We start from the raw sequence: 57,671 nt of genomic DNA, 5'->3' as shown, positions 1-57,671 counted from the left end.
TACATCATTACCACACACGAGCTTTAGTGTATAAAACACACTAAAGCTCGTGTTATTTCAGTAAAAACAACAACACAAAATACTGATTATCAAAAACATAAAATACAATAAAAGGTAGCCTGAGCAAGCCGAAATTTCATGTAGTAGTGATGTGAATATGTTAAATTTTGGCAAAGTTGTACTACATCAACATATTTGCTTCAGGGAAATAACCAACGTATTTTAAACAAACACCAAAAATTAACGATATGAGGAATCTATCCGCATTATTTTTGACATCCATGGTCGTATCGGTTGCCTATGGACAAACTTCGGTACAAGGAGTGGTCAAAGATGGCACAAGCATGATATCCATGCCTGGCGTCACCATTAGTATCAAAGGGAAAGCAGTATCTACAAAAACCGACGCAACGGGGAAATTTCAAATCAATGCCTCTCCTACCGACTCACTGGTCTTTAACTTTCTGGGTTATCGCACACAAACGGTATACATTGGTAATCAAACGCAACTCAATGTATTCTTAGAAAATCAAAATCAAGCATTGGAAGAGGTTGTTGTTATCGGTTATGGTACACAAAAGAAAGCAGATCTGACCGGATCGATCAGCTCCTTGAAATCATCCGATATCACGAAGCAACCTGCCATGTCGGCAATGCAATCCATCCAAGGTAAAGCTGCAGGTATCAATATTATTGCAAATGAAGCTCCGGGGTCATCACCCAATGTCATTATCAGGGGCTTAGGAACTGCATTATCAGGACGGAATCCACTCTATATTGTCGACGGAATTGCACAAACAGATATTAATAATATCAACCCATCCGATATTGAATCTATGGATGTTTTAAAAGATGCATCCTCCGCATCTATTTACGGTCTTCGGGCGGCTAATGGCGTTATTATCGTGACGACGAAGAAAGGTAAAACCGGAACAACAAACATCAATTATGAAAGCTTTGCGGGTATAAAAAACGTATTGAACCGCGTGAAAATGGCCAACGCTGATCAGTTTAGAATATTTGCAAATGAATACCTCACCTCGACCAATGGGTCTTACCGTTTAGCTGAGAATCAAAAATATAATACAGATTGGTATGACGAATTATTACGTACAGGTTCTGTATTTAATAATGCTGTTAATATTTCTGGTGGAACTGAGAAAGTTGATTACTTCGTATCAGCAAACAATTATACCGAAAATGGTATTCTTGAAGGCTCAAAATTTGTAAGAAATACCATACGCAATAACAACGTATATAAATTTTTAAACAACCGCCTAAAGTTCAGCCAAAATTTAAATCTTACATTAACAAATGCAACACCTAAGCCTTATAGTGCTTTCACCACGGCTTACCGTCAGTCGCCACTTGCGCCCGTTATGTTTGATAATGGCCGTTACGGTTTAGGTCGTGTAAATACAACAACAGGTGTCGCTGGCATTGAGGCCGCACCAGGCCAAGCCATCGGAAATCTAAATTCTATTGGAAATCCAGTGTATGAGGTTTTACGCCAAAATGAAAGAACAAATACGCTACGCTTACAAGGAAGTTTTGAGGGAGAATTTAAGATTACAGATTATCTGAAAATCAATTCGCGTATTGGCGGGAATAAATTTTATTCGAAACAACGGATTTTTAATAATGTAAAAGATCAATGGTTAAATGCTAATACTTTATTGAATGAATCTGATTTCATCAAATTAAAGGAAAACAATCCAAAAGCGCTTGATTATGTAGACAACAGCTTGAAATATGAAAATCTAGAACAATTCCGCTGGTCTATCGAGAATTTCTTAACATTTAACAAGAATTTTGACAAGCATCATATTGAGGCGGTTGTGGGGATGTCGCGTGAGAAATACGACATAAACAGCATGAGTAGCCAAACGGGTTATAATGTACCTGAACAAGAGCAATACTGGAATATCAATCTTGCAAAAGGAACAACCAATTATGGTATTGTTGCGCTACAAACCTCTTATACTCCGAGGGCCTTAGCTTCGTATTTTGGACGTTTGCAGTACAATTACGATAGCAAATATTATTTAACGGCAACATTGCGTAGAGATGGATCAAGTGTTTTCCGTAATACAGGAAAATACTGGGGTACATTCCCATCGGTGGGATTAGGTTGGACGGTAACCAACGAAAGCTTTATGAAAGATGCCAGCTGGATTAATTTATTGAAAGTGCGCGGAAACTGGGGTAAATTAGGTAACCAAGATATCCCGCTAAATGTTTCCACAATTTTAACAAGTCCAGAAAGTTCAAATTACAACTACGTTTTTGGTCCTGAACAGAATATGGTTTATGGAAGCGCATATGGCACTCCAGCCGTAAATCTAACCTGGGAAGTAACCAGAGAAACGGGCGCTGGCGTAGACTTTGCGTTTCTAAACAATCAGCTTTCAGGATCCATTGACTACTATCATAAGCTGAATACCAATACTATTCTTGATGTCACACCGACTTACACCTCTCCATCCGAAAAAAACTTCTATGCGCATGGTGCTAAAGTATTAAACCAAGGTGTGGAAGTGGCCTTAAATTGGAACAAAAGTATAAGTCCGGAGTTCAGTTATACATTCGGTGTTAATTATTCATACAATAAAAATAAAGTAACGGAAGTGGTCCCAGCTTATGACCGTGCTACTGGAGGCAGTTTAAATAATGGGGAGATTACCAAACAGCTTCGCGTTGGACAACCGATCTATGGCTGGTGGATGTTTGAGGCAAATGGTGTCTTTCAAGATGCAGAAGATGTAAAAAATTACCCATCGTTTGGTGCTGCAAAACCTGGCTATCTGAAGTACAAGGATCAAAATGAAGATGGTGTCATCGATTCCCGCGACAAGGTTTTCTTTGGATCATTTTTACCGACTTCAACATATGGTATCAATGTTGGTGTTAATTATAAAGCTATTGATTTTAATGTTTCCGGATATGGTGTCGCAGGCAATAAGGTTTACAATGGTTTAAATAGCGTTCGTTCCAATGCAGGTGAGAACATCGCGTTATCAACTTTTGAAAATCGCTGGACTGGCGCAGGTTCAACCAATGAACATCCCGGTGCAGAAAGAGCATATTGGGCTTCGAGTTATTTCCTCGAATCGGGCGCTTATTTCCGTATCAATAATATCACTGTAGGATACACTTTCAATAACTTATATAGCTCGAGATCTAAATTAAGATTATATGTTACTGCTCAGAATCCATTTATATTTACGAATTATAGTGGTTTCTCTCCTGAACTTGCCGGCGACGGTAGTCCAAATTTAACTTCTGGTATTGAGCTTTCAGCTTATCCAACGACACGTAATTTCTTATTTGGACTTAACATGCAATTTTAATCACCTTAGTTTTTGAAGACAATGAAAATTAACAAACTTTATATAGCAATTCTTCTTAGTGGGGGCATTGCATTGCAAGGCTGTAAAGACAACAACTTCTTAGATGTACCTTCTAAAGAATATGTTGAAGCCGAAGACAGTGAAGAAATCTACACACCCGAGCAATTTGTCAATGGTGTATATGGAATGTTTACTGATTGGGATTATTCTTTCTCTTACATCGGTATCACGGATATGCTTTCCGATAATGCGGATAAAGGTAGTTCAGCGACAGATGCCGGTGGTGACAAGTTAAGTTTAGACGAGTTGACTTACACCTCAACAACGGGTTCCTTTCTTTCCATGTGGACACGTTGGTATAAATCCATAGGGCGGGCTACACAAGCTATTGCATACACAGAAAAATTTGGACTGACAGACGAAGCTTATAAAAACAGATTGATTGCCGAAGCTCGTTTTCTGCGTGCATTGAACTATTTCTATCTTGTCCGCGGATGGGGCGATGTTCCTATCCAAGAACGTGATTTAATAAAAAGAGAACCCGCAGCTGAAGTTTACGCCTATATTGAAGCGGATTTACAATTTGCTATCAACAATCTTCCACTCAAATCTGCTTATGCTGCAAAAGATTTAGGTAGAGCGACCAAAGGTGCCGCACAAGGGTTATTGTCGAAAGTCTATTTGTATCAAAGCAAATGGCAACAAGCTGCCGACATGGCGAAAACTGTCATCACATCTGGAGGATATAGTCTCGAACCGGATTACGCAACAATTTGGCGTTTGGCTGGGGAAAATGGTCCCGAATCATTATTTGAATTTCAAGCAAGGGGCACCTCTATCGCACATGGTATCCAACAATATAGTCAAGTACAGGCACCTCGTGGAGGAGCGGTCAACTTAGGCTGGGGTTTTAATATCCCAAGCCAAAACTTATTGGATGCCTTCAATGCCGAAAAAGACAATATCCGCCGGGATGCCACAATTATTTTCAGGGGTGAAACCCTTTACGATGGCCGTCTGATTGACAATGGTGTAGAAAACCCAATGTATAATGAAAAAGCGTATTCCTCAGCAAATGGAGGTGCCGCTGACGGTGATAAAAACGTACGTTACCTCCGTCTGGGTGAAATTTATCTTATCCTGGCCGAAGCCGCAAATGAGGTTGGCAATAGCAGTGAAGCGCTGAATGCATTAAATACCGTACGCACACGCGTAAAATTAGCCAATGTAACAACAACCGACCAAACGCAGCTCCGTCAATTGATCTGGAAAGAAAGGCGTCTTGAATTGGCATTTGAACACGACCGTTGGTTTGATCTGGTGCGTACAAAACAGGCAAAAACAGCCATGGCTGCCAATGGAAAAACTTTCCAGGATAAAATGTTGCTTTTTCCAATTCCAGAGAATCAACGTATCCAAACACCAGAAATGCCTCAAAATACCGGTTGGTAATCATTTACACAAAATAACGCAGTTCAAACGACCATAGGTCGTTTGAACATTTTTTCAAGAATTAAACAACATATCCATGAGAAAACGAATAGCATATCCAGCACTTAGCGGTATAGCTTTGGCGCTTATTCTCAGCAGTTCGTGCCAAAACACTGCTAATAGCAGTCCAGACAGTCCCTCAAAAATTGATTCAACCAGCGGAAGCAAGATCAATGAAGATTCGCTATTGACCACTATTCAGCAACATACATTTCAATATTTTTGGGAGGGTGCCGAACCTACTTCTGGTCTCGCTAGAGAACGCATCCATATGGATGGTGTATACACCCAAAATGATCGTAATGTCGTGACCATAGGTGGTAGTGGCTTCGGACTCATGGGTATGATTGTCGCGATGGAACGTGGTTTTATCAGCCAGGAACAAGGCATTCAAAAGTTGAATCACATCATGGATTATCTAGGCAAAATCGAACGGTTTAAAGGAGCTTGGGCACACTGGTACGATGGAGAACTGGGTACAGCGAAACCGTTCAGTGAAAAAGATAACGGTGGCGACATTGTCGAAACGGCTTTCTTAGCGCAGGGATTAATTGCTATCCGGGAGTATCTAAAAGATAAAGGTGATTCCGCCAAACTGATCGCTCAAAAAGCAGACAAGCTATGGAAAGAAATCAATTGGAATCACTATACAAACGGACAAAATGTTATTTATTGGCATTGGAGCCCTAAATTTAACTTCCAGCAAAATCATCCCGTCAGAGGATATGACGAGTGTCTTATTACCTATATTTTGGCAGCCTCATCCCCTACTTATCCGATTGCACCCCAGGTGTATCACGAGGGATGGGCAAGATCTGGTGCAATTAAAAGCTCCGCTAAAAAATATGACATTCCACTCGTGCTAAAGCACAATGCCAAAGAAGGTGAAGTGGGCCCGCTCTTCTGGGAACATTACTCCTATCTAGGATTGAGCCCCAAAGGATTAAAAGACCAATACGCAGATTATTGGGAAGCGACAAGCAATCATGTTAAGATCAATTTGGCATACGCCGATCTGAACCCAAAAGGGTACAAAGGCTATGGTTCAACGAAAGGTTGGGGCTGGACGGCCAGCTATTCCATCAACGGTTACGATGCACATCATCCAGACAACGATCCTGGTGTGATCTCCCCTACAGCGGCTTTATCGTCTATGCCCTACGCCCCACATGAAAGCATACAGTTTGCACAATACTTAAACAATCAGCTCGGCAATAAAATCTGGGGTAAATATGGCTACTATGATGCCTACAGTGAAACGGCAAATTGGTATCCACAACGTTATTTAGCCATCGATCAGGGGCCTATTATTGTCATGATCGAAAACTACAGAACCGGAAAAATCTGGGACCTATTTATGCAGGCTCCAGAAATTCAACAAGGACTAAAGAAACTCGGTTTTACCAGTCCTTATTTAAAGTAGTGGCCTATGGAATCATTTTCAATCCGTCACACGTTGAAAATGGTTCCTTCCACCAAAATAACAGGACATCTGATCAAGAAAACTCAGGGATCATCTTGAGCACTTGACATAAACTTACCCTATTGCGCGGAAAGCAAAATCCACGCGCACAAAAAAAATAATACGATGAAAAAAGTAGTAGGTACTTTCCTTCTTGCATTGCTCGCCTGGCATACAAGTCCAGCGCAATCCAATCCGAAAATGGACACATTCATTGATCAGCTTATGGCTAAGATGACTGTCGAAGAAAAGATTGGACAACTTAATTTGGTAACCGGTGGCGAAGCGACAACTGGAACCACTGTATCCACCGATGTGGATACCAAAATTAGAAACGGCCAAATCGGTGGTATTTTCAGCATGAGCACACCAGCGAAAATTCGCAAAACGCAAGAAATAGCCGTCAAGCAATCCCGCTTAAAAATACCTATCATTTTTGGAATGGATGTCATTCACGGTTATCGTACGGTATTCCCAATTCCCTTAGGTCTTGCTGCTACCTGGGATATGAACTTGATTCAACAATCGGCACGTATTGCCGCCGAAGAAGCTACCGCTGATGGAATTAATTGGGCATTTTCGCCCATGGTCGATATCTCGCGCGATCCACGCTGGGGCCGTATTTCCGAAGGTGCGGGTGAAGATACCTATCTAAGCTCGCGGGTTGCAGAAGCCATCGTCCATGGCTTCCAAGGGGATAACCTGGCAGCACATAACACCATGATGGCCTGTGTCAAACATTTCGCCTTATATGGTGCAGCCGAAGGTGGTCGTGATTACAATAGCACGGATATGAGCCTTCACCGCATGTACAACGAATATCTACCTCCTTATAAAGCAGCGATAGATGCGGGAGCAGGAAGTATCATGACTTCTTTTAACGATATCAATGGTGTCCCTGCCTCGGCAAATAAATGGTTAATGACGGATGTCTTACGTAAGCAATGGGGCTTTAAAGGATTGGTCGTAACTGATTACACTGCTGTAAACGAATTAACAGCACATGGCCTCGGTGACCTCCAACAGGTCTCGGCCTTAAGCCTGAATGCTGGCGTTGATATGGATATGGTTGGTGAAGGGTTTCTGACGACACTAAAAAAATCTTTAGATGCGGGCAAGGTCAAAATAGCAGACATCGATAGGGCCTGCCGGTTTGTTTTGGAAGCCAAGTATAAATTAGGCTTATTTGACGATCCCTACTGCTATTGTGACGAAAAACGGGCAAAAACTGTAATCGGATCGGCTGCCAATCATGCCAAAGCCCGGGAAATTGCAGCAAAATCTTTTGTCTTGCTGAAAAATGAAAACCAAGCACTTCCATTAAAAAAAACAGGTACAATTGCTGTCATTGGTCCATTAGCCAATTCAGGTCCAAATATGCCCGGAACATGGAGTGTCAGTGCTGAATTGGACAAAACAGCCTCTTTAGTGGAGGGAATGAAAGCCGTGTTGGGTAATCAAGTCAATATCCTCACACACCTGGGCAGCAATCTGTTGGAAGATCCAATTTACCAAAAGCATGCAACCATGTTTGGCCGTACCATAACACGCGATTCCCGAAAAGAAGAGGAGATCATCGCAGACGCTGTAAAAGTTGCTCAACAATCCGATGTGGTCGTGGCTGCCCTTGGTGAATCATCAGAAATGTCGGGTGAAAGCTCCAGTCGCTCCGAATTGGATATTCCGAAAAATCAACAGAACCTGTTAAAAGCATTACTGGCAACAGGAAAACCAGTTATATTGGTGTTATTTACGGGTAGACCACTTACGCTTACCTGGGAAGATGCTCACGTACCAGCCATATTAAATGTGTGGTTTGGCGGAACGGAAACAGGAAAAGCAGTAGCCGATGTCTTATTTGGGGACGTCGTTCCTTCAGGTAAGATTACCGCCACCTTCCCACGCAATGTTGGTCAGATTCCGATCTATTATGCGCATAAAAACACCGGTAGACCCTACGGAAACTCGGGCGATTTTGAAAAATTCAAATCAAATTATCTCGATGTAAGCAATTCCCCACTCTACCCTTTTGGTTATGGATTAAGTTATACGACGTTTACCTATGGTGAAATTCGTCTTGACCGCAACACAATTGACGATAAAGGTACGCTGCTAGCAAGTATCGACATCTGCAATACAGGAAACTATGATGCGGAAGAAACCGTGCAGCTCTATATCCAGGATGTTGTTGGTTCTGTCACGCGTCCTGTAAAAGAATTAAAAGGCTTTCAAAAAATATTCCTCAAAAAAGGAGATCAAAAAACGGTAAACTTTAACATCAAAGTAGATGATCTCAAATTTTTTGACAACAATCTGAATTACGTTGCCGAACCAGGAACTTTCAAAGTCTACATTGGTCCCAACAGCCGTGATGTCAAAGAAAAAGAGTTTGAATTGCTTTAAATCTATTGCATCTCTATAAAAAAACAAGGCGACACTTCGAAAATAAGTGCCGCCTTGTCTATGTTTAACGATGTCTATGTTTAACGATGTCTATGTTTAGTCATTGCTATTTCTAGCTACTCCATATTCCCATCAAAGCTTTCAAACAATAAACGCAATTCCGCCGCTTTTTCTGGATATTCCGTTAAAATATTGGTTCTTTCACTCGGATCCCAGGCAATGTTATGTAGTTCTTCAATAGCATCATAAGGTTTACCCGAAATCTGATTGACTCCGCCTGCTATCCGACGATACTTCCAGTCACCTGACCGAACCGCCTCAACATGTCCATAATTCACTAAAAATATTGGTCTATGTGCTGTTTTTAAATCTTCCGATTTGCCGTTCAATAAAGAATCGATCGCTTGACCATCGATAGATTTCTTCGGCAATGATGCACCGGTCCATTTGGCGATGGTCGGCAACACATCCAAGTTGCTAATTGCCTGTCGAAGAACTTTCCCTTCTTGGGCATAGCCCTTTCCATAAACAATGAACGGTACACGGACACCACCTTCTGTTGTTTCGGCTTTAGAACCTTTGAAGACACCTGCAGTACCCACATGCCAGTTCTTTGTAGCGTGATCGTCAGACATTCGCGATGGATAAGCTATCCAGGGACCATTATCACTTGAAAAAATTAAAATGGTGTTATCGGCGAGGCCTTTTCGCTCAACCGTTTTCCAGAGCTCCGAAAAATTATGATCCAGCTCCTGCATCACCGCACCCAGAGGGCCTGCATTTTGCTGATCTGCAAATCGGTTCTTTTTGTTGGCAAATGCCAAAGGAAGATGTGGAAAATTATGCGCATAGTATAAAAAGAATGGATGATCTTTATCTTGATTTTCAATAAACTTCACTGTTTCTTTGTGATAAAGTGCGCTCAGATCCGAATCGTCGGGTGCCACGACTTCAGGTTTCCGATTCCGGAAGATCTTAATGACAGAGTCGGTCTTTACATAAGGATCGCGGTAATCGTGGCTATACAGCATGCCATAAAAAGAATCGAAGCCTTGCTGATTAGGATGATGGTAAGTTTGTTTATCTCCTAAATGCCATTTTCCGACCAATGCTGTCCGATAGCCTACCTTTTTTAATAATTCGGCAATCGTTTCCTCCTCATCAGGCAAGCCTAAATCTGAGCCTGGACCGATTGGTGCTGGAAGATTATAACGTGAAGCATATCTCCCGGTTAATAAAGAAGCTCTTGAAGGTGTACACGAGGGCGTAGAAACCATAAAGTTTGTTGCTCTCACGCCCTTACTGGCGATCGAATCCAAAAAGGGGGTTGAAATATTCGGACTTCCATAACAGCCAATGTCGCTATATCCGAGATCATCGGTCAAAATTAAGATAATATTAGGCTTTTTTTGCTGGGCATTGGCAAAAGCCACCAGTAAAAATAAAGCCATAGCGGTCATAAATTTAGTGTATCGCATCATAGTTGTATGAGTTAATTGGATTCGTGCCACAAGATAACAATTTTTACCAATTTGGATTCTGTTTTAAATTCGGATTGAGGTTAATTTCCCGTTGTGGAATGGGCCAGAGATAATGCTTTTTCGCATCAAAAACACGGCTTTCAGAGGCTGCTTCAACGACAACTGCCTCTCCGTTATTATTTTGATAGGTGATGCCATACACTTTACCAGGAACAACCTTTTCAGCAGTTTTCCATCGTCTTATATCCGCGAGATGCAACCCCTCAAATGCCAGTTCCACCGTACGCTCGCGACGAACCAACTGGCGAAGTTGCTCCTGATTTGCTTGATTACTTGTTATTGGAAGTTTTACATCCGTTCGTGAATTTCTAATTTGGTTGATGGCATCGTAAACACTGCCATCAATTTCGCCGAGCTCAATTTTTGCTTCCGCATAGGTCAATAATATCTCAGCATAACGTAATAGTATAATATTCAAGCCACTTTTAGAAGGGTTTGCCAAATCCTTTTTATCGATATACTTCTTTATATTGAAACCTGTTGTAGAAGCAATATAGGTGCTCCCCACAGCATCGGCAGTCCCACTATTTGGTGCTGGATGAAAAATTGCTCCATTTGGAAGTGGATCGCCATCCAAAAAAATTGAAAAAGCAAGCCTCGGGTCACGATTTTTATAGGGATTTTTGGGATCATAACCACTATTGGCATCCGTAATTAAATCGCCTTTGGATGTGGTATAGCTATCGACCAAGGCTTTGGTAGGCACATAGGTACTCTGCCCATTTTGTTGGCTATAGGAGGCTAAGAGGTTAAAGACACTTTGCGTGTATATATTCTCCAGAAATTGCTTATCCAACAATACCTCTTTGTTATTTTCAGCTGCATACGTAAACAGATTTGCGTACGAAGGGTAAAGCTCGAATCGTTTGCCATCGATAATCGTTTTTGCTGCCTTTGCTGCTGCTGCAAAACGTCCTGCATATAAATCCGACCGGGCTTTCAGGCCCAATGCGGCCCAACGGGTTATGCGTCCGATATCGTTACTGGAGTAGCTTTCAGGCAAACTTGCCGCAGCCAGTTCCAATTCGCTGTCGATAAAATCATAGATTTCAGATAGCGTCGCTTGTTGTACTTCTCTTCCTTCCTGTAGTGTCAATGGTGCCTTTACCAGAGGAACTGCACCGAATAAATAGGCCAATTTGATATATTGATAGGCTCTTAACACGCGCGCTTCGCCGATATATCGAGCAATCAATGTTTCATCTTTGCTGCCCTCGATTTTACCAACATTCGCCAAAAAGTAATTGGCTGCACCGATTCCTTTATAGGCACTGCTCCAGGTGTTGTACAACCGAGAACTTGAAGCATCATAGGTACCCAATTCAATATAGGCATCCACAGCGAAAGGCTGATTGACATGGGCTATATCCGTCAATGCATCGGAATAGAAGATTTCTGCTCCATCCAGGTCGTTGTAGAGCGCATTTACAGCTAGCTCCGCATCGGCTTGGCTCTTCCAAAATATATTTTCCGACTGGCGGTCGGTAGGTACAGCATCTAACAGATTCTTATCACAGCTAATCAGCATAAGCGAAAACAGTCCGAAACTGAAAATCAGGTTTCTTTTTTGATATAGATAGTTGTAAAATTTCATTCGTTTTCAATTATATATTATTAACAATCACACTACAGCGTCAAATTGACGCCCAGTGTATAAAGGCCGGTTTGCGGATAATATACCGCTCGTCCAGATTCCGCTTCAGGCTCCAGGTTCCATTCATTCAATTTTGAAATTGTCCATAAATTCGTCGCGGATAGGTATACCCGAAGTTTGTTGATTGCTGTCTTTCCGATAGCATGTAGTGGCACTGTATATCCAACCTGTATGTTTTTCAACCGCAGGTAAGAACCGTTAACCACTAAACGGTCCGAGGTTGCGACATTACGCAAATCATATTTGACCACGCGCGGAAAGCGTGCATCCGTATGTGTTGGTGTCCAATAATTGTTTGTAAATATTTCGTGTGTAAAGCCTTCCTGATTTCCCATCTCAGCCAATGCTCCTGACAATCGGGTATCGACTTTTGCTGCACCTTGAAAGAGCAGATCAAGATCAAAATTCTTAAAGGTGAAACTCCCATTTATTCCGAAGGTATATTTGGGGAAAGAGTTGCCAATAGCGGCCATGTCATTTGCATTGATCACCCCGTCGCCGTTCAAATCCACATATTTCACATCTCCGGGCTTCGTATTTGTAGCATACATAGCGCCATAAGCTTGAATTTCCTCCGCAGACTGAAAGAGACCATCGGTCTTATATCCCCAAAGTGTGTTGATCGGAAGTCCTTTAGCAATAATATACCTTGGGTCAATATCCGATCCGGCAATGTAGGGTCCAGTACCTTTTAGATCGGTTACTTCATTATGGTTGATACTTAAATTTCCATTCAGCTGGTAAGCAAAAGCCCCAGGCGCACTTGGTCTTTTCTGATAATTTGCGCTGAATTCCCAACCGCGATTCAGTACTGTTCCCGCATTTTGGGGTGAAGGCTTTAATCCCAAAACGGCAGGAATATCCAGATTTAGTAGAATATCGTCAGTTACCTTTTTATAGTAATCCAGGGTAAAAGTCAAGCGATTGTTTAGGAAAGCGGCATCCAAGCCCAAATCATACTGCATCGTAGACTCCCAGCCCAATTGCTGATTGGCATAACTGTCCAGTCGATACCCCTGTACAGATTTACCCCCAAAATCATATCCTGCCGCAATGAGGGCAGAATAATAACTATACAAATCTACCGATTGGTTTCCTGTCTTGCCCCAGGAAGCACGCACTTTGAATTCGTTCAACGAATTTCGAATAGGTTCCCAAAAGTTTTCCTTGGATAAGAGCCATCCTGCTGATGCCGAAGGGAAAAAACCATATTGCTTGTCGCCCGCAAAACGGGATGAACCATCGTAACGCCCATTCACTTCGAGCAGATACTTGCCATCCCAATCGTAATTTACCCGACCAAAAAACGAACGCAAGCCATACTGCACATCATATCCATTATTGTTTTTGGTCGCATCATCGGCTCCCTGTCCGATGGAGGTGATATCATTATTGTAGAATCTTTCACGATAAGCCGTCAAGTAATTTTGGTAATTGTGAATCTGTGAATAGCCAACAAGTGCCTTAATATGATTTGGCCCAACCGCCAATTGATAGGTCAACAGATTGTTCCATGTATACTCGCTGCTATTATCACGAATTTCGTTTAATGAATTGATCGGAAAACTTTTTACAATACCTGTATTTCGGTCCTTATTTTCAAAAGCGTTCAAAAAGGTTTTGGTATTATTTAGGTTCACTCTTACACCAAATTGGGACGTAAATAACAAATTTCTCCACAATTGAATGTCGGTTTTAACGATGGAGCTTAAGTAGTTTTCATTAACCTTTTTAAAACCACTTTTCTCAATCAGCATCAAGGGGTTATTGCCTTGAGTACTCAATCCATAGGTACCATCATCATATTTAGGCACCACCCACATCGAGCCATGGAGAAAGTTGTTGATCGGATCACGTCCAGGCTCAGCGGCTTTGCTATATCGGTAGTTTATACTTCCTGTAAAATTAAGCCAAGAGCTTGCTTTATAATCGTTGTTTAGCCTAATATCCGCCAGTTCAGCGCCATAATGATCAATAATACCATCCTGTTTATTATAACGAACCGCCAATCTAGAACGTAGAATGTCATTTCCACCTGCGAATGACAAGGCATGGTCTTGTTGAGGAGCTGTTTTCAACAGTGTATCAAACCATGTATTCGGTAAAGGATATTTTTCGCGATCGGTCGCAGTCCGATAAGCCGTTATTGATTCGTCAGTAAATCGCGCCGGCACAGCCAGCCCCGCGTTACGGTAGGCGTCCTGTTGCAATTGGAGGTAGGATACGGCGTCCATCTGCTTTGGGGTGTTGATTGATTTTTGTAAGGCGTAGTAGCCATTATAATCAATCACAACATGTCCAGATTTTGCACTTTTGGTAGTTACAATAATTACACCGTTGGTCGCACGTGATCCATATATCGCCGTGGAAGCCGCATCCTTCAGGACTGAAATTGAAGCGATATCATTGGGGTTTAACTTGGACCAGGGTTGTTCAATTCCGTCCACAATGACCAAAGCATTATTCTTGCTGAGATCATATCCACTGGTGCTGCTCGAATTGGTATTAAATGTCGTCAATCCTCTAATTCGAATATTGGCAGCCGATTGCCCTGGTTTTCCACCAAGGTCTTGAACAGTCACCCCCGGTAATAAGCCCTGCAAAGCCTGCTGCGTATTAGAAACTGGTCTTTTCGTCAATTTATCACCATCAATACTGGCGATTGAATTGGTCAACGAGATTTTTTTCTGAGTTCCATAGCCAACAACCACCACCTCATCCAGGTCCTGTGTAACTGGCTCTAATTCAATTTTTGTGGGAGATTCGGAAACTAACAAGGTCTTTTTCTTATAGCCAATGCGCGAGAGTGTAATGGAAAATGGTAATTTCTGTCCCGTTACAATTTGAAAAAAACCTTTTTGATCTGTTGTAACAACATGCGTTACAGCTTCGAGTTGAATGGTTACGCCTTCAATAGGCTGCTTACGTTGACTATCATATACATAGCCTGATAAGGAAGCATTGACAATCGGTTTAACATCTGTTTGCGCATATACCTGATGCCCAACGCCAGATAACAATAAACATAGCGACAAGGTAGAATACCGGAGTACCCTAAGATTTTTCATAGATAAAGTATTAATGGTGAATACGAACAAGTGCCAACGCCAATCGAAAACTTGTTTTTATTTTGAAGACATGAGGGGAAGCGAGCGCCTCCCCTGCTGTCAGTTTGAGAAAAGATAAGGGAAATTATCCTATATGACACATTCGCATCTTTCTTACATCAGGGGATTTAGCCTTCAGAGACTTTGCAGTAATACTTACGAAAAATGTGCTTTTACTAATATTGATATGTTCCATAATAATGTGTTAATACGCCACGCTGAAAAGTAATGCATATTTTCAACAGCGATCTGTTATCTTTTCACAAATATAGGAGTAAATTTAATATAATCTACTAATTCTATAGATTTTCTTAAAATAAATATACGAGACCTGCAGAGGGACTATATAAGCAGACTGGTAGCCGTAAAAGGTTACCGATTAAGGTTAAGCAATGAATGCTTATTTTAAAGTTTTTAGATAGGTTTTAATCAGCAGTATTCCTTCATCATGCAGTACGGTGGTTCCCTTTTGAGGCATATGCATCTCTCCAAGCGTAGACATCCGTCCAATAATCTTCGCTTGTTTCAACCAAATTCCAGTTTCATGCATGGGGCTTTCATAACGAAGATCCAGCATGGTCATGTAGGCTGTCCCTTTCGGATTGTGACAATGGGCACAGTTGATTTCCAAATAAGCTCGCGCACGACTTGCAGTTGATTGGGCAAGGTCATCATAACTCGGTAAATTCGTGAAGCTTTTGAAGGACTTCAGATCGAGAGCCCCCTGTTTGGTCAACTGCACCAGTTGCTGAATGCTGTCACCATCGTGACCGATTATCCGGTTCAGATTTCTGATCTTTGGACATATCGGAAACAGCTGATTTCCTTGTCGATGGCATGCCATACAATCGTTTCGTGAAGGAATAATATAATTTGTTTGTCGCTCGTCACCTTTGCTGTCCAAAAACGAAACATGCACGGAAGCACTGTCCATCAACAACAAAGCTTCATCTTGGGCTGCATTCCATTGATAGGTTGCTGCATTCCACTGTCCGTCTTTATAAATCAACAGCCGTGTTTCAAGCAATTGCTGTCGTACATCTCCGGCCGCATCTTTTTGCGGATAAAAAAATGTTTTGGCAATTAGGGTACCATCGGGGAAGCTGGGCAAACCATCATCTGAGGCGATCATTTTTTTTCCCCTGGGAAGAAAGATGACGCGCTTTTTATCGGTATAGTCTGTAAATAAGGTGGAGGCTAATTCATAGGAAATTCCCTGGTCGTTTGGAACAAGATCAGCAATTTTGCCTTTGAATAAATTGTAATCAGATAATTTATCTCGAAACACAATATTATCTTTAGCGATTGTACCCCGCCCCGTATTATTCAATACAATAAAAAATATAGGTATCAATAGAATACCCATCAAAATCAGCACTTTCTTCATTTCACTAATGCTCTTTTCTACCGTTCAAGTCCGTTTTAAATTCGGGCGAAGATAAGATAAAAAAGAGATTACGCTGATTGATATCTGCTATTGAGGTTCAGATTTTACAATGCGTACAGAAAACAATAAAAGTCCCGTTATTTTATCAAAAAATAAAACGGTTTCATGGCTATATACGCGAATAAAAGGTTATATTTAGCTGTCTTTTAACCAAAACTTCGGCTACATGGAAGATATGATTCTCTATAATCGACTTCAGTTCGCATTTACGATTACATTCCATTATTTATTCCCTCAATTGACCATGGGTTTATCCCTCATGATCGTCTATTTCAAATGGAAATTTCTACGGACACAAAACGAAGATTACAACCATGCATCCAAATTTTGGATGAAAATCTTTGCGCTTAACTTCACCATGGGCGTTGTAACAGGTATCCCCATGGAGTTTCAATTTGGTACCAACTGGGCTAAATTTTCTGAACTTACGGGTGGTATTATCGGACAGACCTTAGCCATGGAAGGTATGTTTTCCTTTTTCCTGGAGTCATCATTTCTGGGGATGTTTCTTTTTGGAGAGAAGTTGCTGGGGCATAAGCTCCATTTTTTATCCGGACTCATGGTCTTTATTGGATCTTGGGCTAGTGGTTTCCTGATTATCGCCACACATTCCTGGATGCAGCACCCTGTTGGGTATGAGATTCTTGAAAATGGCAAATTTGTGCTGAACAATTTTAGTGCATTATTCAATAATCCATGGTTATGGCCATCTTATTTACATAATCAAGCCGCTTCGTTGGTGACCAGTTCCTTTTTTGTGGCCTCTATTGGAGCTTTCTATCTCCTAAGTGACCGGCATAGTAAGTTTGGAAAGATATTCGTTAAAAGTGGCGTCATCTTCGGCGCCATTTCATCAGTTATGTTGGCATTTCCTACGGGAGACCTTGCCGCCAAAAACGTAGTCAAATATCAGCCCGCAGCCTTTGCCGGCATGGAGGGCATTTTCAAAACGGAGCAAGGCGGATCCGAGATTATCCTGGTCGGCCAACCCGACATGGAAAACAAAAAGCTGGACAATAAAATAGCGGTGCCGAATGTCTTGAGCTTCCTCACCTACCAGCGCTGGGATGCAGAAATCAAAGGATTAAATGAATTTGACCAGTCCTTACATCCAACCAACGTACCCGGACTGTATTACAGTTATCACATCATGGTAGGGCTGGGTACCATATTCATCGGCATTATGGTCCTGGGAGCGCTACTGCTTTGGCGGAACAAATTGTATCAAACGAAATGGTTATTGTGGATCATCATGTTTATGATTCCTTTTCCATACATCGCGAATACTGCAGGTTGGTATACAGCTGAACTGGGACGGCAACCTTGGCTTGTTTATAATCTCATGCGAATGGTAGACGGTGTATCCCCTACCGTATCTTCCGGAAATACATTATTTACCTTTCTCGGCTTCGTCGGTTTGTACATTCTTTTGGGCTTGTTATTTCTGATGTTAGTCTTGAAGATCATTAGAAAAGGTCCTGAAACGACAGTTGCATTAACCTAATTAGCTATGGAAATATTCTGGTTTATCGTATTAACTTTTATGCTGGGAATTTATATCGTACTCGATGGGTACGATTTTGGAGCGGGAATTATCCATTTATTCTTTGCTAAGACCGAACAGGAGAAAAAAGCTGTTACCAACTCAATTGGGCCGTTTTGGGATGCCAATGAAGTCTGGCTCATCGCCTCTGGTGGTGTCCTATTTTTTGCTTTCCCCACACTCTACGCCTCCTCCTTCAGTGGTTTCTACCTTCCCCTAATGCTTGTACTTTGGTTACTTATTTTTAGAGCAATAAGTCTTGAACTCAGAGGTCAGGTTCATCATCGTCTTTGGGAAGCTTTATGGGATAAGGCTTTCGGCCTCGCAAGCCTGTTGCTGGCACTTTTCTTTGGCGCCGCGCTGGGCAATGTCGTTCGCGGAGTAAACCTGGGTATGGTAGAGAATGGTGTATCTACCCAAGAGCCGCACTATTTCTTCTTGGCACTTTGGAACCCGACATTTGACCCATTAGCCCAACATCAAGGCATCATAGACTGGTTCACTATCATATTAGGTTTAGTTGCCGTCGTTACATTAACCATCCACGGCGCAGGCTGGGTCATTCTGAAAACATCCAGTACATTGAACACGAGACTAAAGAACATTGTTTTTAAGCTCAACTTTGTCTTGCTTATTCTCGTCATACTATCGGCCTATGTATGGCATTATGTGAAACCCATCTCCCTTAACAATCTTCAAAATCATTATTGGCTATGGATATTCCCTGTGATAGCTGCCGTTGGATTACTTGGACAATTTTGGATCAAAACCTTTAAAAAAGATGGTATTGGCTTCCTATTTTCATCGCTGTTCATCCTAGGGAGCTTTGCGACGACCGTTGCTTCCATGTTCCCGATAGTATTGCCTTCAACGAATGACGTAAACCCCTCCTTGACGATTCAAAATGCGGCGGCGCATGAATATGGTCTTTCCGTAGGTTTAGGCTGGTTTATGTTTGCCGCAATTCTGGTGATTGCCTATTTTATCATCCAATTTAGGGTCTTCAAAGGTAAGCTGGATGACGTGGGTTACGGCGAACATTAAGAGCGGTCTCTATTCGAGTCCCAACAACTTATGTTTCATTGCCAGCTGTACGAGCTCAATCATATTTTTAACTTTGAATTTAGTCAGGAGATTGCGTCGATGCGTTTCAACCGTAACTGGACTTAAAAACAACTGTTCAGCAATTTGGTTGGTCGTAAGTCCCTTGGAGATCAACGTCAAAATCTCTTTTTCACGCTGTGTAAGCCGAGGTAGACCGCTGATCGTCGAAATTGCACCACGATAAAGTTCTTTTGCCCGATCACAAACGGCCTCTTTCCCATCGAGCCCGAGCTCTACGCAGCGCAGGAATTCTTCGTTGGTAACATCCTTTAAGATATAGCCATTTCCACCAGCCTGCATAAACTGAAAAATAAGGTTTCCATCGGCTAAATTGCTCAATGCAACAATGGGAATCATCGGAAACAGTTTCCTCACCTGTGTACAGACATCCACCCCATTTGTCTTTAACAGCTGCATATCCATCAGGATGAGATCGGCCCCCGTGATCTTTAAAAATTCAATTAACGCAATCTCTTCCAAAAAGGGGTATACGAGATACCCATCCTGATTATTGAGAAAAGAAGCGACACCTTCCAACAATAAGGGATGATCGTCTAACACTGCAATTATCTTCATGACTCCGCTTATTTAAACCGTTACACCAATTTCGATCTGCGTTCCAGATCCAAGCTTACTCTGAATATCAATTGATCCATTGATCCATTTCACCCTGTTGACCATATTATTTAAACCCAATCCATAATTTAACACAGCAGAATCAAAGCCTTTGCCATTATCCTCAACGAGGATATGGAGTACTTCCTCAGATTTACTTACCTGAACGATAATTGAATCTGCATTTGCATACTTTAGTGCATTTGAAATAGCTTCTTGAACAATTCGATACAGGGCCAACCCCTTTTGAAAGTCCACATTCAATTCAGGCTCGTAGTTCTCAAACTGGATCGAAACGTTACTATTTTTCATCGCCATACACAATTGCTCCAATGCTGCTATCAATCCAAACTGACGCAGCGATTCGGGCATCAGGTTATGGGATATCCGTCTTACTTCACCTAAAATATCGTTCAACTTCTGCGGCACTTCATCTGTCAAGAGCGTACTCTTTGCCACATCGCCGGCAATCTTAAATTTTAAACCTGTCAACATGCCACCTATGCTATCGTGCAGATCTTGGGCAATACGCTGACGCTCCTGCTCCTCTCCTTTTAGCATCGATTCCGAAATTTGCAACTGCTTTTCCTTTTCCATTTTGTCCAATGCGATTTCGTGATTGAGCTGTATCTGTGTATTAAGCTTCCTTTGTTTTCGATAGGAAAAAGTAACAAATAGCACAATAAAGAAAAGCAAAACGGCAATACCCAAAACGAGGAAAATCCGAAATTGGTTGCGTTCCTTTTCTGCGCGCAGATTCAGAATCTCTTTTTCTTTTTCTACGGTTTTATATTTTGCTTCCATCTCATTCATTTTCTCCAACAATTGGACCTTCTGAATACTGTCGGATAGCTGATTTGCCTTATTGGACATTTTCAGCGCATCCTGATAATTACCCATCAGCTCATTTACAGCCGCCAGTTGACTGTACACAATTTTACTGTTGTAAAGATCTCGCGTTAATAATCCATTTTTTACGATTTCCTCCAACTGTAGTTTAGCATCAGCATACTTTTTCTGCAGGAGATACACATTAAACTTTCTGAACCGCATCATCTGGAATAATTTCCAATTGTTCATTTTCACCGACCAATCCAACCCGATATCCAGCAGACGAAGGGCTTCATCAGTCTGTTGCTTTGTGGTAAAATAAAGCGCCTCATTGTAATAGTAATTGGGTAATTGCGAAGAATTTGGATAATCTTTCAAGAGCTGTTTGACTTTATCCAGTAGCACTCTTGCTTCTTTAGATTTCACCTGATAGCAATAATTGCTGACTGTATTGAGATAAGCCACCACAAGTGCTGTACTCGGCGGTTGCTGCTCGAGTTGCTTGATGGCCAATTGATGATATTCATCAGCTTTTGCAAGCTGATTGGACGACATAAAGGTCATGCCGATCATCGTATTTATACTACCTTCCATGATGGGGTCATGTGCTTTGGCATAAGGCAGGCACTTCCCGTTTAGGATATCCAGAAAATCAGCAAATCCTTTTTTAGGAAATCGAATCAAGCCCAGATTATACCAAGCTTTGGCCAAAAGGCCCTGCTGAAAAGGTTTTTGCGCATTTCCAAGGAGGTCTACACATCGTTGGGCTTCAATTCCGGCATTTTTACTATCCAGAAATTGTCCATAATAAAAGCTTTTGTAGAGTGCCCCCATCGCCTGTAAACTCCGGAATGGTTTGGCGAAACGCTCCCCCGCCCGCATATGATCCCAAAATTTGGTCGTATCCCTAAATCGATAGTAATCTGCCAAATAAAAATACTGCATCGCCTTCACACTGTCATCCGAACTCGACAGCAATAACCTTTCCGCATCAGATCGATATTTATTCTCATCCAATGGCAGAAAACTCTGTGCAGTTACAAGATGCACAGTAAAGTATACTATAAAAAAGGCAATTATCTTCGTTAACTCTTTCAACTGAAACATTATTAATCCAATTTCTTAATCATTTAAACAATTAAACTAAATGGGGCCTTTTCAGCCAATGGTTTCATAATATGCAACAAGAAAGTCTGATGGTGGTTCAAGACTTCTCCCTACGTCTAAATTTGCGGTCGATCCGGCTTCGTCAAAGTCGACAGTAGAAAACGTAGGTCGGAAAACCGCAAAGGCAATTAGCGGATCCAAAAAACAAAGATATATCTCCGCGATGAATTGCTAAAGATATTCTTCTACTTTTTTGAAATTAATTTTCCATACAGGATTTGGCCAGTCTATTTAAATATAGGCTAAAACATCTTCCGTTGATAAAAAAGCCTCTCGAGCGATCGAGAGGCTTTTTATCAATGATATTCGCTGCTCTTTTTGGTAGCAATATCGATCAGCAAGTCAAGCTTACATTGGTAAGCCGAAGATACCACATGTGGATTATCCGGCTCAAAAAGCATAGATTTCATCATAGGCACACTAAAAGGCAATGTCCAGGCGCGGAGCGACTTCGCGATAGCATCCATTGCATTAATGCCCTGTAGTGCGTGTACACCATCGGCCCAACAAACCAGTCCGATATGTTTATCCGTCAGGTAAGCCGGTTTATTTTTAGCACTGACCTCAAGCCAATCCAAACAATTTTTCATGACACCGGGAACACTACCATGATAAAGTGGAGACAACCAAAAATGTACATCCGCTTCCAGAAACTGGTTATTCATAATCTTGACGGCATTGGGTACCCGATTGAGGCTCAAATCAAATAAGGGTATTCCGCTATCAGCCAGGTTAAAAATCGTATTTTCAACACCTCGTTGGTTTAGTTGGTCGGAAAAATAGTGTGACAATTTTCCCGAAGTAGATTCTTGCCTTCTTTCCAAGGCGCCATTGAATATTAATGCTTTCATTATACTTTCCCTTTTTTAAAAATAACTTTTGGCATACCAACCTCACCATACATCAAGGTCTGCACAATAGGAATCAAACGTTCCGTCGCCAACATATAAAGTGACGCCGGGATATTCGGACGGGCCCGTATGACAACCTTTTGCTGCTGAAAATGCGATAGATCCATTGCTTGCAAAGCCTGTATCCACAAATCTATTTCCAAAGCCTCTACCGTCTTAAAATCGTAATACGCTGCAACAGGATGAAGTTTTTCCGCCAGGGTCATATAGACCCAAGGCGGGATAATTGCGTCGACAGAACAGTTGATAGCAACCGCCTGATTTCGGAAAGCAGACCAGTCCACCGCGGTCAACGCTTCTCGGAATTCCTTTTCTTTCACGATTGCTTCCCGATACAACAATGTTTTGATGTCAAAACTTTGGATGGCGAGATTGGACTTAAAATCAATCAGATCTAAAGCCAATATACCAGTGTTTTCAACTTTATTTATAAACATATCAAACCAAGCCTGCAATCACGGCATCGTATTTTTGTTCAACAACAGACCAATCCAAAAGCGACCAAAATGCATCTAAATAATCGGCCCTTTTATTCTGATATTTCAAATAATAGGCATGCTCCCAAACATCGACACCCAAAATAGGAAAACCCCTGCCGATCGATTGTGTATCCATCAGGGGATTATCCTGATTGGCGGTTGCGACGACAGCTAAGGCACCGGAATGCTTAACATAAAGCCAGGACCAACCCGAACCGAACTGCCCAAGCCCCGCATTTTTGATATTGGCTTTGAGCTCTTCTAAAGAACCAAAGGCTGCATTTATCTCATCTGCTAACTTCCCTGTAGGTACCGTTTTTGGATTGGGCGATAAGATTTCCCAAAATAACGTATGGTTAAAGTGACCGCCGCCATTATTGCGGACTGCTGGGCTATATGTACTTATGTTTGTGAGTATATCCAATAGCGTGTCAGCTTCGCTTTCCGATCCTTCCAATGCCTTATTTAGGTTGTCGACATAAGCTTGATGATGCTTTTGATGATGAATCGTCATGGTCTCGCGATCAAAATAAGGTTCAAGCGCCGCATAGGCATATGATAACTGGGGTAATTGAAATTTGTGCATAGTTTTATTGTTTTTTATGATAAGTCAAAACTAGAGAATCAATTTTAATAAAACAACTAAACAGTTGTTTTATTAAAGTCATAAAACTAAATTCGAAAAGACTAAACCTGTATCTGAAACACTTTTTAGAACAAAAAATAAAAATGCTATCTTTGTTGGTAGTACATAAAACAACTTTTTTATTGTCAAATGCAGAAAAGTCCAGCTGATCGAATATTGATGTTATTAAAAATGCGCCGAGAAGCCACAGCAGCTGTGATTGCAACAGCGTTGGCGATAACAAAAGAAGGCGCCCGTAAACATTTATTGAACCTCGCGAATCAAAACCTGATCGTATCCAATGCCCGTAGCGAAGGTATAGGCCGCCCTCGACTTATTACAGTCTGTCGCCACAGGGTATGGCAAGATTCCCAGATAGTCATGCCGACATTACAGTACAATTGTTGCAGTCGATTAAACAGGTGCTTGGCGAGAATGCGTTGGATCTACTGATTAGTGACCGGGAGTCTAAGGTATATCAGAAATATACTGAAGCGCTATCAGGTATTGAATCCATCGAAAAAAAACTTGAAATTATAGCCGCAAAAAGAACAGAGGAAGGCTATATGGCTGAATGGAGGAAAGAAGCCGACGATTATCTTCTCATTGAAAATCACTGCCCATATGTGCCGCAGCGACCGAATGTCAGGGATTTGCCGGTCAGAACTGAATAATTTCCAGCAACTCATCGGTCCGGCCTTTCGCATCTGTAGAACAGAATACATCATCGAAAACGCGCCTCGCTGTACCTATCGCATTTCAAAGGCGAAGTAAAACCAATTTCTAAGACATTCCTGCACAAATTACTAATATACCAAAAAGTATTTTTTATATTTGCATTAAAAGAACAGGAATAACATGTCAAAAGCAGAACAGACACGGCAATATATCATTGAAAAAACTGCGCCCATTTTTAATAAGAAAGGCTATTTTGCGACTTCGCTCTCGGACATCACGACAGCGACAGGATTAACAAAAGGAAGTATCTATGGTAATTTCAAGGACAAAGATGACCTGGCTACTCATGTGTATACCTATCAGAGCAAAAAAATCGCCGAAGCCGTTAATCAGCAGATTATACAGCAAAAAACAGCGTTAAAAAAACTCTTGTCTTTTCTAGATTTCTACAAGGAAAATTTCAAAAATATCGCAGCTTCAGGAGGCTGTCCTATGATGAACGCGGCTGTAGAGGCCGATGACTCGCTGTCTTTTCTAACACCTAAAGTCAAACGCTCTTTTGACCTATGGAGACAACAGTTAATTCTAATCCTTGAAGAAGGAGTTGCCAGCGGCGAATTTAAACAGCATATTTCTACCGAAAATTATGCTATTACGTTTATGGCTATGGTTGAAGGCGGAATCCTGCTTTCCAAGATTTCCGGCCGAGCAAAAGATCTTGCCATTGTATTGGATAAAATGAAGGATATGGTGGATCGGGAGATCAAGGCGTAATTTTTTTTACAAAAACAAATACCAATTGGTATATTAATACATTTATATCAAAAAAAAGAGATGAAAAGAGTAGTAATAACTGGCATGGGAACGATTAACCCGCTGGGAGAAAATATAGACATATTTTGGGACAACATTTTACGGGGCGAGAACCATACAACGCTTATTAGCCGTTTTGATGCCTCGTTGTTTCGAACACAGATTGCAAGTGAAATTAAGCATTTTCAACCCGAAAAATACTTAGATAGAAATGAGATTAAACGAAGTGATCTCTTTACGCAATATGCTTTGTACAGTGCAGCGCAGGCGATGGAAGATTCGGGACTAGATCTCGATACCATGGATCCATTTGATATCGGTGTGATCTGGGGTGTTGGTCAGGGTGGAATGGAAACTTTCGAAAACGAAGTTGAGGCTTACGTAACGGGAGATTATAAACCGAGATTCAGTCCTTTCTTTGTTCCTAGACTTATTGTGAATATGGCTTCAGGCATGATTTCAATGAAGTATGGCTTAAAAGGAATCAATTACACCACCGTATCAGCTTGTGCCACATCCAATACGGCCTTTATGGACGCCTTTAATTACATTAGGCTCGGCAAAGCCAAAGTCTTCATCAGTGGCGGTTCAGAAGCCCCCATCACACCGGCATCAGTTGGCGGCTTTTCTGCAATGAAAGCCATGTCGAGCCGGCATGATAGTCCACAGACTGCGAGTAGACCCTTTGACCGCGATCGTGACGGTTTTGTCATGGGTGAAGGAGCCGGAGCACTCATCTTGGAAGAATATGAACATGCCAAGCAAAGAGGCGCAAAAATTTACGCAGAGCTTGTTGGGGCTTCAATGACCGCAGATGCTTACCATATGACCTCGCCCCATCCCGAAGGGATAGCGGCAGCCAAAGCCATGTCATTGGCGCTGGAAGAAGCAAAAATCGATATCAGCCAGCTCGACTATTTGAATCTCCATGCGACTTCCACACCAGTGGGTGATATCGCCGAACTTAAGGCCGTGCAACGGGCTTTTGGAAGCCCAAATAATCTATGGGTCAGTTCCACCAAATCGATGACAGGACATTTACTTGGGGCGGCTGGCGCTATCGAAGCAATCATTGCCATAAAATCCATCAACAATAATGTAATTCCTGCAACTATTAATATCGAAAATATCGATCCCGATATTCCCGAAGGAGTTCAGATTGTCATCAATCAACCGCATGAAAAAACAGTTCAGACCGCAATGAGCAATGCATTTGGCTTTGGAGGACACAATTCGAGTATCGTCTTCAAAAAGATTTAATTTTTTTGAAATAATTCTTGACAAAGTGTAAAAAACACACTATCTTTGTAGTATCATAATTTAGGTTTATAATTGGTTATTTAAGGTTTTCATTCTCCCCGTTTGAAAACCTTTTTTTTTGCCTATTTTTTTCATCAATTGCACGTATAGATCTGCTTTTTTGAATCGTTATTCCTGTTTGAAGGTCTTTAGGTTTATTTCCAGGAGTCGAATGGGTATAGAATTAGCATCACATCTGCATATCAACTTATAGCTAATCACAATTTTCAATCAATTTTTAGACAGTGATTCGTCACTCGTTATTCAGTTTCCACTGAGTCATCACTGAACGAGCACTGAACAAACACTGAACGAGCACTGAACAAGCACTATCTAAAACTATAATATAATTCCTACTTGATCCACAGTTGATTCGAAAAAAATTAAGACGAAAAAAGATAAGAGAGAACATTCTAACTGTCTTACACGTACATTGGAATTTAAAATGTGGTAAAATAGCAATTAAAGGATGCTATTTAAAGGCTATAAAAAACAGCGAGGCAACGGAAGTTGCCTCACTGCAAACCTGTTCTTTCATTTTACGAGTTTTAAATCGATAGTTGCCTTGTTGTACTTTAGCGGCAAGCCTAAATCTTGATTTCGGTACTGTATTCTAAATCACAGAGTAAAGCGTTTGTTTATATTGCTGCACATATTCTTTCGGATTGCAGCCTACGATTTGTTTAAAAACCCGATTAAAATTGGTTATGCTATTAAATCCGCAGTTATAGGCAATAAATGAAACACTGTCTAAGTGATCTTCATTTAACTGGTTACATACTTCCTTGACTCTTATTCTATTGAGGTAGGTGACAAAGGTAACACCGCAATGCTTTTTAAAATAACGGCAAAATGCCTGTGGAGTAAGATTAGCATGATCAGCAACATCCTCTAAGGTAATTTCGTCCCTATAATGTTCTTTAATATAATTACAGATAAAATTTATGCGATTCGGTCCTTGTATATTATCAAAAACCACTTCTACCCTTTCATTACAAAGCGCTTCTGCTTCACGGGATATATTTGCTAAAGACCACAATAGATAGAAGAAATGCATCAGTTTATCCATTTGGTCTGCAGATTTTAATAAACAGACCCGTTCTGCTATTTGGGGAAAATATGAATCGGGAACCTTAAACCCTCTTGAGTTGTTATAAATAAACTGATTCAACGATTCAAATTCCTCCAGGGAAAAAAGCGATTTAAGCCTTCCATTTGGATCGAAAAAAATGGAAACGGAGCGAGATTCATTCGAGAATCCGTCCTGGGAGGCAGACTTAAATACATGTGGTTGATTCGCTCCCAAAAAGAAAATATCATTTTCCTTAAAAGGATGTAAGGTGTCTTCCACAATCAAAACTCCCTTACCTTTTTTTATCCACATTAATTGAGCTTCTTGATGTCGATGGAAATGAGGATAAAAAGTTTCCAATATATCTTCTTGAATTGTTAGACTCTGTCCTCGCATGGTCGGCACATTAAATTGGAGCGTTTTCATATAGGTTTGTTTAGTTTTATGTTTACTGTTTAGTAACATAAATATAACAACTCCAAAGCAACAACACGACTTGGAAATAAAACATAAAAATACTATACTAAAATATGTTTAGTATTCGACAATATTTAATAATCCTCTAATAATACCACACACAAAACAACGAATTGACAATAAAAACCCATTTATATTGGAAAAATGGGTTAAAATACAATTAGACTTTGATAAATTGTGATAATTATTATTCAATAGAAAGATTGAACTTTATTAAATTTCGTTTTTAGCACTTTTTAGTATAAAAAACGGAGAACATATCATTTGTAACAAGAACAAACACTACACATTAAAGAAAGACCTTTTAAATAAATCATTTTGAAGCGCATAAATTTTACGATATTCGTACTACACAATAGGCACCTAATTAGACAATCCAACTTCAAATAATTCCCAAAACTTATGTTCAAAAAAGAAGTATATCTTAATCGCCGAAATAATCTGTTATCAAAGTTCACAACTGGCAAAATTCTTTTGCTAGGTAACATTGAAAATCCGATCAATTTTGAGCACAATACCTATCCATTTCGTCAGGACAGCAGCTTTTTATATTATATAGGTATCAAAAGTCCATGTTTGGCGGCCGTATTGGATGCTGAAAAAAACGAGACCATATTATTTGGCGACGAAATGACAATCGATGATATTGTGTGGATGGGTCAACAGCAAACTTTAGCTGAAAAGGCAGACCTGTCGGGTATCGACAAAATCCTGCCTTTCAATCAACTTTTCGACTACCTTAGCAAAGGAAAACAGGAGGATATTCACTATCTTCCTCCTTATCAGTCGCATAATAAATTATTACTTGAGCAGCTAACCGGCCGTACTGCAAATCAGCTCACCCCCTCTGTGGCTTTGATTAAAGCAGTCGTCGCACAAAGAAGCATTAAATCGGCAGAAGAAATCCTCGAACTGGAGAAAGCGGTAGATATTGCCGTTGAGATGCATCGTATCGCTATGCGTATGACAAAACCTGATTGTTACGAATATCAGATCAGTAATGCCATGCAGCATTTTGCGCAAGATCAGGGTACCTCCTTCTCCTATCCACCGATAGTTACAAAACGTGGTGAAATCCTACACAATCATATGCAATTTCACCAACTTTATGCAGGTGATCTGCTTCTCAATGATTCGGGCGTCGAAACCGCTATGGGCTATGCGTCAGACTTGACCAGAACCTTTCCTGTAGGAAAACGTTTCACTGCGTTACAAGAGGAAATATACCAGATTGTTTTACATGCGTTTAAAACGGCAGAGCAGCTCCTGACTGCCGGAATCCACTTTAAAGAAATTCATTTAAAAGCTTGTGAAGCGCTTGTAGACGGACTTATACAAACAGGATTTATGAAAGGGAATACGCAAGATGCTGTCGCGAACCATGCCCATGCACTTTTCTTCCAATGTGGACTCGGCCATATGCTCGGCCTCGATGTACATGATATGGAAGATCTCGGCGAGCAATATGTTGGATATACCGAAGCAGAACCAAAGGATACCCAAACTTTTGGCATTAAATCGCTGCGGCTCGGTAAGAAACTGGAAGCTGGTAATGTGCTAACCGTTGAACCTGGCATCTATATTATTCCAGAACTAACGCAGCTTTGGGAGCAACAAAATTTACACAAAGAATTTATCAACTATGATTTCTTAAATAAACAGCTTGATTTTGGTGGGGTTCGTATTGAAGACAATTACTTGATCGAGCAGAATGGATACCGACGTCTCGGACAATACCTTGAACGTGAAATCCAGGAAATCTATCAGCTTAAAGACAATCCAATTGACTAAATAAACTCGTGATAAAACCTTGAAAGTGAACTGAAATCTTTTTTGGGGATTCTTAAAAAAAACAGATAAACAAATGAACAGAATTAAACAGTTAATCTTTATTATCCTTATACTGGTTTTTTATGCGCCAAATTTACTTGTTGCACAGCGATTGTGGACAGATCAGGGTGACCAGTATTATGAATTTTCCGACAAGGGAATAGAAACGGTAAATCCGCTAAATGGCATGCGGACAGTCTTCCTTTCGCAACAATTACTTATTCCAAAAGGCGCGACGGCGGCCTTAAAGGTCGAAAATTTTTCCATCTCCAAAAATAAGGAGCTTATTTTGATCTATACCAATAGCAAAAGAGTATGGCGAGAGAATACGCGCGGTGATTATTGGGTTTACAACAAGAAGACCAATCAATTGCAGCAACTAGGCAAGAAATTCCCAGCCTCGCAACTGATGTTTGCGAAGTTTAACCCGCAAGCGGATAAAGTAGCATACGTGAACAAAGCTGACCATAATATCTACCTAGAGGATCTCGCCAATGGCAGCATTGTTTCGGTTACTAACGATGGTACAGACCGTTTAATCAATGGTACTTTCGACTGGGTATACGAAGAAGAATTTGGTTGTAAAGACGGTTTCCGTTGGTCGCCGGACGGCACTTCCCTTGCTTATTGGAAACTTGACGCCCGCAACATCCGCAATTTTCTAATGATCAACAATACCGATAGCCTCTACTCCTACACCATTCCCGTAGAGTATCCTAAAGTTGGACAATCACCGAGTGCCTGCTCCATATGGACTTATGAACTTGCAAATAGCAAGAACACACAGATCAATATCCCGGGAGATCCCAACCAGCATTACATCCCACGTATGGAGTGGTGCCTTGATAGCAAACAACTTATTCTGGAGCAACTCAATAGAAAACAGAATGAGAGCAAGATCTACACTGTTGCACTCTCCGATAATAAAGCGCAGAACATACATCAGGAGCAAAGCGATTCGTGGATTGATATCAAAGCACGGTGGAACAACAACGATCCTTCCGGATGGGACTGGGTTCAAGGCGGCAAGGCCTTCATCTGGGTATCTGAAAAGGACGGCTGGCGCAAAATTTACCAGATCGATCTAGCAGGAAATGAGAAGCTGGTTATGAAAGCCGATTATGATATGATCAATCTTGATTTTTTTGATCCGAAAAATGAAACCATTTATTTTACGGCCTCGCCAAGCAATGCGACGCAAAAATACCTCTACAGCGTATCTACAAAAGGTGGCGTTCCAAAACGACTTACACCAGGCTCATACGAAGGAACCTGCGATTATGATATTTCAAAAGACGGTAAAATCGCCATCTTCAACTTTAGCAACCGGACAACATTACAGCACAATGCCGTTATTGAATTACCGACCCACAAAATACGCGTCGACTTTGAACTGAAACGTGAAAAGAAAGTCAGCGACGGCATTGCGGAGTTTTTTAAAGTTAAAACCACCGAAGGTATTGAATTAGATGGCTGGATGGTAAAGCCACTGGATTTCGATCCCAATAAAAAGTATCCTGTTGTCTTTATGGTTTATGGCGAACCCGCATCACAAACTGTGATAGACAATTTTGGTGCAGGTTATAACAGTCTATATAAAGGAAATATGGCACAGGACGGTTATATTTATATTTCGTTGGATAATCGCGGTACGCCTGCTCCTAAAGGCAGCTCTTGGCGAAAAAGCATCTACCGCAATATCGGACAGCTCAATATTCGCGACCAGGCTTTAGCAACGCAAGAAATACTGAAATGGCCGTTTGTCGACAATTCACGCGTGGCCGTTTGGGGCTGGAGCGGTGGCGGATCGAGTACGCTTAACCTATTGGGGCAATATCCGCAGATCTATAAAACCGGTATTGCCATTGCAGCGGTAGCCAATCAGTTACTATACGACAATGTATACCAAGAACGCTATATGGGCCTTCCGCAAGAAAATCTGGCGGACTTTGAAAACGGCTCGCCACTGAAATATGCAAAAAATATCAAAGGCAACCTACTCTACATCCATGGAACTGGAGACGACAATGTGCACTATCAAAATGCCGAAGTCCTGATCAATGAACTGATCAAAAATAACGTGCAGTTCCAGCTGATGTCTTATCCAAACCGCAGCCATTCAATTAGCGAGGGACAGGGCACACATGAGCATTTAAGGACATTATTTACAAACTATCTAAAATTACATTGTCCTCCGGGAGGAAGATAGACTGAATCGTTATTATTTAAAAATGAAAAAAATACTGTTATATGCATTGGGTACCTGCGGTCTATTGACCGCAGGTATACAGCAATCGGCAGCGCAGCTGATGAAAGAAAAAAATGAATTCACAAGAGCGGATTCACTGCGCGGATACCTGACGCCATTACGCACCTGCTACGACATCCAATACTATCATCTGGATGTTAAGGTGGATATAGATAATAAATATATTTCAGGTTCAAACCTTTTCCGTTTCAAGGCCACGACTGATTTTAACCGCCTGCAATTTGATCTTTTTGCAAATTTAAAAGTAAATAAAGTCATTTATAAAGGGAAAGAACTTTCCTTTACCAGAGAGCACAATGCGGTCTTTGTCGAATTTCCTACTGCGATCAAGAAAGGGACACAGGATGAATTTACCGTGTTTTATGAAGGTCATCCGACAGAGGCGGTTAAAGCTCCATGGGATGGTGGCTTTGACTGGAAAAAAGACAGCAAGGGCAAACCGTGGGTAGCAACCGCATGCCAGGGTATGGGCGCGAGTGTCTGGTGGCCAAACAAAGACCATCAATCCGATGAAGTGGATAGTATGATGATTTCCATTGCCGTCCCAAAAGAGGTGATGAATGTGTCCAATGGTCGCCTGGTCAAAGTAGAAAAAATGAAGGATGGTTATACCAAATACCATTGGAAAGTCGCCAATCCGATCAACAACTACAATGTCGCCATCAATATCGGCGATTATGTTCATTTTAAGGAAAAATATAAAGGTGAAAAAGGACCATTGGATATAGATTACTATATCTTGCGCGAAAATGATACGGCAGAAAAGAAAGCCCATCTTCAAAAAAATGCCAACCAGACCTTAGAGGCTTTTGAACATTGGTTTGGTCCATATCCGTTCTATGAAGATGGCTATAAGCTTGTTGAAACCTACCATACAGGCATGGAACACCAAAGTGCCATCGCCTATGGAAACCATTATCAAAATGGCTATCGTGGCGGGGATGCGTCGGGAACTGGCTGGGGACATAAATGGGATTTTATTGTGGTCCACGAATCTGGCCACGAATGGTTTGGCAACAATATAACCTCCGCTGATCTGGCCGATATGTGGATCCATGAAAGCTTCACGAACTATTCTGAAGGTTTATTTATCGACTATTTCTATGGCAAAGAAGCTAGCCAAGCGTACGCTCATGGTATCCGAAGTGGAATCCAAAATGACAGCCCCATTCAGGGCCCCTACCACGTCAATAAAGAAGGATCTGGCGATATGTACCCTAAAGGCGGTGTCATGCTCAACATGATCCGTACAATGATTGACAACGATGAAAAATGGCGAAATATTCTCCGGGGACTAAACAGCAGGTTTTATCATCAGCAAGTCGATTATAATGATATCGTCAACTACGTAAATCAGCAATCCGGTTTAGACCTGTTAAAAGTATTTGAACAGTATGTACAGCATACCGCCATTCCTACACTGGAAATCAAACAAGATCCTTCGGGGAGAGTCTTGGGCCGATGGATCAGTGAAGTCAAAGGCTTCCATATGCCTATACATATTGGCGTAAAAGGTCAAAAAAGAGAACTTATCCAGTTGGATCAACGTTTCAGACCGATTAAAATAGCCGGTTTAACGAAAGATAATATTGATATCGATACGTTCAACTATTATGTTGGCGTATTGGTCGAATAAAACGGATTCAAGGTTACAGACATAAAATAAATGCAACGCCCCGGAAAGTAAGTCACTTTCTGGGGCATTGTATTTATTGAACCACTCTTATCGCTTCATAAGTATTCCCAATTGGACCCTTCATGACTTCGCAAACACCAAAAGCAATGAAAGCAAACTGAAGGTTCCTTCTGTCCAATAAGATCAGGTACTTTCAGAAAAAATAGGCAATAAACCTACATTACTGGATCATTCATTATAGGATCATTAGCCTACTAACGATCAATACTGACTCCATACAGGCGGGTCTACGCCAAGTAGATGTTTAACAAAATAGTCCCTCCTTTTTCGTTCACCATAATCTCCCCCAGAAGAATGTCCCATCCCAGGAACCATAATAAAATCATGGTTCTTACGCGCTTTGATCAAGGCATCAACCAATTGGAAAGTGGATGAAGGATCCACATTTTCATCCAGTTCTCCAACAATCAACAAAAGATTTCCTTCCAGCTTAGCGGCATTTTCAATATTGGAGCTGGCCGCATATTCAGGCCCTACAGGCCAGCCCATCCATTGCTCGTTCCACCATATTTTATCCATTCGGTTATCGTGGCAACCACAGGAGGAAACACCAACTTTGTAAAACTCCGGATGGAATAACAGCGCGCCCGTCGAGCTTTGACCGCCAGCCGACGTTCCATAGATCCCTACTCTACCGATATCCATGTATTTGTATTGTTTCGAAGCGGCCCGCATCCAGGCGATCCGATCGGGAAAGCCCGCATCTTTCAGATTTTTCCAACAGATATCATGAAAAGCCTTTGAACGATTTGACGTCCCCATTCCATCGATCTGCACCACGATAAAGCCCAATTCCGCCAATTCATACATCCCACTCGGGTTGCTGTAGAATGATTTGGGCACGAAAGAGCTATGCGGTCCCGCATAAATATATTCGATGACAGGATAACTTTTTGCAGGATCAAAATTGGTCGGTCGAATAATAATACCCCAGATATCCGTTGCACCATCCCGTCCCTTGGCTTTAAAGGCTTCTGGAGCACGCCAGCCTACCGCTTCGAGCAAGCTGCTGTTTGTTTTCTCCAGTTCCATGATAAGACGACCATGGTTGTCGCGCAATACTGAAATTGGCGGCTGATCAACTCGGGAATAGGTATCCACAAACAAGGAATAGTCTTTATTGAAAAAAGCTTGATGATTTGCATTTTCTTCCGTCAGCAGTTTTAAGCCCTTTCCATCTAAACCGATTGAATAATAATGGATCAAATAGGGATCTTCCTCTGCATTCATACCACTGCCTTCAAAAATGACCGTTCGTTTGTCAGCGTCGACATGTACGACTTTCCGAACCACCCAATTTCCCTTTGTGATTTGATTTTTCACTTTTCCAGTAGATCCATCATAAAGATACAGGTGGTTCCATCCGTCACGCTCAGAAGCCCACACAATTTCCTTTCCATCGGCTAGATCCTCCCGATATTTCTTACCGCTATAATCGATAAAGGTCTTATTTTGTTCTCGGATCAAATAACTGGACATACCGCTATTGGCATCCATTTGCATGACACCATAGACCTGATGCCCGCGTTTGTTATACTCGAAGGTAAATGCTCTACTGTCATCGCGCCAGGATAATTCCGAAAGATAAAATTGATTCGGTATAAGCTCCGCATCAAATACCCACAGTTTATCTTTTTCGAGATCATATAAAACGGGTAGTTTTTGCGCTAATTCGTCACCAGGTTTGACATAATCTCGTGTCTGAATCTTTGGCTGTAATTGATCTTTAGGGGAAGATTCAATAAGCGTCAGTTGTCTGATCTCTATTTTTTGTGTTTTTACTGTAGCCAATTTCCGGCTATCCGGTGCCCATTGAATATCATTGCTATAGTAGTTTGACGTATTACCATCAAACGTAATTTGTCGCGCCTGATTTAAGTTTCCCTTCTTTGCTAAGAAAACATTATTGTTGCGGATAAAAGCAACATGTATTTTATCTGGAGATTCAACTTCCCGATAGGTATTTCCTTGTTCACGCTGCCCCCAATATCGCGGATTGCGCTCTTTACTTCCACTTGCAGCGCCCTGGCTCAATTGCGAGGAACGGCGGTTCCAGATCCAAAAGTAGCCCGCGATATCGAGCGAAACTTGATCTTGATCCATCAATTTTATCTGATCATTGGAAATAACGCGATTTTCGACTTTTCGTTCCAGCTTTTCATCCACCAAGGAAAATACCTTCGTTAGATCAAACAGCGGTTCTTTTGTTTTTGCCTGGGGATTGACCAAAATGTACTCTTTTCCCTGCGCCGTATTTCGATCATACCAAAACAGGTCCCCCCCATCATTCCAATAAAACTGCCCCGGTAGATTTTCGATTTTATTGGTCAATTGTTTTTTTAGGTTTTGTGCACGGGTATAATCTACCAAAGTTCCTTGACCAAACAGAAACTGTACAGACAACAACAAAACCACTGTACTAAGAAACTTCATATTTTCTTCGCTTAGGATTGATTAAATAATAGATCGGGATACCCAATAGTGCAATGATAATGCCTGGCCAGGTATAATTTGGTTTAAAAATTACCATCAAGCCGATAAAGGCTAGCCCCATCAGAATATAAAGAATGGGAAGAAAAGGATATCCAAATGCTTTATAGGGTCTGTTCAAATCCGGACGCGTGATACGGAGGCGAATAATACCTGCAATTGCAAGGACATAAAAGATCACGACCACACAGGTAATCATATCCAATAAGTCACCATATTTTCCGCTCAAACACCATATTGACGCAGCAAGACACTGTATCCAGAGGGCCCAGGCGGGTACCGCATGTGCATTCAGCTTGCCTGCCCTTTTAAAAAACAAACCATCTTTAGCCATGGAATAATACACCCTCGCACCGGCCAGGATAATTCCATTATTGCAACCGAAGGTACTAATCATGATCATAATGGCTATAATCGTGATCCCAAAAGGGCCGAATACTTCTTGTGCCACACTCATCGCTACCCGATCCTTTGGTGCGTTGACCATAGCTTCCAAAGGCAATATGCCCGTATACATTAAATTGGTCAACAGATAGATGACGGTGACCAGCAAAGTCCCTAATGCCAGACTCAATCCGATATTGCGTTGCGGATTCTTAATTTCGCCCGCTACAGCTGAGGATGAGTGCCAAGAATCGCTACTGAAGAGGGCTCCGACCATAGCCGCAGAAAAAGCACCCATTGCTGAAAACCCATCATAAGATGTGTAGGTTCCATCCACATTTAAGCGGCGCATGGACCAAAGCGAAATATTGTCCCAGTTCAAAGCCCAAACTTCATGTTTCAAAGCCAGGAAGCCAAAGAGCAACAAAAGCAACAGGCTCCCAATTTTGATCAATGTAATGGATGTCTGCACACGCTTTCCGCTATTTACACCCCTTGAATTAATGTAGGTTAATACCATAATGACCGCAATGGCCAGCACCTGTGCTGCCGAGACGCGGTAATCTGACCATTCAAGCAGATAGACATCTTCGTCCATAAAGGGGAAAAGGTAGGCAGTGAATTTAGCAAACGCAACGCCGACGGCGGCGATTGTCGCGGTTTGTATCACAGCAAAAAATGTCCAGCCAAATACAAAACTCAATACGGGACCATAAGCCTCCCGAAGATAAATATATTGGCCACCGGCCTTGGGAAACATCGCGCTGAGTTCACCATAACTCAATGCTGCTGTTAAAGTCATAAATCCACAGATTAGCCAGACAACCATCATCCAACCCGCAGAACCGGTATTGCGTGCGATATCTGCAGAAACGATGAAAATTCCAGAACCAATCATACTTCCAACAACAAGCATCGTTGCATCGAGCAATCCCAGCGACTTTTGAAAAGTTTGTTTTGACTCACTCATAAACACCTAGTTGTTAAAATGATAGAATTTCCAATTTGTCTCATGGTCTGGTTTTAATTGCTCGCCTTTGATAATCGCTCTTAGCATTTCCATGGGCAGGTAATTTTCTTTAATCACACGATCATGAAAATCAGCAAATGACATTTTACCCTGATCAACCACCTCCTCTTTGATCCGCATCAGTTGTAATCCGCCGACCAGATAAGCCAGCTGGTATAAGGGATCATATGAACCTTCAAAAGACCTCTTTACTTCACCATGGGCATTAGCAGACTCAAATCCCACCCTGTTTACCAAGTAATCTATGCATTGCTGCGGCGTCCATTCACCCAAATGAAATTTAATACTAAAGGTTATTCGCGCACAGCGGTGCATACGCCAAAATAACATTCCTATACGCTCTTCGGGAGTTTTGGCAAATCCTTTACTATACAATAATAATTCCCAATAAAGTGTCCATCCTTCTGTCCAAAAGGGTGTATTAAACGCTTCCTCGCGATAAGGCTTGTAGCGCCTATTCATAAAATATTGCAAATGATGACCGGGGATCAATTCATGCTGCACAGTACCGCGGGAGAAATAAGGATTATTACCACGCATACTCATCAATTTTGCCTGTTGATCCATCGTGTTGGTTGGATATGATATACTAATTTCCCGACCACCCGTAAAAAAAGGGTTGACACGCTGACGTTCTGGGGTCATCATGATCATTCCCCAAGTTTCATCTGCCAGTTCAGGAATATCCATGAGTTTATTTTTTTGAATAAACTGCTGTGCATCGTTATACAATTTCAGGATGAGTTCCGGCTGTTTCCCAATGGGAACGTAGGAGTTTTTAACCTGCTCCTGTGCTGCCCGCCAGTCGTCTCCAAACCCCATTTCACGACTCGCTTTCAATAACTCTGCTTCACACCATTTAAACTCTTGATCAGCCAATTTTAGCAGATCGGCAGCTGTATAACTGATCATTTCAGCTTTGAGTCTTCGGTTTATTTCTTTTTCGCCAATCGGCACACCCGCAATCTGGCTACCATCATCAAAAACTTTCCGGTCGCTTTTTGCGGCTAATTTCTCCTTATAATCCGACAATTTACTTTTCACCTGTTGAAATATGGCGGGTACCCACCAGGTAAATTCAGGGTCGTATCCATTATAGAAATCGAAGGTGCTTGTTATCCTTAAATCCAAAGAATTTAATAGGCCAACCAAAAAGTTCACATCTGCATCAGGAATATTGGTCTTTTCTTGCAAAGCGGTTATCGATCGATCGATTTCATCGACAACCCGCGTCAGCTCTTTCGCGACATCTTCTCCCGCCAAACGTTTTCCTCGACGACGTTCCTTTTCGAGTTTAAATATTCGTTGTGCAAAAGGTAAATACAGGGATAACCTGTTGTAATTCGACTCATGTTCTTTCAGTGCAAGGAGATCACTTTTTAGTTTGCGCTTCAGTAAGATAAAATCCACCTGCCCAGATGTTTCAAGTTCTTCATAGGGAAATTTGTCCAATTTGTTCAAATATTCGTTATCCAAACGTTGAAGACGTGCCAGCTGTTCGGGTGAAGCCGCAGCCCGTTGATTGCCCCAGCCTTTGGGCATTGGACCATAGAAATAGTTGATCGCCTCAACATCATGCCCATATTGCACGATATAAGGTTCTATGGGGGTGGTATGCTCGTATAATTTCATCTTTTGTGCATGTGTGGATACCGGGAATAGAAAGAGTAGTCCATAAAACAGTGTTTTGGGAGCTTTAAAAGAAAAAGAACGATTCATAATTCAGGTATTGGTTTATATCATAATTTTATCGATCAAAACGATCGGGCCTAAACCCATCAATATCAGCCTGTATTTTTTGTCCGGCCAATAAATCTGCAATGATTTTCCCGTATGCTGGACCTAAACTCAAGCCCATCATCCCACCTCCACCGGCAACCAGGACATTGTCAAATTTTTCCAATCGTCCCAAATAAGGCAATCCATCGGGCGAGCAGGGCCTATAACCATACCATATTTTTTCCTTTGGATAATCGACTTGTAGCTCCGGGTAATATTTGGGAATAGACTCTACTATGCCACGAACACGATTTTCATAAATTTTATCATTTGCAGGTCCCAATTCCATCGTACCACTGAATCTGATCTGGCCATTCATGGGGGTTACAGCAACACGAGCTTCCAGTAATAATGCCGCATGATTCAAGCTCTGCTCACCCTGGGGCTGATACATAAAAGAATATCCCTTTCCGGGCATAAGTGGTGTATTTACCTGCAACTTCGACGTCAACTGGGGCAAATAAGCACCACCGGTTAACACAAAAGCATCAGCCTGAAAACTTCCTTTATTGCTGACTGCTTCTTTAATCTTATTTCCGGCCGTCATAAATTTATAGACATCAGTATCTTCGAAAAAAGCAACATCTGCAGCTTTCAGGTATTGAATCAATTGCTGCATTAACTTGGGTGGATATAGTTTTCCATCGCAGCGATAAAGTATAGCACCCAATACATCTAGCTTCAGATTAGGTTCCAGTTCTTGAACGGTATTTCCTTCGAGGATATCGACATCGAGTCCGAGGTCCTGTGCACGATGCGCCAGCTCAATCTCCTCATGTTGCATTTCTTTCGATTTATACATCATCAGGATACCATTCTGCTTCAGTTCAAAATCAAAATTATCTTCTTGGGCCAGTTCGTCATACAAGCGGCTGCTATAGAGATTCAGGTCACGTATGGCGGAAGCATGTTGCTCCACATGCGTGCGGTTGGCATGTTTTAGGAATTTCAGACCCCAATTGATCAACCGCGGATTGAGCGAAGGCCGTACATAAAAGGGGCTTTTACTATTGAACATCCACTTTATTCCTTGCGCGACTATCCCGGGGGCTGCCAAGGGCGTAAAATGACTGGGGACGATCATGCCTGCATTGCCATAAGAACAATTATTGTCCAAAGTATTTTTTTCCAGGATTTTCACATCCCAACCATCTCTCACCAGGTAATAGGCCGAAGCAAGACCAGCAATTCCAGCACCTATTACAACAACTGTACCTCTATTATTTTCTTTCACGTTGCTCTTTTCTTATTAATGTATTAAATCACCTGAAAACCGCCAAAATAAGGATCTTCATCATCCAAAAAAATGGTATTATATCCTGTTATCCGTGCCCAGCCTTCGATGGACGGCACAATAGCAGGCTTACCATCCACGGTTGTTTCCGCTTCAATTTTGCCGGTAAATTGTGAACCAATATAACTTTCATGTATAAATTCCGTTCCTTTTTTAAGCTTCCCTTTCGCGTACCACTGCGCCATACGCGCCGAAGTACCTGTACCACAAGGAGAACGATCCAAGGCATTATCGCCAACCAGTACGGCGTTGCGTCCGGACGAGTTGGGAAGCGTTGGATTACCTGTCCATTGGATATGTGTCAACCCATGAATATTCGCATCTTCGGGATGAACAAAAGCATATTTTTCGTTGAGCAGTTGACGAATTATTTTCCCATAATGGATCAATTGGCTCGCAGAATAAGAACTGATATCGTCAAAATTAGCCTGGGGATCAATAATACCATAGAAATTGCCACCGTAGGCAACATCTACGCTGATAATTCCTAAATCTGGACAGTCTACCGTTAGCCCTTCAGCATATAAAAAAGACTTGACGTTAGTAAGCTTTACGCTTTTCACCTTAGGACCCTCTTGAACATAATCGATATGTACAAGTCCTGCCGGAGTTTCCAACCTTAATTTTCCGGGAATTTAGGTTGAACGAGCCCCTCCTCGATGGCAATCGTTACGGTACCGATCGTTCCGTGTCCGCACATAGGCAGACAACCACTGGTCTCAATATAAAGAACGCCGATATCGTTTTGCGGATCAAATGGTGGATAAAGCATACTTCCACTCATCATGTCATGTCCCCTTGGTTCAAACATCAATCCTTTGCGAATCCAGTCGTACTCACGTATAAAATGCAATCTGCGCTCCATCATGGAATTACCCGCTAGCAATGGGGTTCCCCCTGCAACCAATCGTACGGGACAACCACAGGTATGCGAATCAATACAAAAAAAAGTCTTCTTCATTTCTGAGTCCTTGTTGTTTATATGGTCATTTATCTATATTATGCTTTCGTCCATTGTTGATTGACCAGACGATCAATTTGTAATGGGTTTCCGTCTTGTAGCTCTTTAGGTAAAAACTCATTCGGCCAATTCTGGAAGCTAAAAGGTCGGACGAACCGTTTTACCGCATCTGGCCCTACTGAAGTAAAACGAGCATCTGTGGTTGCTGGATAAGGTCCGCCATGCTGCATGGCATACTGAACCTCTACGCCTGTTGGCATACCTTGGAACAGCAGTCTTCCGCATTTGTCCTGAGCCATTGCAAAAAGAGCCGGGCATTCATGTATGTCCTGCGCCGTGGCAGCGAAAGTCAGGGTAATCTGCCCATCAAGCTGTTGCATGACAAGATTCATCTCATTTTGGTCGTTACAGGATACAATCAGCCCAAAAGGTCCAAAAACCTCTTCCAGCAAGTTGGGATTGTTTAATACCTGACTGGCTTCAGTTTCGACAAGTACAGCCCGGGCAAAATCATGTGGTGTATTACCTTCGCCTTCCCCCAATACGCTGATCCCTTCCGATTGAACCATTTCGCCTTTTAGGCGATTGTAGCTATCCAGAATACCCGCATGTAACATTTTCCCTGTAGCAGCAGATTTTAGTTCGCTCTTTAGGGCCAGTTTGAGCCGATCGAACGGTTCGCCCGCCAAGCCTACCAATACACCCGGATTAGTACAAAACTGCCCTACACCGAGGAGTAATGATCCAATATACTGCTTTGCAAATGCTTCCAGATGATTAGCGAGGTAGTCTTGCAAAATAAAAACCGGATTTACGCTTCCCATTTCAGCAAATACCGGAATAGGTTCAGGTCTCGACTGCCCTAAATCAAACAAGGCTTTTCCGCCACGAAATGAACCTGTGAATGCCACAGCCTTTACCTGTTTATGGCTAACCAACTGTTGCCCAACAGCAAATGAATCTGACAGCACATGATTAAAAACACCAGTCGGAACGCCCTGTTTTGAAACCGCACGATCAATGGCGTCAGCCATTAATTGGGAGGTTTTAAGATGCGCAGGATGAGCCTTTACGATGACTGAACAGCCGGCACCAATGGCACTTGCAGTATCTCCGCCAGCAGTTGAAAAGGCGAAAGGAAAATTACTCGCGCCAAAGACGACCACTGGACCAAGTCCTTTATTATATTTCCTTAAATCAAATTGGCCATTTGGATCCCGATCTATCCGAGCTTCACTGTATAAACCAGTACGAACGGCATCGGCATATCGACGCCATTGATTGACTGTTCTCGCCTTTTCACCCTGCAGTCTTCCCAAAGGTAGTGCCGTTTCCAGATGAGCCGTTTCAATCAATATTTCGCCCAATTCCTCAATTTCAGCGGCAATGGCATACATCAATTCCGCTCGTTCGATGACATCCGTTTGTTGAAGAAACTGAAATCCAGCCTCCGCCTGTTTTACGACGTAATCAATCTCATTTTCGTTTCTATCCATTCCTTTTGTTTTTATGGTAAATAGTATCTTCAAAAATCAATAAAAACCTTCCCTATATTTTCATTCCTTGCGGTTACTCAATATAATAAGAAGGTCCTTTTCGCGTATTTTTACTTGGTTCTAAAAAGAAAATTTCCTGAACTCTCATCCAGAGAGTTCAGAAGCATTCCTATAATTGTGGTCTCGTTGCGATTGAATCTGCAATAATTTTTTTCACACGTTGTTCTTCCTCACCGATCAACGGTAATCTCGGCGCGCGTGTATAAGGTGTTGAAATTCCTTCAGCTGTAGCGGCCAATTTAATGTATTGGACCAATTTAGGATGAATATCCAATTCCAACAAAGGCATAAACCAACGGTATATTTCTACCGCTTTTTTATATTCACCAGCTTTCACAAGATCATACATAACCACTGTTTCTCTTGGGAATGCGTCCACCAATCCAGCGACTAACCCATCAGCCCCTAACATTAAAGACTCGAGCCCCAAGGTATCTACACCGGCCATAATCTTTAATCGATCACCAAAACGATTTTTCAAACGCGTGATATTGGTTAAATCTCGTGTAGATTCTTTCACTGCCTGGATATTTGGTTCCAACAATAGTTCTTCAAACATATCCAACGATACATAAGTACTATAGTCAACTGGGTTATTATAGATTAAAATTGGCAGTTTGGTACTTTGTGCAACAGCACGAAAATAAGCGACAGCTTCTCTATCATCGGCTCTATAGCGCATTGGTGGCAATAACATCAAACCATCGGCTCCCAATTCCTCACTGGTCTGCGCCACTTTGATCGCAGCAGCAGTTGTATTTTCTGCAATATTTAGCAATACGGGTACACGACCACCAACAAGTTTCAACGCATAGGTCAATAAATCATACTTTTCTTCTGTAGTCAAAACACTTGCTTCCCCCAATGATCCAGCGATAATCAAACCGTGAACACCTCCATCCAATTGTGCTTCAATGTTTTTACCAAACATATCAAAATCCAAATTTCCATTTTCATCAAATGGTGATAACATTGCAGGATATATTCCTTCCCATTTAAATTGTGCCATAGCGTATTATTTTAATATTTCTTTATCACAAATCTATCTGGAATAGTACGTTCAGTCTTCTTATGAATTAATCAACACTGACCTAATATTGACCTTTTCTCGTAAATACAACTCACGAGGATTCAAAAGAATGTTTTTTCTAATTTTAAATACAGCTTTATAACTTATCTCGGCAAAACTTCAACGAAGTGCTTTTTATGTTGAGGCTTAATTTAAGGAACTTAAATGTAAATTCAACATTTATAACAAGATTTACACAAAATAGCATGTAAACGATATATCGCTATTCGCTTCAACTTTGGATCGCTATTACGAAACGTACAGCTGCATGTTAAAAATAACAAAGGTTGCACTGTCGGACAGGCAACCTTTGTATCGTATATAATAATTAAAAATGGGTAACTAATCGCGGTTCTCCTTCTTATAAGCGAAGTAAAAAACAATAGGTAGTACTGAAAACGAGAGAATCATACAAATAATCAATCCACCAACAATCATAATCGCCAGGGGTTTTTGAATTTCAGACCCCATACCGTTTGAAAGTGCAGCTGGCAATAAGCCCATCGCCCCCATTAATGCAATCATTAAGATGGGTCTGATCCGGCTTTTGACAGCTTCATAAATAGCAGGTTTCAAGCGCATTTTATTCAACAGATTTTCTTTCATAATCCCGATTAAGACAATACCATCAATCGTGGCTACCCCAAAGAGAATAATAAATCCGATACCGGCCGAAATTCCAAATGTCGTTCCAGTAATCCACAAGGAAATGAATCCACCAATAAAAGCAAAGGCGAGGGTCAGTGAAGAAATCAGCGTATCTTTGACATTACCAAAATTGGCATACAGCAAGAGTAAGATCAAAATCAACGAAATTGGCACAACATTCATCAGTTGTTTTGTTGCCCGTTCCTTGCTTTCGAATTCACCAGCCCAGACGACCTTATAGGATTTGGACAGTTTCACATCTCTTTCTATCTGTTTTTTCGCATCGGCAATTGTGCTTCCCAAATCTCGACCTTCAATATTGAAGCCAACACCAATATAGCGGGAATTCCCTTCTCTGTAAATAAATGCCGGCCCGGTATGATAATCTATTGTTGCGATCTCCCGTAGGGGTACTTTCTGATCATTCATCGTCGGAATAATGATATTTCCGATCTTCTCGGGGTTGTCGCGGTATGATTTTTGGAAGCGCAGGCGAACATCAAAGATCCGCTCATTTTCGTAGAAATGTGTCACAGATTGCCCCCCGATAGTCATTTCGATCACGGACTGCACATCTTTGGTTGAAACGCCATATTTAGCCATTTTTGAATCATGCAGTTGAATGCGGAGTTCTGGCAAACCTATATTTTTAAAAACATTGACATCCGTAATGCCATTGACCTTTTTTAGTGACTCTGCAAACTTATTGGCCTTATTCTCTAAATCTTGTAAGTTTTCACCAAAGATTTTGATAACTAGTGGACTTTTTACCCCGGCCACATACTCCTCCACATTATCCTGAATCGGCTGGCTAAAGCCAAAGTTGATTCCAGGAAAAGTCTGCAGGCTATCCCGCATCTGACTGATCAATTTCTCTTTGGAAAGTTTACGTTTCCACTCCCCCTCGGGCTTCAATTCAATATTAAATTCAATATTAAAAAAGCCTGTTGGATCCGTGCCATCATTGGGACGGCCTGTCTGTGTCATTATAAAGTCGATCTCGTCAAACTGCTTCATCAGTTTTGTTTTCATTGTTTTGGTCAGCTTCACCGATTCTTCCAGGTTGACACTATTGGGTAAGGTTGCGCGAACATAGATTGCACCCTCATTCAATTTTGGAAGAAACTCGGAACCATAGTGGCTAAACCGGAAAATACAGACGAACAAGACAACCATAAAAATAGACAATGTCCATTTTGGATGGTCAAAAGCCTTTTTAAAACCTTTAAAAATGGCATTACGGCTTACTTTAGTGATCTTATTTTCATCTTCTTTGATGTTCTTTTTTAATAAGTATTTACACATCGCGGGCACATAGGTCAAACTTAGGATCAAGGACCCCAACAAGGCGTAACCGAGCGTAAAGGCTAATGGTGAGAACATTTTTCCTTCCACCTTTTGAAAAGAGAAAATAGGAGTCAGTGCGACAATTAAAATCAATAGTGCAAAAAAGATATACCCCGCTACGGAACCCGCACTTTTCTTAATGATCCCTAGCTTGGAGATTTTATTAAAGCGTTCCGTCCCAAGCCGATGGGCCTCTTTTTCCAAAGAGACAAAAACAGTCTCGACGATTACCAATGTTCCTTCGAGCAAGAGTCCAAAGTCCAACGCCCCCATTGAAATCAGATTGGCCGGCAAACCTTGTATTTTCAATAATATAATCGCAAAGAGGAAAGCCAGTGGAATGACCGAGGCAACAATAAAGGTTGTCTTCCAGTTGTTCAAAAAGATAAAGACAATAATCGAAACCAGAATAACCCCTTCTATCAGGTTTTTGGAAACCGTATGTACGGTATTATTCACCAGTTTAGTACGATCTATAACGGGTTCGATCTTGACATTTTCGGGTAAAATACGTTGGTTTAGCTCTTCGATTTTTGCCTTTAGCCTTGTGACGACAGCCGAAGGATTTTCTCCCCGCAGCATAATTACTATTCCCTGTACAAGATCATCTTCCTGATTGAGTCCCACTTGGCCAAGTCGTGGCTTTGCGCCCAGTTCTATTTCGGCTACATGTTTGACTAAAATCGGTGTATTGCCGACCACCTTGATCAAAATATTACCAATATCGTCGATCTTATCCAATAAACCTACCCCACGAACGACATAGGCTTGATTTCCTTTCTGGATCACATCCCCACCGACGTTGATATTCGAACGCGATACGGCTTCATACACGTCCAGTGGCGACAAGTTATAATTCGCCAGCTCAGTTGGGTTGATCTTTATTTCATAGATCTTTTCCTCCCCCCCAAAACTCACGACGTCCGCCACACCCGGTACCCCCACAAGTTCCCTTTCGATCACCCAATCTTGAATGGCAGAGACTTCTTTAATCGGAAGATTGCTCTTCACCACATAGCGAAAAATTTCTCCGGTAGCACCCGAAGGTGGTTCGATGGAGCTTTCCGCGCCGTCCGGCAAATCGATGGAACGCATCTTATTACCCGCATACTGCTGGGCATAAAAGTCCGCTACACCATCCTCAAATTGGATCGTTACAACGGATAAGCCAAACAAGGAGATCGAACGAACATCCGTTTTCTTTGGGATGGTATTCATCTCTTTAGTTACCGGTAATGTGACGAACTTCTCGATTTCTTCAGCACTACGTCCCGGCCATTGTGTGATAATCCTGACCCGTGTATTGGTGACGTCGGGGAAAGCTTCAATCGGTGTATGCAGGTAGGCGTATATCCCGCCGAATAATAATGCCAACGTAAAAAATAGGACGACCAAGGAGTGTTTCAATGAAAACGACACAATATTTTGTACAACTTTCTTCATCCTATCTATTTATCAATTCATCAAATACAATCAGCTCATTTTCTGTCAGCACCTGATCTCCCTCGGCTATTCCTGTTTTGACAAAAGCATAGGTTTCATTCTCAGCAACAATATCCACAGGCTTTACGGACAGATCACAGTCATTTTTGTACAGCACCACGAAATTCTGGTTATTATGCAGAATGATGGCATCTTTGGGAATAGCCAGCATCTGCTGTTCTTGTCCTGAAACAGCTTTTTCCACCAATACATCCACACTCATGCCCGGCTTTAACCTCAGGTCTTTGTTCAACAACTTTACACGCGCCTTGACGACACGTTCTTCAGGATCGAAGAAATTGGCTACCTGATCAATATAGCCATCAAAAGATTCCCCTTTATAGGCTAACGTGGTGATTTTGACAGGCGCACCATTTTTCACAAAAGGTAAATTATTTGCATAAATATTGACCGAAACCCATACTTCATTTAGTTTACTTACCGAGAGTAACTCGGCATCATCACCAACTGTCATACCGGGGCTCACCTTTTTATCGACTATATAACCCGCTTTGGGTGCACGAATGTAAAATAGACCATTTTCTGATGATCCATTGAGCAGGTTCATATTGGCCTTTACATGACGTATTCCGATTTGTGTGGCTTTCAATTCGCTTTCCATCTCTTCTAGTTCCCGTTGGGAAGCCATACCATCTTTCAGTAGACTGCGAAGACTTGCCAATTTACTCTCCACCAAGCGCTTGCTATTCTCCAGCTCACGCAGCTCCTTTCCTAAATCATTGACCGAGGTCCCTTTAAGCGATACAAGAATCTGTCCCTTCTCCACATAATCACCCATCTTGACGGAGACAGACTGCACGATACCGGGTATCGGGCTCTTTAGTGCAGCAAGCTCATCCTGATCGTATTGAATGACCCCATTTAAAGCGATCTGTTCAAATACCGCCCGCTTCTGAATCGAATCAATTTTAATTTGGTTTTTGAAATCTGCGCTAAGGCAAAAACCTTTAGTTGGCGGCGTAACCTGCTCTTCATTTTTCGTTGATTGACAGCTCCACAATAAACATATGGACAGGAGTGTCAGTGGCATTAAAAAGTTCCCTTTCATTAGACAATGTCCTTTCCGATTAAATACGTCAATTCTTCCTTATACTGAAGGTATTTTGCCCTGCGCTCCAATATTGATTCTTTGTTTTCCATGTAATTATTGATAAAGTCTATAAATTCAACGATGGTCAACCGTCGTTCTTGAAAATTGCGGACATAGCGTTCAAGCGCGACATCCAGTTTACGATCAAAGCCTGTATCCATCGTTTTCAAGCTCGATTCGAGATTGCTCAAACGCGCCGAAAGGAAGTCGATCTCTCGTTCTATATCGATACGAAATTGTGCGATTTCAACTTTGTTTTTCTCAAGTTCCAGTTGAGCAACTTTGATATTGCCCTGGTTTCGATTAAATAAAGGAAGATCCATAGCAACACCCAGGCCTATAAAATCGCGCATGATATTTCCGCCCCTGTCATAATTCATCGATACTTTGAGATCTGGTGTACGTTCTGCTTTTTCGATTTCCAACTGCGCATTACTTTTCTTCCAGGTATTGTGGATGATTTTATAGTCGCTACGGTTTTCCAGGGCCATCATTTTCCATTCCTGTTTCGTCCCCAGGAGAAAAAGTGGCATACCTATCGTATCCGAAATGTAAAGTGCAGTCCCCTTATCTCCTAGATAGCTCGCAACTGTATTCATTTTTGCAATTTTTTCCTGCTGGATTTCGTTGAGTTTATTCCCAAATGCAATCGACTCACTTTCAATCCTGAGATAGTCCATTTCACTCACATTGCCTTCTTTCCATTGATTTTGAAAGGACTTCGCTAGGGTCTGAAAAATATCGACCTGACTACTGTATAACTGTTCTTTTTCCTGTAGGATCTGTAGTTCGAGGCATTGGCTCCGGAGATCATATTTCAAATTCCGCAATAATTCTTCAAATTGAAGCCGGGCATTCTCTTTTTCCAAAAGCTGCAATTGCACCCTTTTTTTCCGTTTCCCGGCCATTTCGATCGTCTGTTCCAGCTCAACAGCCAGCTGCTGATATTTACCATAATGACCGATCAGCGCAGGAAAGGATTCGCTGCTGGAATTTTTCCAAAGATTGACCTCTGAGATTGAGATCGTTGGATTGGGCCAGAGCTTTGCCTGAAGTACTGCTGCATCAGCCTGTTGTATATGAAAACGTTGTGCCATTAAGCTCAGGTTATGCGCAAGGAACACCTGTTCAATCTCCGATTTTCGTAAACGGCTTTCAACCGCTTCCTGCGAAAATAGTTTGCTACTCAGGCCAAGAAGTAAAAATAATGTAATACGTAGCTTTCTCACTTAATTTTGAATTTCCACAAAACTAACGGACAGAGATTACAGGCAACTTTAGGTTAAATTAAAGTTTGATTAGAAGAGATTAGAAAAGGATTAGAATTTAGGGAATAGCAGTGATACGGTTGTTCCCAGATGGTTCGAGCGAATATCAAAGTCTACCCCCTGATCCTTAAAAACGATCTGAGCAAATGAGAGACCGATGCCGCTTCCCTTCACCTGACCTACATTTGACCCACGATAAAAAGTCTGTTTCACAGACTCCAGTTCGGCCTTTGGGATACCGATGCCGTGATCTATAATTTGTAAAGACAGTCTGCCATCTGCACTGGTCATTCGGATAAGCACTTCTTGCCCATTTGCATATTTCAGTGCGTTTTCGATTAAATTAGAGATCGAAAGGGAGACGAGCATCTTGTTGCCCCGAAAATTAAAGTATTGTGGCTCGTCGACCTCTATATCGACTTTCAGGGGTACGGCAAATGATCTCGAAAATTTAGGTACAAGGTCCCACACGATCTCATCGATACGAAAGGTTTCCAGGGAACGTTTCAGGGCCTGATCTTCGGTCAGTAATAGAAAATTACCAATAAGCTGATTCAGAAAATTCACATGCTCGGTAATGGTTTCGGCCAGTTCACGGTATTCTTCCTCCGTTCTAACTTTTGCGCCGAAGACCTCCATTGAGCCCAGGATACCCGCTAAAGGCGTTCGGAACTCGTGGGAAACATAACTTACAAAGTTCTTTCTGATAATCATATTTTCACTGATCCGACGTAGGAGTGCATTATAACTTTCAATCAGATCCTGGAGTTCATCCTTGGTTTTTATGGCGGTCAAGGGCTCCTGAATGGTACTTAAATCTTTATGCTGAATTTCTTGGATCACTTTACGAATGGGCAGATAAGCATACTTACTCAGCCAGACCGACAACAAGGCAATACTAATCAATGCAATGAGAAAAACAAAGACAAGCGTAATGAGTAAACGGTTCAACTGATGATCAAAATCTGCGCTGGACTCTTTGACAAACACAAAGAAATCGCCCTGATTATCGGGATAATACAAACCAAAATAAAAGCTATCGGCTGTTTTAAAATAAACCGTTTTGTCTGTTTTCAGCTGGTTCAGCAAATCTGTATTAATTTGATTATCAAACCGCATACCACCATAACTCACCTTCCCCGCTGCGTTGTAAACGGCTACCATCGCGCGCTTGACCAGACTTTCATATTGATTTTTGGATTCCATGTGCTTTAGCGGACTCTGTTCGTCCGCTTCAAGGTAATAAATAACGGCTATCTTCGCATTTTTTTCCAGCGAGCTTATCAGATGTCGTTCAGAAGAATTATAAAATATCCAGTAGATGACTAGCGTTGCAAGCCCAAAAATGATGGTGAATACCAAGGTAGAAAAGAGTGTGAGTCGAATCTTTAAATTCATGGTCAGTCCGTTGTGAGCATATAACCTACCCCTTTCACCGTTTTGATAATGGAGGTATCACTCCCCGCATCAATCTTACCTCTTAAATAAGAAACGTATACATCGACAACATTGGTATTATTATCAAAATCAATTCCCCAGACGGCCTGTAAGATCGCTGTTCTTGAAAGGGTTTTATTGCGATTTTCGATCAGATACTTCAACAGTTTAAATTCTTTAGGTGATAGATCGATATTTTTACCATTCTTATGGACTTCATACCGTTCAAGATCCACTTTTAAATCATGAATTTCTACGCAGCTATCCTTTGGTACGTTTTTATAATTGTCGCGGCGTACCAAGGCTTTGATACGGCTAACCAATTCCTTAAAGGAAAAGGGTTTGACAAGAAAATCATCAGCACCACTTTCCAAGGCCTCGACTTTATCTTCAACTTCTCCTAAGGCACTTAAAATCAATATTGGAATATGATTTTTTCGATATCGGATCATCTTCGTAAATTGTATACCATCTATTCCGGGCAACATTATATCAAGTACGACAATGTCCAATGAATCCGCATTGATCCATTCACGTGCCGCTTCCGCAGATTCAACCAAAATGACCTTGTGGCCCATCTCTTCTAGACCTTTAACAACAAAGCTGCTAATACGGCGATCGTCTTCTACTAAAAGTATCTGCATATACTCAGTTTATTTTTATGCGGGATTATAAAAATTACGAATTTCTCTTAGAATTCTACAAGTATACGAATTTACAAATTAATCGTTCGGGTGATCAAGAGCAGTGTCGAGGATAAAAATCTTTGTCTATAACGTTGACGAGTCCATTATGCGGAATTCTCTATTATTCAGGTAAAAAATATTACGTCCAGTATTATTTGTTTATATTTAACCTAACAATTCGGAAAGGAATTAAAATGAACACAGCATTGCTCTCCAATAGAAAAAGAAGTGAAGAGATTACGATTCAATATTTTAACTTTTTAGATCGTCATTTAGCGGAATTGGTTCGTGGAGACAGCATAGATATGATTGAGCTTCAGGATATCGCCAACATACTCTGTGTTTCACAAAAGCATCTTATCAAGATTATACAGGAAACTTCCGGAAATCACCCCTGCTATTTTTATGTACAAAAAATATTAGCTTGTATCAAAGACCTACTCATTAATAGCGATCTGACCATTGCGAAAATTGCACAGATGCTGACACACGACCCGTCCAACTTCACCAAATTTTTTAAAAAATATGAAGGCATGTCGCCATCACAATTTCGTCAATTGAAAAAAGCGAAAAGTTCACCATAAGAGGTTCCTTAACATTTGTGAGATTTGCTATAATCAAAATTTAAATTATTATGGCAAGAAATGATGTAAAAGGAAAAGTTGTCCTTATCGCTGGTGGTGCAAAAAACCTTGGCGGATTATTAAGTCGGGATTTTGCGGCTCAAGGGGCAAAGCTGGTGATCCATTACAATAGTGAAAATAACAAAGCAGACGCTGAACAAACTCTGGAAGCTGTCAAATCCGCGGGGGCAGAAGCAATATTAGTGCAGGCGGACCTGACAAAAATTGAGCATATCACGAAACTTTTTGATGTCGCAATTGAGCAGTTTGGTGGCGTAGATATCGCCATTAATACGGTCGGTAAAGTATTGAAAAAGCCAATTGTGGATACCACGGTCGAAGAATATGACAGCATGAGTGACATCAATTCAAAAGTTGCTTATTTCTTTATTCGGGAGGCGGGTAAAAAACTGAATGCGAATGGCAAAATCTGTACGATTGTTACCTCATTATTGGCGGCCTATACGGGATTATACTCTACTTATGAAGGACTGAAAGCTCCAGTAGAGCATTTTACGCGAGCTGCTTCAAAAGAATTTGGAGAACGGGGAATTTCGGTTACTGCTGTAGCCCCGGGGCCAATGGATACGCCATTTTTCTATGGACAGGAAAGCGAAGACGCTGTTGCTTACCATAAATCTGCTTCAGCATTAGGTGGGCTAACCGATATAAAAGACATTGCGCCTTTGGTGGAATTCTTGGTCACCGATGGTTGGTGGATAACGGGGCAGACCATTTTTGCCAATGGTGGTTATACAACACGGTAAAACAACAAAGAGAAAGCATCTTGAGAAAGATGCTTTCTTGATAAGCCTATTTCTTTGGATTGATTCGTATATCACAAAAGCTAAGCAACAATAAACAAGCCCTGATATTTATTAACTAGAGTTGCTCCAAAAAACGGAGATAGCGCGTCACGCCCTCTTCTACCCATGCGGTAGATGACTCTTTTTCAATTCCATAAAAGACGAAAGGTTTTTGATAATCCGCTTTAACATAATCAAAAGTAATTTCAAAAGGACTTGTTAATTGATCCATGCTATATTTATACTTTCCTGTCTCCCTATACTCCTGCTCGTCTATCCCAGCAGAAATTGCTAATGCAATTTTCTTTCCTTCCAATTTGTAGCCACTGTTCTTACCATAAGCCCATCCATAGGTAAGCACTTCATCCAGCCATTGCTTGAAAAACGGCGGACAATTAAACCAATAAAAGGGAAATTGAAAGACAATTTTATCATATTTCTCTATCATCTTCTGCTCGGCCAAGACATCAATTTTACCATCAGCATAGACTTGGTGCAATTGATGGATGTCATACAACTCAGGTTGATTTTCCAAGGCCTTAACCCAACTTTTATTTACGACGGAAGCAGCAAAATTGGGGTGAATAACGACTATTAATGTTTTCATTTTATTTATGTATCTATATATGCACAAGTCACCACATTTAGCCGATTCGTAGCGGCAGTTTTAATAAACGACAGGACTATGATTTAAAAATAGCGACATAATTCCTATTTTGGCTTATCTGTAACCCAATGTTAGGTACTATAAAAAATGTGCGTATGACTAAAATCAAGACGAGCTCCACGAACTTTTCAAATAAAAAGCAACTTGAGCATAATTGCCCCGAAGTTTTTGCCGCTAATGTGATTGGTGGTCAATGGGCTCTAGCCATATGCTGCTATCTCATCAATGGCGCGCTACGTTATTCTGAAATCAAAAAATGTTTACCGGGTATCACTGAACGTATACTCACCTTACAATTGCGCAAGCTAGAAGATGATAACATTATTAAACGTACTGTATATGCAGAAGTCCCGGCACGTGTACTTTATGAGCTGACTGCACTGGGATATGAACTCAAACCAATTATTCGAGAACTAGGGAAATGGGGAGAGAAGTTACAACAGGTTCAAAAATCTTAGACTTTAGCTGACAGAACGAAAGGTTGTTTTTAGTTCATACATCGTGCTGTTACCAGTAATTGGCCGACATGACGCTGTGCATGCTCTGCAGCGTGGAACAACAAACCAATCAACGTCGTAGGGATCCGTTTTCTACCCAAAAAACGCACTTCAGTCAGGGTGTCCGGATCAATTAACGCCAGTTTTTGCAAAGATTGCTGAATCTGCCGATGTAAGTTTTCTACAAGCGATATCACGCTTAAAGCACTATTTTCTAGACCTTCCTGACGGAGGTCGTCAAATTGTTTATCCGTTAAGGATTTATTTTCGGCATAAGTAAACATGCGATCGATTACTCCACGAATATGTTGCAGGTGAAAACCTATACTGGCGTTGCCACCCGGTTTTGTCCAAAGCTGCGCTGAGGATATTTGTGCGGTATACTTCAAAACATCTTCTTCAACTTGCAAAAGTGCATGCGCAACGGGTTGGAGAAGAGCGGGAACCCCTTCAATAGGTCCACGCATCCATACTTCTAAATTTTCCATGCTTTTAAAATAGCTAAAAGTCTACGCGGATGCTTTTTAAAATCCATAAAGCTACAGCGTTTAAAAAGAATGCAGATAGCAGTCCGTTTCGTCAAAAATACAGTTTACTCCTATAAAAATAGCTACTTCCTATAGCTTGTTTAAAGTCGATTCAATTATTTTTTAAAATAAATTTGCATAGTGTAGTAAATACACTTACATTTGTATCATCATAATTTAGGTTTATAATTGGTTATTTAAGGTTTTCATTCTCCCCGTTTGAAAACCTTTTTTTTTATAAATGACTGCAAAAATATAATCTTCCATCATCCTTTATCATATCACCGAATCGAGAAAAAGTACGTCCATCTTCCCATTAAAAGCAGGATAGGTTATAAAGGCTTTTCATTTCAAACATAAAAAGGGCAATGTTCACATTGCCCTTTCTTTTAGATACCCATTTAATGGCCTTTACATCTTATAATATTGCTCCCAACCTCTTGCTGGTGGAGGTCCGGCTAAGAGTGCGTTGGCAAACTTATCATTGGTCACTTCTTTTGTCTGCGTATTCAATATCAACTTACTGTTTAAGCGTTGTGCAATTACACCCAAGCAAAATACTTGGCTCAGAGGACCTGCAATTTCAAAAGCCGAGCGGGTTTTTTCTTCGCCTTTACAACCTTTCAAGAAATTAGCAAAGTGGTTTGACGGTGATTTTGGCACTTCCGGTAACCGAGACTCCATTTCCTTGGCTTTCGTTGCTGGAATAATCTGCAAGGTACTGGCATGGGAGCCACCTTTAAATATCAAATCCTTGCTGTAGATAATTTTCCCAGGATTTAGTTTGGCGGGTTCCAATTTCCCTGTACTAGGTGCAGGAATATTGGGATCCAATCCAGATACACCATAGCCTTCGGGTATAGGTGGCAAATTATCCAGTCCATCATACCAATTGATATCGACTGCTGGCATCTTTTTCCTTTTTGGGAAATGAAATTTCAAGGTTGAAGACATAGGGAAAAAATAGGAATTATACCCGTCGAGCTTCACAGCAGACACTTCTGTAGGCAGCCCCAAATCTAAAAATTCATGTGCTGTATCCAATATATGTGCCCCCCAATCGCCCAGAGCCCCCATTCCAAAATCATACCAACAGCGCCATTGACCATTCACAAAATCCTTATTATAATTATGGCCAATAGTCTGCATTTGCCAAAGATCCCAATCTAATGTTTCGGGGATCATTTCTGCGGCAGGAAAACCCTTTATATTTACATCCCAGCCATGCCATCTACGCGGCATATTCATGTGCGCATCGATGCGTGTCACATCCTTAATAATGCCGGCATCCTTCCAGGCTTTAAACTGAAAGTAATTTGCTTCGGAGTGCCCTTGATTTCCCATTTGGGTAGCAAGCTTAGGGTTTTTCCGAGCTTTATTTGCCATTAGTTCGACTTCAAGGAATGTTCTCGCCATTGGTTTTTCCACGTAGACATGTTTACCTAAATCCAGTGCAAGCATCGTTATGGCAAAATGCGAAAAATCAGGAGTTCCGACACTTACAGCATCAATCTGATTTCCCATTTTGTCAAACATTACCCTAAAATCCTTAAACTTCGGTGCATCGGGAAACAAACCCAAAATTTCCTGCGTATGTTTCGCACCAAGATCGACATCACATAGCGCAACAATATTACAGAGTCCTGTTTTATAGAGTTCTTTAATGATGTCGGCAGCCCTGTTTCCCAAGCCTACACAGGCTAAGTTGACACGTTCATTTGGTTTGGCCAAATTGACATTCCCCAATACACTATTGGACAGCATAACCGCTCCTGCAGCGATAACGGACTGTTTAACAAAGCTTCTGCGCGATAAATAATGATTCATAAGAGATAGGCTTAATTCGGTGTATTAATTTTTATGCTGCGAAATGAAACACGATCACCATGGTCCTGGAGAAGAATAAAACCTTCCTTCGCTTCGCCAAAGTTTTCCCAATCTTTGTATTTACTGATCTGAACTAAATCTTTAAACGCTTTGGATCCCCGCTCATAAGACAACATCTTAATGCCATTTAAATAATGTTCGACCTTGTTATCAGCTGTAACAACAACTCGACCTCTATTCCACTCGCCGATCGGTCTGCGCGCGCGATCATCACGATTGGATGTAATGAGATCGTAAAGCGATGCCAAGGTACGATTT

At 41.4% G+C, this 57,671-nt stretch carries 40 protein-coding genes and 1 pseudogene; 15 read left to right on the top strand and 26 right to left on the bottom strand.

Annotated features, from left to right (window positions below):
* Positions 1–248 precede the first annotated feature (248 nt).
* From DTA23_RS06350 to bglX, 4 genes are all read left to right on the top strand, one after another.
* Positions 249–3,350 (top strand): SusC/RagA family TonB-linked outer membrane protein, encoded by a 3,102-nt coding sequence (locus DTA23_RS06350; protein WP_112374163.1) that lies wholly within the window; start codon positions 249–251, stop codon positions 3,348–3,350.
* A gap of 21 nt (positions 3,351–3,371) precedes the next feature.
* The gene (locus DTA23_RS06345) at positions 3,372–4,802 is read left to right on the top strand and encodes a RagB/SusD family nutrient uptake outer membrane protein (protein ID WP_112374162.1); all 1,431 of its coding nucleotides are present in this window, start codon (positions 3,372–3,374) and stop codon (positions 4,800–4,802) included.
* Positions 4,803–4,878: 76 nt separating this feature from the next.
* Entirely contained in the window at positions 4,879–6,264 is a 1,386-nt protein-coding gene (locus tag DTA23_RS06340) for a glucoamylase family protein (RefSeq protein ID WP_112374161.1), read from the top strand.
* Between the two features lie 165 nt (positions 6,265–6,429).
* The gene (gene bglX, locus DTA23_RS06335; protein WP_112374160.1) at positions 6,430–8,706 is read left to right on the top strand and encodes a beta-glucosidase BglX; all 2,277 of its coding nucleotides are present in this window, start codon (positions 6,430–6,432) and stop codon (positions 8,704–8,706) included.
* Between the two features lie 116 nt (positions 8,707–8,822).
* On the opposite strand, the gene DTA23_RS06330 is transcribed toward bglX, so the two are convergent.
* The 4 genes from DTA23_RS06330 to DTA23_RS06315 all read right to left on the bottom strand — a co-directional run bounded on the left by DTA23_RS06330 (position 8,823) and on the right by DTA23_RS06315 (position 16,395).
* Positions 8,823–10,157 carry a sulfatase-like hydrolase/transferase gene (locus tag DTA23_RS06330; RefSeq protein ID WP_239468711.1) on the bottom strand — a complete coding sequence of 445 codons (1,335 nt, stop codon included), beginning with the start codon at positions 10,155–10,157 and terminating at the stop codon, positions 8,823–8,825.
* Between the two features lie 73 nt (positions 10,158–10,230).
* Complete coding sequence (locus tag DTA23_RS06325; protein ID WP_112374158.1) at positions 10,231–11,841, bottom strand: RagB/SusD family nutrient uptake outer membrane protein; 1,611 nt, start codon at positions 11,839–11,841, stop codon at positions 10,231–10,233.
* Positions 11,842–11,873: 32 nt separating this feature from the next.
* Positions 11,874–14,969: a SusC/RagA family TonB-linked outer membrane protein gene (locus tag DTA23_RS06320; protein ID WP_112374157.1), complete on the bottom strand. Its 3,096-nt coding sequence runs from the start codon at positions 14,967–14,969 to the stop codon at positions 11,874–11,876.
* Between the two features lie 439 nt (positions 14,970–15,408).
* Positions 15,409–16,395 (bottom strand): hypothetical protein, encoded by a 987-nt coding sequence (locus tag DTA23_RS06315; protein ID WP_070569519.1) that lies wholly within the window; start codon positions 16,393–16,395, stop codon positions 15,409–15,411.
* Positions 16,396–16,621: 226 nt separating this feature from the next.
* Between DTA23_RS06315 and DTA23_RS06310 the strand changes: the two genes are divergently transcribed.
* Both DTA23_RS06310 and cydB read left to right on the top strand, forming a co-directional pair.
* Positions 16,622–17,959: a cytochrome ubiquinol oxidase subunit I gene (locus tag DTA23_RS06310; protein WP_112374156.1), complete on the top strand. Its 1,338-nt coding sequence runs from the start codon at positions 16,622–16,624 to the stop codon at positions 17,957–17,959.
* A gap of 6 nt (positions 17,960–17,965) precedes the next feature.
* Complete coding sequence (gene cydB / locus DTA23_RS06305) at positions 17,966–19,042, top strand: cytochrome d ubiquinol oxidase subunit II (protein ID WP_070569513.1); 1,077 nt, start codon at positions 17,966–17,968, stop codon at positions 19,040–19,042.
* A gap of 9 nt (positions 19,043–19,051) precedes the next feature.
* On the opposite strand, the gene DTA23_RS06300 is transcribed toward cydB, so the two are convergent.
* From DTA23_RS06300 to DTA23_RS06280, 5 genes are all read right to left on the bottom strand, one after another.
* Entirely contained in the window at positions 19,052–19,678 is a 627-nt protein-coding gene (locus DTA23_RS06300; protein ID WP_070569509.1) for a LuxR C-terminal-related transcriptional regulator, read from the bottom strand.
* Between the two features lie 12 nt (positions 19,679–19,690).
* Positions 19,691–21,646, bottom strand: coding sequence for a sensor histidine kinase (locus DTA23_RS06295; protein WP_172462337.1), 1,956 nt, complete (start codon positions 21,644–21,646; stop codon positions 19,691–19,693).
* Between the two features lie 365 nt (positions 21,647–22,011).
* Entirely contained in the window at positions 22,012–22,566 is a 555-nt protein-coding gene (locus DTA23_RS06290) for an NADPH-dependent FMN reductase (protein ID WP_070569503.1), read from the bottom strand.
* The gene (locus tag DTA23_RS06285; RefSeq protein ID WP_112374155.1) at positions 22,566–23,063 is read right to left on the bottom strand and encodes a DUF2480 family protein; all 498 of its coding nucleotides are present in this window, start codon (positions 23,061–23,063) and stop codon (positions 22,566–22,568) included. The genes DTA23_RS06290 and DTA23_RS06285 overlap by 1 nt, the downstream gene beginning before the upstream one ends.
* A 1-nt stretch (position 23,064) precedes the next feature.
* The gene (locus DTA23_RS06280; protein WP_070569497.1) at positions 23,065–23,691 is read right to left on the bottom strand and encodes a superoxide dismutase; all 627 of its coding nucleotides are present in this window, start codon (positions 23,689–23,691) and stop codon (positions 23,065–23,067) included.
* Between the two features lie 398 nt (positions 23,692–24,089).
* On the opposite strand from DTA23_RS06280, the gene DTA23_RS27460 reads away from it, so the two are divergent.
* The 3 genes from DTA23_RS27460 to fabF all read left to right on the top strand — a co-directional run bounded on the left by DTA23_RS27460 (position 24,090) and on the right by fabF (position 26,481).
* Positions 24,090–24,404, top strand: coding sequence for a helix-turn-helix transcriptional regulator (locus DTA23_RS27460; RefSeq protein WP_218565305.1), 315 nt, complete (start codon positions 24,090–24,092; stop codon positions 24,402–24,404).
* Positions 24,405–24,588: 184 nt separating this feature from the next.
* Entirely contained in the window at positions 24,589–25,182 is a 594-nt protein-coding gene (locus tag DTA23_RS06270) for a TetR/AcrR family transcriptional regulator (protein WP_070569491.1), read from the top strand.
* Between the two features lie 60 nt (positions 25,183–25,242).
* The gene (gene fabF, locus DTA23_RS06265) at positions 25,243–26,481 is read left to right on the top strand and encodes a beta-ketoacyl-ACP synthase II (RefSeq protein WP_070569489.1); all 1,239 of its coding nucleotides are present in this window, start codon (positions 25,243–25,245) and stop codon (positions 26,479–26,481) included.
* Positions 26,482–27,133: 652 nt separating this feature from the next.
* Here the strand turns inward: fabF and DTA23_RS06260 are convergent.
* Positions 27,134–28,018, bottom strand: a complete 885-nt coding sequence (locus DTA23_RS06260) for an AraC family transcriptional regulator (RefSeq protein ID WP_070569964.1) — start codon at positions 28,016–28,018, stop codon at positions 27,134–27,136.
* Positions 28,019–28,471: 453 nt separating this feature from the next.
* Between DTA23_RS06260 and DTA23_RS06255 the strand changes: the two genes are divergently transcribed.
* From DTA23_RS06255 to DTA23_RS06245, 3 genes are all read left to right on the top strand, one after another.
* Positions 28,472–29,860 carry an aminopeptidase P family protein gene (locus tag DTA23_RS06255; RefSeq protein ID WP_070569486.1) on the top strand — a complete coding sequence of 463 codons (1,389 nt, stop codon included), beginning with the start codon at positions 28,472–28,474 and terminating at the stop codon, positions 29,858–29,860.
* 73 nt (positions 29,861–29,933) lie between these two features.
* Complete coding sequence (locus DTA23_RS06250; protein WP_070569483.1) at positions 29,934–32,108, top strand: S9 family peptidase; 2,175 nt, start codon at positions 29,934–29,936, stop codon at positions 32,106–32,108.
* Between the two features lie 22 nt (positions 32,109–32,130).
* Complete coding sequence (locus DTA23_RS06245; RefSeq protein WP_070569480.1) at positions 32,131–33,804, top strand: M1 family metallopeptidase; 1,674 nt, start codon at positions 32,131–32,133, stop codon at positions 33,802–33,804.
* 261 nt (positions 33,805–34,065) lie between these two features.
* Here DTA23_RS06245 and DTA23_RS06240 read toward each other — a convergent pair whose 3' ends face one another.
* The 12 genes and pseudogenes from DTA23_RS06240 to DTA23_RS06185 form a co-directional block, all read right to left on the bottom strand.
* Entirely contained in the window at positions 34,066–36,297 is a 2,232-nt protein-coding gene (locus DTA23_RS06240) for a S9 family peptidase (protein ID WP_112374154.1), read from the bottom strand.
* Positions 36,284–37,708, bottom strand: a complete 1,425-nt coding sequence (locus DTA23_RS06235) for an APC family permease (protein WP_046675729.1) — start codon at positions 37,706–37,708, stop codon at positions 36,284–36,286. The genes DTA23_RS06240 and DTA23_RS06235 overlap by 14 nt, the downstream gene beginning before the upstream one ends.
* A gap of 6 nt (positions 37,709–37,714) precedes the next feature.
* Positions 37,715–39,487 carry a DUF885 family protein gene (locus tag DTA23_RS06230; RefSeq protein ID WP_204990748.1) on the bottom strand — a complete coding sequence of 591 codons (1,773 nt, stop codon included), beginning with the start codon at positions 39,485–39,487 and terminating at the stop codon, positions 37,715–37,717.
* A 28-nt stretch (positions 39,488–39,515) separates the two neighbouring features.
* The gene (locus tag DTA23_RS06225; protein ID WP_112374153.1) at positions 39,516–40,781 is read right to left on the bottom strand and encodes an NAD(P)/FAD-dependent oxidoreductase; all 1,266 of its coding nucleotides are present in this window, start codon (positions 40,779–40,781) and stop codon (positions 39,516–39,518) included.
* Between the two features lie 23 nt (positions 40,782–40,804).
* A pseudogene (locus DTA23_RS06220) lies at positions 40,805–41,802 on the bottom strand (4-hydroxyproline epimerase).
* Between the two features lie 38 nt (positions 41,803–41,840).
* Entirely contained in the window at positions 41,841–43,298 is a 1,458-nt protein-coding gene (locus DTA23_RS06215; RefSeq protein ID WP_112374152.1) for an aldehyde dehydrogenase (NADP(+)), read from the bottom strand.
* Positions 43,299–43,467: 169 nt separating this feature from the next.
* Positions 43,468–44,367, bottom strand: a complete 900-nt coding sequence (locus DTA23_RS06210) for a dihydrodipicolinate synthase family protein (protein ID WP_070569465.1) — start codon at positions 44,365–44,367, stop codon at positions 43,468–43,470.
* Between the two features lie 402 nt (positions 44,368–44,769).
* Complete coding sequence (locus DTA23_RS06205) at positions 44,770–47,865, bottom strand: efflux RND transporter permease subunit (protein WP_112374151.1); 3,096 nt, start codon at positions 47,863–47,865, stop codon at positions 44,770–44,772.
* A gap of 1 nt (position 47,866) precedes the next feature.
* Positions 47,867–48,973: an efflux RND transporter periplasmic adaptor subunit gene (locus DTA23_RS06200; protein WP_070569459.1), complete on the bottom strand. Its 1,107-nt coding sequence runs from the start codon at positions 48,971–48,973 to the stop codon at positions 47,867–47,869.
* Positions 48,973–50,244 carry a TolC family protein gene (locus DTA23_RS06195; RefSeq protein WP_112374150.1) on the bottom strand — a complete coding sequence of 424 codons (1,272 nt, stop codon included), beginning with the start codon at positions 50,242–50,244 and terminating at the stop codon, positions 48,973–48,975. Before DTA23_RS06195 ends, DTA23_RS06200 begins: the two co-directional genes overlap by 1 nt.
* 90 nt (positions 50,245–50,334) lie before the next feature.
* A complete protein-coding gene (locus DTA23_RS06190; protein ID WP_112374149.1) occupies positions 50,335–51,681 on the bottom strand; it encodes a sensor histidine kinase in 1,347 nt (448 codons plus the stop codon).
* Between the two features lie 2 nt (positions 51,682–51,683).
* Positions 51,684–52,364: a response regulator transcription factor gene (locus tag DTA23_RS06185; RefSeq protein WP_046675722.1), complete on the bottom strand. Its 681-nt coding sequence runs from the start codon at positions 52,362–52,364 to the stop codon at positions 51,684–51,686.
* A gap of 236 nt (positions 52,365–52,600) precedes the next feature.
* Here DTA23_RS06185 and DTA23_RS06180 point away from each other — a divergent pair, with 236 nt between their 5' ends.
* Positions 52,601–52,990: a helix-turn-helix domain-containing protein gene (locus DTA23_RS06180; RefSeq protein WP_112374148.1), complete on the top strand. Its 390-nt coding sequence runs from the start codon at positions 52,601–52,603 to the stop codon at positions 52,988–52,990.
* A gap of 50 nt (positions 52,991–53,040) precedes the next feature.
* Positions 53,041–53,796, top strand: a complete 756-nt coding sequence (locus DTA23_RS06175) for an SDR family oxidoreductase (RefSeq protein ID WP_112374147.1) — start codon at positions 53,041–53,043, stop codon at positions 53,794–53,796.
* A gap of 115 nt (positions 53,797–53,911) precedes the next feature.
* Here the strand turns inward: DTA23_RS06175 and DTA23_RS06170 are convergent, their stop codons facing one another.
* Positions 53,912–54,442, bottom strand: coding sequence for an NAD(P)H-dependent oxidoreductase (locus DTA23_RS06170; RefSeq protein WP_070569448.1), 531 nt, complete (start codon positions 54,440–54,442; stop codon positions 53,912–53,914).
* Between the two features lie 155 nt (positions 54,443–54,597).
* On the opposite strand from DTA23_RS06170, the gene DTA23_RS06165 reads away from it, so the two are divergent.
* Positions 54,598–54,960, top strand: coding sequence for a winged helix-turn-helix transcriptional regulator (locus DTA23_RS06165; RefSeq protein WP_112374178.1), 363 nt, complete (start codon positions 54,598–54,600; stop codon positions 54,958–54,960).
* 29 nt (positions 54,961–54,989) lie between these two features.
* On the opposite strand, the gene DTA23_RS06160 is transcribed toward DTA23_RS06165, so the two are convergent.
* From DTA23_RS06160 to DTA23_RS06150, 3 genes are all read right to left on the bottom strand, one after another.
* A complete protein-coding gene (locus DTA23_RS06160; protein WP_070569445.1) occupies positions 54,990–55,487 on the bottom strand; it encodes a DinB family protein in 498 nt (165 codons plus the stop codon).
* Between the two features lie 450 nt (positions 55,488–55,937).
* Positions 55,938–57,353, bottom strand: a complete 1,416-nt coding sequence (locus DTA23_RS06155; protein ID WP_070569442.1) for a Gfo/Idh/MocA family protein — start codon at positions 57,351–57,353, stop codon at positions 55,938–55,940.
* A gap of 11 nt (positions 57,354–57,364) precedes the next feature.
* Positions 57,365–57,671 (bottom strand): 3-keto-disaccharide hydrolase (locus tag DTA23_RS06150; protein ID WP_146753013.1); only part of this gene is annotated, 307 nt, incomplete at its 5' end.

Source organism: Sphingobacterium multivorum (assembly GCF_900457465.1).
GTDB lineage: Bacteria > Bacteroidota > Bacteroidia > Sphingobacteriales > Sphingobacteriaceae > Sphingobacterium > Sphingobacterium multivorum.
The sequence above is the reverse complement of the archived record's forward strand: the minus strand, read 5'-3'. Positions and strand labels throughout refer to the sequence as shown.

Excerpts from the sequence above, each read along its gene's own strand:
- DTA23_RS06350 (WP_112374163.1), top strand. The coding sequence starts at position 249 with ATGAGGAATCTATCCGCATTATTTTTGACATCCATGGTCGTATCGGTT.
- DTA23_RS06345 (WP_112374162.1), top strand. The coding sequence starts at position 3,372 with ATGAAAATTAACAAACTTTATATAGCAATTCTTCTTAGTGGGGGCATT.
- DTA23_RS06340 (WP_112374161.1), top strand. The coding sequence starts at position 4,879 with ATGAGAAAACGAATAGCATATCCAGCACTTAGCGGTATAGCTTTGGCG.
- bglX (WP_112374160.1), top strand. The coding sequence starts at position 6,430 with ATGAAAAAAGTAGTAGGTACTTTCCTTCTTGCATTGCTCGCCTGGCAT.
- DTA23_RS06330 (WP_239468711.1), bottom strand. The coding sequence starts at position 10,157 with ATGGCTTTATTTTTACTGGTGGCTTTTGCCAATGCCCAGCAAAAAAAG.
- DTA23_RS06325 (WP_112374158.1), bottom strand. The coding sequence starts at position 11,841 with ATGAAATTTTACAACTATCTATATCAAAAAAGAAACCTGATTTTCAGT.
- DTA23_RS06320 (WP_112374157.1), bottom strand. The coding sequence starts at position 14,969 with ATGAAAAATCTTAGGGTACTCCGGTATTCTACCTTGTCGCTATGTTTA.
- DTA23_RS06315 (WP_070569519.1), bottom strand. The coding sequence starts at position 16,395 with ATGAAGAAAGTGCTGATTTTGATGGGTATTCTATTGATACCTATATTT.
- DTA23_RS06310 (WP_112374156.1), top strand. The coding sequence starts at position 16,622 with ATGGAAGATATGATTCTCTATAATCGACTTCAGTTCGCATTTACGATT.
- cydB (WP_070569513.1), top strand. The coding sequence starts at position 17,966 with ATGGAAATATTCTGGTTTATCGTATTAACTTTTATGCTGGGAATTTAT.
- DTA23_RS06300 (WP_070569509.1), bottom strand. The coding sequence starts at position 19,678 with ATGAAGATAATTGCAGTGTTAGACGATCATCCCTTATTGTTGGAAGGT.
- DTA23_RS06290 (WP_070569503.1), bottom strand. The coding sequence starts at position 22,566 with ATGAAAGCATTAATATTCAATGGCGCCTTGGAAAGAAGGCAAGAATCT.
- DTA23_RS06285 (WP_112374155.1), bottom strand. The coding sequence starts at position 23,063 with ATGTTTATAAATAAAGTTGAAAACACTGGTATATTGGCTTTAGATCTG.
- DTA23_RS06280 (WP_070569497.1), bottom strand. The coding sequence starts at position 23,691 with ATGCACAAATTTCAATTACCCCAGTTATCATATGCCTATGCGGCGCTT.
- DTA23_RS27460 (WP_218565305.1), top strand. The coding sequence starts at position 24,090 with ATGGCAAGATTCCCAGATAGTCATGCCGACATTACAGTACAATTGTTG.
- DTA23_RS06270 (WP_070569491.1), top strand. The coding sequence starts at position 24,589 with ATGTCAAAAGCAGAACAGACACGGCAATATATCATTGAAAAAACTGCG.
- fabF (WP_070569489.1), top strand. The coding sequence starts at position 25,243 with ATGAAAAGAGTAGTAATAACTGGCATGGGAACGATTAACCCGCTGGGA.
- DTA23_RS06260 (WP_070569964.1), bottom strand. The coding sequence starts at position 28,018 with ATGAAAACGCTCCAATTTAATGTGCCGACCATGCGAGGACAGAGTCTA.
- DTA23_RS06255 (WP_070569486.1), top strand. The coding sequence starts at position 28,472 with ATGTTCAAAAAAGAAGTATATCTTAATCGCCGAAATAATCTGTTATCA.
- DTA23_RS06250 (WP_070569483.1), top strand. The coding sequence starts at position 29,934 with ATGAACAGAATTAAACAGTTAATCTTTATTATCCTTATACTGGTTTTT.
- DTA23_RS06245 (WP_070569480.1), top strand. The coding sequence starts at position 32,131 with ATGAAAAAAATACTGTTATATGCATTGGGTACCTGCGGTCTATTGACC.
- DTA23_RS06240 (WP_112374154.1), bottom strand. The coding sequence starts at position 36,297 with ATGAAGTTTCTTAGTACAGTGGTTTTGTTGTTGTCTGTACAGTTTCTG.
- DTA23_RS06235 (WP_046675729.1), bottom strand. The coding sequence starts at position 37,708 with ATGAGTGAGTCAAAACAAACTTTTCAAAAGTCGCTGGGATTGCTCGAT.
- DTA23_RS06230 (WP_204990748.1), bottom strand. The coding sequence starts at position 39,487 with ATGAATCGTTCTTTTTCTTTTAAAGCTCCCAAAACACTGTTTTATGGA.
- DTA23_RS06215 (WP_112374152.1), bottom strand. The coding sequence starts at position 43,298 with ATGGATAGAAACGAAAATGAGATTGATTACGTCGTAAAACAGGCGGAG.
- DTA23_RS06210 (WP_070569465.1), bottom strand. The coding sequence starts at position 44,367 with ATGGCACAATTTAAATGGGAAGGAATATATCCTGCAATGTTATCACCA.
- DTA23_RS06205 (WP_112374151.1), bottom strand. The coding sequence starts at position 47,865 with ATGAAGAAAGTTGTACAAAATATTGTGTCGTTTTCATTGAAACACTCC.
- DTA23_RS06200 (WP_070569459.1), bottom strand. The coding sequence starts at position 48,973 with ATGAAAGGGAACTTTTTAATGCCACTGACACTCCTGTCCATATGTTTA.
- DTA23_RS06190 (WP_112374149.1), bottom strand. The coding sequence starts at position 51,681 with ATGAATTTAAAGATTCGACTCACACTCTTTTCTACCTTGGTATTCACC.
- DTA23_RS06185 (WP_046675722.1), bottom strand. The coding sequence starts at position 52,364 with ATGCAGATACTTTTAGTAGAAGACGATCGCCGTATTAGCAGCTTTGTT.
- DTA23_RS06180 (WP_112374148.1), top strand. The coding sequence starts at position 52,601 with ATGAACACAGCATTGCTCTCCAATAGAAAAAGAAGTGAAGAGATTACG.
- DTA23_RS06175 (WP_112374147.1), top strand. The coding sequence starts at position 53,041 with ATGGCAAGAAATGATGTAAAAGGAAAAGTTGTCCTTATCGCTGGTGGT.
- DTA23_RS06170 (WP_070569448.1), bottom strand. The coding sequence starts at position 54,442 with ATGAAAACATTAATAGTCGTTATTCACCCCAATTTTGCTGCTTCCGTC.
- DTA23_RS06165 (WP_112374178.1), top strand. The coding sequence starts at position 54,598 with ATGACTAAAATCAAGACGAGCTCCACGAACTTTTCAAATAAAAAGCAA.
- DTA23_RS06160 (WP_070569445.1), bottom strand. The coding sequence starts at position 55,487 with ATGGAAAATTTAGAAGTATGGATGCGTGGACCTATTGAAGGGGTTCCC.
- DTA23_RS06155 (WP_070569442.1), bottom strand. The coding sequence starts at position 57,353 with ATGAATCATTATTTATCGCGCAGAAGCTTTGTTAAACAGTCCGTTATC.